This window comes from Pseudomonas sp. FFUP_PS_473 (genome assembly GCF_002858665.1).
In the GTDB taxonomy this organism is placed as follows: domain Bacteria; phylum Pseudomonadota; class Gammaproteobacteria; order Pseudomonadales; family Pseudomonadaceae; genus Aquipseudomonas; species Aquipseudomonas defluvii.
In genome coordinates this window covers 115344-173014 of record NZ_PJQQ01000008.1, presented here as the reverse complement: position 1 = coordinate 173014, position 57671 = coordinate 115344, and the positions used below count along the sequence as shown (strand labels likewise).

The following is a 57671-nucleotide window of genomic DNA, read 5'->3' as shown; positions in this document are numbered from 1 at the left end:
GCCTGTTGATCCTGTATGAGCTGGGTGCTCTGTTGCAACTCGCTCAGTATGCTGGGCAAGGCGATCGGTTCATCAAGCATCTCTATGCAATGCTCCAGGCTGGCCTGGAAGTTCAGGTTAACCTTTACGCTATGCGAGACGTCACGCTCCATGTCGTCAACGAGGTCGATAGCTTGCTGTTGCCCGGCGCGGGCCTCTTCCAACTCGTCTCGAATGATGAAGTCGCGAAAGAGCTTGGTGGCGGACTCTGCGGGGAAACCGCCTTCCTCCAGGACAAGCCGATCCAGTTGGTGATTGAGCTCGGGCTCCTGCCCTCTACAGTACGTATACCAAAGCGCGTAGTGCACAGGGTTGGTAGGGATGCTGTGACGCATCATCAGGGGTACAGCTTGCTTCAGCAAGGCCGCCGCTTCTTGTGTGTCCTCTGGGTACAACGCTAGAGCAGTAGCGCGCCTTTCTGGTTCTCTCATCACGTGATAGTCGCTGGTTATTATTCGTAAGAATATACAACAAGAACCGTATAACTATAAGTCTATTACGGTAAGAAACCCTGCGTTCTTCTTAAGCCTGGCAAGGCCACACCCTCCTCCGTGCAGGCCCTTGCCCTACGCGTGTTGCACTTTGTTTCGGGTCTTCCTGCGCTGGAATTTTCCTCAATCGCTAGGTAGCATGCGAAAACCTGATGTAGCACAACTCCGGCGCAGCCATAACGCTCTAGGCTGAGGTTCGACGCATGATGAGGCATGGGTCTATCGGCCCAACAATAAAAACAAGAAATGCAATGCGACGGCAGGCCGTCACCGACGCCCAAATGGCGGACATTGCAGATCAAGGTGATTGAGCATGCTGTACGAAGGCTTGGCGAAAAATTCCACCTTAACGATCAACGGCCTTCCAGCCGAGGGACCCTGCGCGCGCGTTACGCAAGCCCTGAGTGCTCTTCCCTCCTGTTTCGATGGCCGGCTTCTGCGGTACGCCTTTTCCATCTCGAGCAATCCCCTTCATCCACAAGCAGGCCTATCTATGGGCTCTTGGCCCAGGCGCCCCCTTCACAAGCGAATTTCCAGTTCTGCGAAACTGGCCGTAATCACTGTATCGACTACCCTCTTTCAGCCAAACACCCAGCCGTTTACCGCGAACCGCACCTTGCCCTGCAAGGCTGAGCGGCATTCCTGTATTTCTGGATTAATTTGGTGCAATAACAAAATTTTAACAAATTTGTGACATTTTTTTTCAGAGCTCTCGCAAAGCATCTTGGCCTGCCTGCTACCAGGTTTATAGCATGCGTTTCGATAAGGAATAGCAAAGGATGAAGGTCACTGTTTTTGGAACCGGCTACGTCGGTCTTACACAAGCTGCATGCCTTGCCGAAGTCGGGCATTCGGTGTGCTGTGTGGATGTCGACGAGCAGCGTATAGCTTCTCTGCTTGAAGGGCACTGCCCTATTTTCGAGCCCGGTCTCCCAGCTTTGTTGGAAAAAAACCTCGCGTCAGGGCGGCTCCAGTTCACCACGGACGCCGCGTTGGCTACTGCCTTTGCTGACATCGTCTTTATTGCAGTGGGCACCCCTCCCTGTGAGGACGGCAGTGCTGACCTGCGCAACGTTTTCGCGGTGGTCGAAACACTGATGGCTTACGCCACACACGACAAGGTCATTATCAATAAATCGACCTCTCCTGTAGGCACCGTCGACCGGATCAAAAGCATGATTGCCGATCGATCCAACGGCAGCGCGCTACGTTTTGAAGTTGTCAGCAACCCCGAGTTCCTCAAGGAAGGCTCCGCCGTCAATGATTGCATGCGACCTGAGCGCATCATTATTGGGGGCGCACAACCTGCCACCATTGAATTGATTCGCGAGCTTTACCAACCGTTCAGCCGGAATCGCGAAAAAATCATCGAGATGGATGCGCGCAGCGCCGAACTCACCAAGTACGCCGCTAACTGCATGCTCGCCACGAAAATCTCCTTCATCAACGAGATGGCCAACCTGGCGGAGCATTTGGGTGCCGATATCGAGATGGTCAGACGTGGCATCGGCTCCGACTCGCGAATTGGTTACGACTTCATCTACCCCGGCTGCGGCTTTGGCGGTTCCTGTTTCCCCAAGGATCTCTCAGCCTTGCAAAAAACAGCCGAACTCGTGGATTTCGACACCCAACTGTTGCGCGCCGTAGACGCGGTCAATCAGCGACAGAAGCACCGCTTGTTCGAAAAGATACAGCGCCATTATCGCAACGAACTGCGCGGCAAGGTCTTCGCGGTGTGGGGGCTTGCGTTCAAACCCAACACTGATGACATTCGTGAAGCCTCCAGTCGCGTGTTGCTGGAAGCCTTGTGGAAGGCCGGTGCGCGGGTTCAGGCCCATGATCCTCAAGCGATGCAGGAGTTTGAGCGTCATTATGGCCAACGCTCTGACTTGCAGTTAATGTCATCCAAGGAAGGCACATTGCAAGGTGCCGATGCGTTGGTCATCGTCACCGAATGGCAGGATTTCCGCGTGCTTGACCTGGAGCAGGTTCCCCAACTGCTTGCTGACCGGGTGGTGTTTGACGGCAGAAACCTGTTTGACCCCGAGCACATGGCCGCCGCAGGCCTTGCCTACTACGGCATAGGACGTGGGCGGGTGGACAGCGAATGACGGTACTGATTACAGGCGCAGCAGGTTTTATCGGCTTCCACACGGCTAAACGCTTGTGCGAGCAAGGTGTCGACGTTCTAGGTATCGACAACCTCAATGACTACTACAGCGTTGAGCTCAAGCGTGACCGGTTGAAGGCATTATCAGGGTTTAAAAACTTCCGTTTTCAAACCATGGACATCGTCGACAAGCCAGCATTGCTCGCCTTGTTCGAAGCGCACGCCTTCAGCGAGGTAATACACCTCGCTGCACAGGCCGGCGTTCGCTATTCCCTGGATAATCCGGATGCATACGGCTCATCCAATCTGGTTGGATTCCTGAATGTGCTCGAAGCCTGTCGGTATCACATGCCCCGGCATTTGATCTACGCCTCGAGCAGCTCGGTCTATGGCTCGAACGACAAGCTACCGTTCTGTATCGAAGATGCCGTCGATCACCCGGTTTCGCTGTATGCCGCCAGCAAGCGTGCCAATGAGCTGATGGCGCACAGTTACTCCCACTTGTTTGGTATTCAGGCCAGTGGCTTGCGCTTCTTTACGGTCTACGGGCCGTGGGGACGTCCAGATATGGCGCTGTTCAAATTTACCCGGGCGATCCTCGAAAACCAGCCAATCGATATCTACAACGACGGAAATATGTCACGCGACTTTACCTACGTCGACGACATTGTCGAGAGCATCGTACGCCTTCGGTTAAGACCTCCGTCATGGCAGTCGCCAGAGAAGGACGCCGTCGCACCGGCCGTTCCTAGCAAGCTTTACAACATTGGCCGCGGTCAGCCGGTAAAGCTTCTGGACTTCGTTGAGTGCCTTGAGTCCGCTCTGGGTATCAAGGCAAAACGCAACTTGTTGCCCATGCAGGCAGGCGATGTTGAAAAAACCTGGGCTGATGTTTCGGCGTTGGCCAAATGGGTCGATTTTTCGCCTTCCGTTACAGTTCAAACGGGCGTCGCTGAATTTGTGAGGTGGTACCGAAACTATTACCGCGTCTAGGCAAGGCACAACACCATAGAAATAGTTGCGGGAGCGTCATGAGCAAGAACATTTACATCTCTGTGCTGATTCCAGCAAAGAATGAAGCGGCAAATCTACCACCTTTGCTGCACGAGATACGTGCAGCTCTCGATGGCGAAGCGTACGAGATTATCGTGGTCGACGATGGTAGTACCGACAACACGCTGGAAAAACTGCGCAACCTGAAAAGCGGCGGTTTCGATCAGTTGAGAATCTTGCATCAGGCGCGTTCGCTCGGGCAGAGCACTTCGATCTATAACGCCGCCCAGGCCGCGCATGGGCACTGGCTGGTGACGCTCGACGGCGACGGCCAGAATGACCCCGCCGATATCCCAAGCATGATCGCATTGGTTCGTGGCAGTGAAGGCGATGCCGACGGCATCAAACTCGTCGCAGGACACCGGGTGAACCGTCGTGATACGGCCAGCAAGCGCTGGGCTTCGCGATTCGCCAATGGCCTGCGCAGCCGCATGCTCAAGGACGCTACGCCAGACACCGGTTGCGGGCTCAAGCTGATAGAGCGGGCAGCGTTCTTGCGCCTGCCCTACTTCGATCATATGCACCGTTACCTGCCAGCACTTATCCAGCGCAATAAAGGCCGAATGCTGGTGCATCCAGTCAATCACCGCCATCGCCAGGCCGGGACCTCGAAGTACGGCAACCTGGACCGTGCACTGGTGGGGATTCTTGACCTGCTGGGTGTCTGGTGGCTAATCCGCCGTACCCGTTTCGACGCCACCCCCCAAGAGGTGGATGTATGAACATTACTCGGGAAACACTCTGGCTCATACTGGGGTTTACCGGGCAGGCTGTCTTTACCGGGCGCTTTTTGCTTCAGTGGATCTATAGCGAAGTCAAAAAACGCAGCCTGATTCCTGTGGGGTTCTGGTACTTGAGCATTCTTGGCAGTGCACTGCTGCTGGTGTATGCGATCTACCGGCAAGACCCGGTTTTCATCGCCGGTCAAGCCTTCGGCTTCATCGTCTACTTGCGCAATCTGCAGCTGATTGCCCGTAACAAAACGCTTAAGGAATAAGCCTGGTGCGTATGTTCACCTCCCACAGGACTGAACGCCTCGCGTTTGCCCTGCTAGCCCTTGTACTGGTGGGCGCCGGCCTCGGCTTGCGTCAACCAATGAATGTCGACGAAGAGCGCTTTCTTGGTGTGGCTCTGGAAATGCTGCAAAGCGGTTCCTGGTTCATTCCACATCGTGCCGCTGAAATCTATCCAGATAAACCGCCGTTGTTCATGTGGGCGGTTGCGTTCTTCACCTGGTTGACGGGCCTGCCAAAGGTCGCATTGTACTTGCCCGGGCTACTTTCGGCGGTCACCGCCACGGTAGTGCTGCATGATCTCGGGCGTCGCTTGTGGAACCGCCGCGTCGGCCGCATTGCTGCCCTGCTCTTCCTTGCCACCTACCAGACCTACAGTATTCTGCGTACTGGCCAGATCGACAGCTTTTTATGCTTGTGGGTGGCGCTGGGCATGTACGGCCTGGTTCGTCATCTTTTGCTTGGTCCCGCCTGGGGCTGGTTCTACCTGGGCTGTGCGGCGATGGGCTTCGGGGTGATCAGTAAAGGGGTCGGCTTTGTCCCCGCGCTCATGTTGATCCCCTACGCCTATGCTGTCAGCAAGGGCTGGAAGGGTGTGGTTGCCATGCCTGGGCAAGGGCGACGCTGGTGGCTGGGGTTGCTGGTCATGCTGCTGGCCATTGCAGTCTGGCTAGTGCCTTTGGTGGTAACAGCGCTGTCGAGCGGCAACGCTGCAGAGCTGGCCTATATCAAGGAAATTCTGTTACGCCAAACCGCTCATCGCTACGCCAGTGCATGGGATCACCGTGAACCGTTCTGGTACTTTTTCGTCAAGGTAATCCCGCAGTATTGGCTGCCGATGTTCCTCGCCTTGCCCTGGCTGGTACCGGCGTGGCGCCGGCAACTGCTCAAGCACGACGGGCGTGTGCTGGTATTGCTGGGCTGGGTCATTCTCGTGGTGCTGTTCTTCTGCTTGAGCACCGGCAAACGCAAGTTGTACATCTACCCGGCGCTGCCAGGCCTGGCCTTGGTTGCTGCCCCCTTGGTGCCTTGGTTGCTTCGCCGCTGGTTCGGCCAGCGCCCCATGGGGCGCAAGATTTTCACAGCAGTAGCGATCCTGTGGTTCTGCCTCTGGTTTGCTCGCGGTTTTGTCGAAGCTCACAAGGAAGGTCGCAATCCACATGAAACGCTGATGAACGAGACCGCCGCACTGACCCAAGGTGCCGATCTGGTGCTTGTCAATTGGCGCGAAGGGCACTGGTTGTTCGCGAAGCAGCCAATTATCCACTTTGGCTTCCTTAGCGGATCGAAGATCGACCAGGCTGCCTTATGGTTGCATGAGCATCCCAAGGCCTATGCACTGGTACCCGCCAGTGAACTTGAGCGCTGCTTCCAGGCAGACAAGGCTCGTAAATTAGGCGAAACGTCGCGCGCGCAGTGGTTCCTGGTCGGTGCCGACGCCGATAACGGTAGTTGCCGCCCGGCACCGCCAACCAACGTGTACCGCTTCAGCTGGCACACCAGCCCCCTGTAATTCCTTGATTTGATCACCAGGCCGTCAGCGGCCTGGTTACCTCGTATTGCCTGGAGATTGATGCAGTGATTTCAGTTGCAGGGAAAACAGCGCGTGGGCTACCGGTTCTCGCTACACCGAAGTGGATTGGCGCAGCGTTATTGTTGATCGTGCTCGTGTTGGCCTATACCGCATCGTCACGCTATTTCATACATCAGCAGATCTACGCTCAATTACGCACTGCCTGGGCAGGAGACACGGCGCCTGGTCAGAACATCTGGTTACCTGACTACAAGGTGGTCATTGATGGAAAGGTGGTGGAAAGCACGTTGAGGAATCTCTCAGCCATCACGTACGACTACGATCAGAATCGCCTGCTGGCCATCACCAACAACACGCCAATGGAGTTGTTGGTACTGAGCAAGGCTGGCGATATCGTCAGTCGCTACCCGCTGGAGGGTTTTAAAGACACCGAAGGCTTGGCCTACCTGGGGCACGGCCGTGTGGTGGTAGCCGACGAAGACCTGCAACGACTCAATGTGGTCACCCTGCCGACAGAGGTTCGCCCGATCAAAGCCGATGACACTCAATTCATCAGCCTGGCGATCAATCTTACCAATACAAACAAAGGGTTTGAGGGTGTGACCTACGATGCTGAACATGACCGGTTGTTCGCCATCAAGGAACGGGATCCCCGTCAGCTGTTTGAAGTCACCGGGATGATTAATTCAATAGGGGCGCCACTGAAGATCAAAGTGGCTGACCTTACTTCGTGGGTCGATCGCAGTGTCTTTGCCAGGGATATGTCGGATGGCTACTACGACGCTGCCACTGGCCACATGCTGATTCTGAGTGATCAATCGAAGTCCATCACCGAACTGGATCAGGACGGGAATTTTGTCAGCACTCGTTCACTGCGCGGTGGTATTAGCGACATGAAGGACAGCGCACCTCAGGCCGAAGGCATGACGATGGACAGTGATGGCAACCTGTATGTGGTCAGTGAGCCGAACCTGTTTTACCAGTTCAAGAAACAGTAAATACACCTGACGCGGCTGTTTGAGGGGGTTGCACATGAAGTTTGCTGCCGGCAACGCAACACGCGCCTTCACCATCATCGCTTTAATGCTGGTCTTGTTGTTGCTGTTCTGGGGCTTGGGCAGCATACCGCTCTTGAGTGTGAACGAGGCACGCCGTGCCGTGACTTCTCGAGAGATGCTGGAAACCGGTCAATGGCTTTTGCCGTATATGAACGGTGATCTGTACCTCTCCAAGCCGCCGCTCTTCTACTGGTTGACGCTGATGTCCTCTCAAATGCTGGGGGCACTGAGCGAATGGAGCCTGCGCCTGCCGTCAGCCCTGTTTGCCGCGCTTTGCTGCGGCCTTGTCTACTGGCAGGGGGTGCGTCTGGCAGGGCGTCAGGTTGGTTTGTTCGCGTTGATTTTTCTTGCCGCCAATGCCGGTTTCAGCCTCTTCGCGCGCCGCGCAGAAATTGAAATGACGCTCACGGGCCTATGCTTCATGGCCTTGCTTGCCGCCTGGCAGTACCTGTTTCATGAGGGGCGTCGGGGCTGGGTATGGCTCAGTTACGCCCTGTTGGGATGCGCGCTCCTTACCAAGGGGCCTGTTTGTTTGCTGTGGGTGACTGCGCCTGTTCTGGCGTTTGCATGCATTACGCGCTCCGCAAAGGCCAAGGCTTACCTGTGTGACGGATGGGGCTGGCTGATCGCCTTGGCAATCGGTAGTTCGTGGTACTTGGCTGTTTCGCTGCAGGAAGGCTGGGGCATTTGGGCTGGCATCCTGAATGAAGATATTGTCAAGAAAATCTCGGGCCAGGGGGCTGAGTCCTGGTATGCCTACCTGTTGTACCTGGCTGGCGACTTCTTTCCATTCTGGCTGGTGTTGCTGGTTCAACCGCGCCAACTGTGGCGCAGCCTTCGCGCCCGTCCCGAGCTGATGCTGCTGTTTTGCTGCAGTGTACTGCCCTTGATCCTCTTCTCACTGTTTACCGAAAAACACGCCAAGTACCTGCTACCCACCTATCCGGCGGTTGCATTGCTGCTGGCCTGGCAGTGGAGCGAGGTGTTGTCGCGCGTGGGCAATGCCTGGCGCAAGCTGATGATCGGTCTGCCGCTTGTCGTGCTGGCGGGTTTTACCGTGTTCTATATGGGCTTCGAGTCCAGAGCCTTTGCGCATCGGATCGCTGGGTTCCCACAAATCAGTAGCGCTGCTGCAGCCCATCCTGAACTGCCTGCTTACAGCCTGCTCCCCCCGGATATGCGCCTGGTCTATTACATGGGGCGTCCAGTTGCGACGATAAGTGCCGAGCAGGCGCTGGCACGCACCGAGGCCCCCGGGTTGCTGTTTGTCCAGGCACCACTCCCGGCAGAACTCAACGCACTGCAACCCTGCGTGCTGGCGCAGGTTGAGCCCTATCTGAAACCAAAACGGCGCGCACTGTTGATCGGCCTTGGAACGGCCTGCCCCAAAACACCTCTTTCTGTCACACAGTGACACTACCCTTGTGTTTCCCTGCCCGGGCCTGCCGGGTGGGGACGCGCGGATGAATTGCCAGATGCTTGACGGCTACTGACCCTTAGCCGTTTTCACACGCCCTTCACACCCGTTTGACGAGTCATTTCTTCCCGCGTCGCTATCTTCTGCGCACAACGCTCTTTCGCGGTGCTTTGCCGCAGCCCCCTCAAAAATATTGCACTGGAGTTGCATGATGCTGCACGCAGTGATTGGCCGGGCAGAAGCCCTTCCGCTTGCGCTACGCCACAAGTACGCGCGCCCTCTCAAACTTGCCGCTGGCCTTGCGGTGGCAGCTGTACTGGGGGCGCTTGCCGTCTGGTTCATGGCATGGCCGCATGTGCCGGACCTCAGCGCCAGCGGTGCGATGGCCAAAGCCGGCATTTATGAGGGCTGGAAAAAAGGCGAAGTTGTTGTACTGATACGCCACGCGGAACGCTGCGATCGCTCAAAGGCGCCCTGCCTTGCTGCGCCCGAGGGGATTACCATCAATGGTAGCCAGGCCGCTGCACAGGTCGGCAAGGGACTCAAATCGCTTGGTCTTGCGCAAACCGATATTTTCGCCAGTCCTTTGCTAAGGACACAGCAGACAGCTGATTGGATTGTCGGTAATGCGGTCGCCAGTCAAGACTGGTTGAAGCTCTGCGACAAGGGGTTTGCCAACAATGTGCTTGAGCACAAGACGCCCAATCGGAATCTGGTGCTGGTGACTCACAGTGGCTGTATCGATCAGTTTGAACGTGAGCAGAATGTGCCGGGCGGCGAACGCTCGATTGCCTATGCACAGGCATTGTTTGTTTCAGTCAGTGACAAAGGCCTGCCACGAATTCTCGGTAGCATTTCAGCTGATGAGTGGCAGAAAGTCGCACAGCAAGCGGTGAACTAACAATGCAGGCCATATCGCGTGAAGCGTTTTATCGGGTGAACGTGGGTTATGTCCTGTTGTTTGCGTTGGCGGTGTTTGTCCTGTTCGACCTGGCAGACCTTGACCGTTTATTCAGCGATCTGCTCTATGACCCCGTCACCGGTGTGTTTCCACTTGAACACAACACGCTGTTTGAAAAGATCACTCATAAATGGGCCCGGGTAATCCCGGACTGGACAGGTGAAATAGCGATCATCGGCTTGCTGCTGTCGTTTATCTGGCCTCGACTCGCCCCTCATCCCCAATCGCGGGTCACAACTGTCCTGGAAGCCGTCCGTATCGCGCCCGTGTTGCGCTTTACCACCCGTTATCGCCGCGATTTTCTGTTTGTCGTATTGGCCTTTTCTCTGAACACGGGTGTTATCCACTACCTGAAAAGCCACACGGGCGTGTATTGCCCCGTAGAAACCACACTGTATGGCGGCAAGGAAATTCGCATGGAGTGGTTCCATAACTTCTCTTTGTGGCAAAAGGCAGGCCCTGGAAGATGTTGGCCAGGGGGTCATGCTTCCGGTGGCTTCAGTATGCTGGCCCTGTACTTCATTGCGCGACGCTACCGTTGGCAACACACTAGAAAGGTGTTGATGGGGGCGCTATTGCTTGGTTTTGTCTTCGGCACGACGCGGGTGCTGCAAGGCTGGCACTTTATGTCCCATACCTTTTGGTCGGGGATATTTGTCTGGCTAAGTACGTTGATGGTCGCACTGGCGCTTTATGGTAGAGAACGTCTGTCCCAGCCGCTCGCCGCGCCGTTGCCAGGAGTGGCCGAATACACTCACGCCGGATGTGACAAAATGGCACACTGACGCGCTTTTACATCTGCGCCCCACTGCGGCTAAATAGTGGCTTCATAACTCAGCCCTTCCCCTAATGGCCTCGTTGAAACGCATAAGCCCCTGGATTGCCTGCCTGGCTGTGCTGCTCAACCTGCTGGCCATGCCCATAGGCCGTGCGCTACAGACGCAAGATGTGCAGTTGCCGCTGTGGGGCGGTTTCTGCTCCGCAAACCCTTCTACCCCTCGCGTGCCTGCGCTCGACAAACTGATCGATACGCATGCACCCGCGTCACTGAAAATCAGTATGCAGCATGGCGATTGCTGCTGTGGCCACAATGGCCAGGCTGCGTTGCCTTCGCCATACGTTCGGCATGTCTTTGGATTGTTCGCTGTCGATGCCGAACTGCGTAATCCGGTGCTTCCACCATCGTCTCCCCGCCGGCTCTGGCCACGTCTCAACCCCCGCGCCTCTCCTGTTGCCTGATCACTAAGTCCAGTCCTTCCAGACCGTATCTGGCAAGGCATTTATTGCCGGGCCCTGGGCGATTTCGCACCGCCCATTGGCACGATTGAGTTTTCTTGGTTATCAGGACGTATGCGTTATGCCTGCTCCATGTAGTTTGCCGCGTGTAAAACAACGCGTTGTTTCCCACTCGTTTCTTGCCTTGCTCAGCGCCAGCCTGTCTGCATTTGATCCACTTTCAATCGCCGTTGCAGCAACCTCAAGCAGCGAAGACTCCACACTCACCCTTGGCACTGTCACTGTTTCAGGTGCAGCAGCAGGCCCCTTGGCAACCAGCAGCGTAGTCAGCTCTGTCGATATTCTTGGGGGCGATATCCTCGAAAAAATGCCAGTCAACTACAGCTGGGAGCTGTTCAGCCGCGCACCGGGTGTGATGCTCACCGAGTTCAACCAAGGCACTACCTCGGGGAAAATTTCTTTCCGAGGCTTCAACGGTGAAGGCGAAGTGAATGCCGTCAAGTTGTTGATTGATGGCATTCCGAGCAACAGCAACGACGGCAACATGCCGTATATGGACATGATTTTCCCCCTCGAACTCGACAGCATCGAGGTGGTGCGCGGCACCAGTGATGCGCGTTACGGTCTGAACAACATCGCAGGCAATGTGAACATGTTGACCCGTACCAGCGGTGACTACACCAAGGCCAGGGTCCGCTATGGCAGCTTCAATACCCAAGAGACCCAATTGGCCAAGGGCATCGAAAGCAGCAACTGGACTCAAAACTACTTCATTGCCTACCAGAAAGCCGATGGCTACCGTGACCATGCCGAGGCTGACCGGTATTCCATGTCAGGCAAGTGGTTCTATACCCCGGACGACGACAGCTACCGTATAGGCCTGATTGCCCGTCACTATGAAACCGAAGCTCAGGAGCCCGGCTACCTGACAGAAGATGACGCCCGCCATCATCCCACTATGACCAACAGCTACAACGCGACGGACAAGGGCACGCGGCGGATGAACCAGGTCAGCCTGCATTTCGATACCGAGCTGACCGACAGCCTGGCCTGGTCGTCTAAAACCTACGTCAATACCTACGATGACCGTCGCTGGACACAGTACTGGCGCACCAGCTCCCAACAGGAGCGCGACACCTATGAAACCCAATACGGTGCCCTTACCTCCCTGACCTGGCGCCCTGAAGTCAACGGGTTGTATGACTTTGCGTTGGAAGGCGGTGCAGATGTGCAACAGCAACAGAACAAGAGTGAGCGTTACAAAACCAAGTCTCGTGTGCGCCAATCCCAGACGCGGGATCAAGCATTCGACTTTGACACGTACGGTGCTTATGTTCAGGCCGAGATCAAACCGTTCGAGTCGTTGAAAATCGTCCCTGCCTACCGGGTCGATAAAATCCAGGGTGATTTCACCAATGAAATGACCGGCACGGATTACGACATCAACGACTACGGGCTGATCAAACAGCCCAAGCTCAGCATTGTTTACTCACCCTGGGCAGTGGCCAGCGTTTATGCCAACTGGGGGCGTACATTTCAGGTGGGTACAGGCGCAGCCGCGTACAAGATTCCTCCGCGTACCACCGACCTGGAACCCTCGATCAATGAGGGCTGGGAAACCGGCGTCAAATTCACCCCGAGTGACTGGGTCGATGGACGTATCGCCTATTGGCAACAGGAGGCCACCGGTGAAGTCAGCCGCCGTCTCAACGACCCGAGCGGAGAATCGGACAACGTTGGTGAAACCCGGCGCTGGGGATACGACCTGCAGGTGAACATGCATCCCAACGAGCGTACCGATTTCTGGATGGCCTACGCCTGGCAATATTCAAAAATCCTGCAGCCCAGTGCGACCTTGCCTGACAGTAAAGGCCAGGAAATCGACCACGTACCGCATCATTTGTACAACGCCGGCGTCAGCTACCAGGCTACCCCTGCCCTGCAGTTGACGGCATGGATGAATGGACAGACCAATTACTACCTGGAACGGCAGAACACCCAAGGTACCTACGGCGGTTATGTGTTGATGAACCTTGGTGCTGTCTACAAGGTGGCCGAGTCGGTCAGCGTCGACGTACAGCTCAAGAACCTGACAAACCGCTATTACGAATACGTCTGGTACGACCCGGATGGCGCCGATGCGTCACTGCACTCACCTGGCGACGGGCGTGCGCTCTACACCGGCATCACGTTTGATCTCTGAACACCGGTTTGCAGTGGGGGCACTCCGCCCCTGCTGCTGCCACCTCAAGCAGGCAGCAAAGTGAAAAATTATGGGGCTACAGTAGCGCTTGGCGATTAAAAACGCGCCGGTTGATTTGCTCAATTGCAGCGCACTTCTATATTGAGCTAGTGACAGCGGTTCCTCGCCCTTTGCTAGAGCACAGATCATGGTGAAAACTGATCGTCTGATCATTTGCGAACACTGTGACTGCGTGTACGAAAAAGTCACGCTTGCCAAACATCAGAAAGCCTTGTGTCAGCGTTGCGGCGCAGTGCTTCAACGCTACAACGGAATGACCTTGCAGCAACGGCTGGCGTTGAGCCTTACGGCGGCAGTGCTGTGGATTTTCGCCAACTTCTACCCGGTCATGAGTATCAGCCTGCAAGGCCTGAGCAACAGCGCAACCCTCTGGGATTCGGTGCGGGCCTTGAGTAACGGGCCTATCACTTTTATTGCACTCGTGGCAGCCATCGCCATCATCATCGCGCCGCTCTTTCAACTCGTGCTGTTGATCTGGGTGCTGACCTTTGCGATGGCCACCAAACGCTCTCCGGCATTCAAGCTGTGCATGCGTTGGCTTGAGACCTTGAGGCCTTGGAGCATGCTTGAGGTGTGCCTGCTTGGCGCGATGGTCGCAGTTTTCAAACTGGCGGGCATGTTGGATGTGCTGCCCGGTATAGGCCTGATTGCCCTCGCTGTGTTGAGCTTGCTGATCATAAGGGTTGCCGGGCGCGATGTTCGCGAACTGTGGGAGATGTTGCCGTGAGCACGCCTGCACTCGCCGCCGAGCTGAACCTTGCCCTGTGCCATGCCTGCAACATGGCTTGCGACATGACCGATCACCCGCACACCTGTCCTCGCTGCGGCGCGGCGCTGCACGTACGCAAGCCTGATGCGTTGGCCCGCACCTGGGCCTATATGCTTGCCGCCTTGATCTTCTATATCCCTGCCAACCTTTTACCGGTGATGAACACGAGCCTGTTCGGCAGTGGTGCCGACAGCACGATCATGAGTGGTGTCATCGAGTTCTGGGGGCACGGCGCCTGGGACATTGCTTCGATTATCTTCATCGCCAGTATCGCCGTACCCGCGACCAAATTCGTCGCCTTGACCCTGCTATTGGTCACCGTACAACGCCAGAGTGACTGGGCCCGCAGAGAGCGGGCACAGCTCTACCGCTTCGTCGAGGTCATTGGCTACTGGTCAATGCTCGACGTCATCGTGGTCGCCCTGGTGGCGGCACTGGTCAAGTTTCAGGCACTTGGCGACATTGAACCGCGCCCGGGCATTCTCTTCTTCGGCCTGGTGGTGGTGTTCACCATGCTTTCGGCGATGAGTTTCGACCCGCGTCTGATCTGGGAACCCAAAAAAACCGAGGAGCGCATGGATGAAGCCAGCAACCCCTGATAGCCAAGCCATGCCCGGCCAGCCCAGCATCAAGACCCGCCGCGTCAGTGTTTCGCTGGTGTGGATTGTTCCGATCATTGCAGTCCTGGTGGGCATTTCCCTGGTGGTGCATAACTGGCTGCAACAAGGGCCTGTCATTACTGTCACCTTCAAGACCGGTGAGGGGCTGACCGCCAACAAAACGCCGGTGAAATACCGTAACGTCGTGATTGGCCAAGTCACTGACGTCCAGTTGAGCAGCGACCAGAAAAATGTGACTGCAACCCTGAAACTGGATAAACAGGCGGAACACTTTACCCGCACCGGTTCGCAGTTCTGGGTCGTGCGTCCACGCATCGGCGCCGGCGGTGTTTCTGGCATCGACACGCTGCTGTCCGGTGACTTCATCGGTGCCGATGTCGGTCAAGGTGAGGGGCGATCCAAGGCGTTCAAAGGCCTGGAGGTGCCTCCTCCCATCACCTACGGCGAGCCGGGAAAGCGTTTCACACTGCGCGCGCCTGACCTGGGTTCGCTTGGCATTGGCTCGCCTGTGTATTACCGCAAGATTCCCGTCGGCCAGGTGGTGTCCTACACCCTGGCGCCCGATGGCAAGGGCGTGGACATTGAAGTGTTTGTCCATGCGCCCAATGATGCCTTCGTCACCAATGACACCCGTTTCTGGAACGCCAGCGGCGTCGACGTCGAACTCAGCGCTAATGGGTTTGCGGTGAGCACTGAATCGTTGTCTTCCTTGTTGGTCGGCGGTATCGCCTTTCGTGCACCGGACTACAGCCCTGACGACCGGCCAGCTCTTGAGGATTCTCCCTTTGAACTGTTTGCCGACCAGGAAACCGCCCTCGCCCCACCTAACGGCAAGGCGCAGTACCTGTCACTGCGTTTCGATGAAGCACTGCGCGGCCTGAAAGTCGGCGCTCCGGTGGAGTTTCTTGGCATCGACATCGGCAAGGTCGTCTCGGTCAACCTGGACTACGATGAGCAGCGTCACAGCTTCCCGGCGAACATTGGCATTGTGATATATCCGCAACGCTTGGGGCCCGCTCACGCCAAGATGCTCAAGGCGCTCAAGCATGATCCCAGTGACGAACAGGCAAGCGTACGCCTGTTCGGCACCTTCATCGACAATGGCCTCAGGGCTCAGGCGCGCAGTGGCAATCTGCTGACCGGGCAGTTGTATATTGCGCTGGATTTTTACCCTGATGCGAAGAAGGTGGTCTTCGATCCAAACGCGCGCCCCGTCAGCTTGCCTACGGTGCCAGGAAGCCTGGAGCAACTGCAGGAAAAATTTCAGTCAATGCTCGACAAGCTGGACAAACTTCCACTGGAGCGCATCGCCAACAACCTGGACAGTAATCTGGTGGAACTGCGCAAGGGCCTGCAACAGTTCAACAGCAACACGCTGCCTGGTGTTCACGGCACATTGCAAGAAATCAGCAAAACCCTGCAATCGGCAAATACGACCCTGGCCGACGACTCGCCACAACGAGAACAGCTCAAGCAAACCCTGGATGACGTGGGGCGTATGTCGCGCTCCCTGCGGGAGCTGTCGGACTATTTCGGGCGTCATCCCGAGTCGCTGTTGCGCGGCAGACCCAAGGATGCACCCGCAGAAAACCTGGAACCCTCGCGTAACTGATTGCAGGAGTTTGCACCATGCGGCTACCGCTCAAACCATTGTCGATCGCTTTGGCACTGTTGCTCACAGCGTGCCGCAGCGATCCGATTCACTATCACACCCTGATGCCAACCCAGGCCCCCGCCGTATCGGGCTCCAGCCACCTCGATATCCAGATTGAACGGCTCAGTCTGCCGCCGCAGGTCGACCGCCCGCAAATTGTCGTTCGCCAAGGCAACAGTGGCCTGGCCGTTCTGGAGACAGAATGGTGGGGCGCGAGCCTCGCCGACGAACTGCAAAGTGCGCTTGTCGATTTGCTCCCCAGCAATGGTGCCTCGCACAAGATCGGCTTGAGGCTGGATGTTCAGCGATTCGACTCGGTGCCTGGGCAATACGCCTTGCTCGAGACCAAATGGCGGCTTCGCGCGTTGACCACAGGGGACAACACGCCCTCCTTGAGTTGTCGGAGCGTATTCAGAACGGCCTCGGGGGTAACGATTGAGGACTTGGTTGCCGCGCACCAGCATAACGTTCAAGCGCTGGCAACGTTGATTACACAAGCAGCCAGTGACGGGCGCAGTACCTGTCCATCGCCACAGTAACCGCACATGTACCAGAACCTTGCGCTATTCACAGCCTTCCTGCTGGTTTACAGCATTTTCGCCGGGCGTTTCGAGAAGCGGCTGTTCAATGGCCCCCTGGTGTTCATGCTCGTGGGGATCGTACTCGGCCCTGCGCTCTTGGGCATTCTGCAGCCGCGGATAGACAAGGATGGCCTCAGGGCATTGGCAGAATTGACCTTGGCCATTGTATTGTTCAGCGATGCTGCCAATGCAAACCTCAAGGTACTGCGCGCCCATGAGGGGTTGCCGTTACGCCTGCTGTTGATCGGTCTGCCGCTGACCATCGTACTGGGCTGGTTGGTGGGGCTCTGGGTCTTCCCGCAGGTACGGCTGATAGAGCTTGCAATCCTGGCAACCCTACTCGCGCCTACCGACGCGGCGCTGGGAAAAGCCGTCGTCACCAATCCGAAGGTCGCCGAACCCGTGCGCGAGGGGCTTAACGTAGAAAGCGGCCTTAACGATGGGATTTGCGTACCGGTACTTTTGCTTTTCCTGGCGTTACTGGTTGAGGAACAAGCGCAGCATCCGGTTCTACTTGCCCTGGAACTGGTCGCCGAAGAGCTGGGCATTGGTGCGCTCAGCGGGGTACTTCTCACGCTCATCGCCTGGCAACTACAAAAGCTCTCCTGGAAACATCAGTGGCAAATGCAGGTATGGTCGCAACTCACCCTGCCGGGGCTTGCGGTGCTGTGCTTTGCCACGGCGCAAGTGCTGGGTGGCAGCGGCTTTATTGCCGCATTCGTCGGCGGCCTGCTTGCCGGGTACCTGTTCAAGGATCAGAAGCATCACCTGCTTCAGGCCAGCGAAGAGTTTGCCAGCCTGCTCTCGGTGCTCACCTGGGGCGTATTTGGTGCGGTGGTAATACCGAAAGCGTGGAGCAGCCTGACCTGGGATATTTGGCTATACGCCCTGCTCAGCTTGACCCTCGTCCGTATGCTTCCCGTGTTGCTGTGCCTGCTGGGAACGCGCTTCGACCTTGAGACGCGCCTGTTCATGGCGTGGTTCGGCCCGCGAGGGCTGGCGACAATTGTCTTCGCGGTGATGATCATTGACTACCCACTGGCGTCCACCAGCACCTTGGTCGCCACCGCCATTTGTACCGTTCTGCTGAGTGTGCTGTTGCATGGCCTGAGCGCCAACCCGTGGGTGGCCCGCCTGGTCCGTCGTACACCCTGAGTGAAGTGAGCACACATACCGTTCAGGCGCCGACTATCGGCAGCGCATATCGGATGGCAGTGGCTACGCTTCACTCCAATAGAGCTGCGTAGCGCAAAGGAGCAACGATGAAAAACGAGAAATCTACAGCGCGCAATCCTGCCAAGCCATCGCAAAAAAAGCTCGACCGCAAGACCTATGAAAAGCAACTGAAGGCATTGCATGTTGAGCTGGTCAAGCTACAGCAGTGGGTCGTGGAGACCGGTGCAAAGGTTCTGGTGGTTTTTGAAGGGCGCGACGGCGCAGGCAAAGGCGGCACCATCAAGGCATTGACAGAGCGTGTCAGCCCGCGGGTCTTTCGGGTTATCGCACTACCCTCACCTACCGAGCGGGAGAAAAGCCAGCTCTACTCGCAGCGCTATATGCCGCATTTCCCTGCCAGTGGTGAAGTGGTGATTTTCGACCGCAGTTGGTACAACCGGGCGGGTGTCGAACGTGTCATGGGGTTTGCGGACGAGGACCAGGTGCGCACGTTTCTTGAGCTGACGCCAATGTTTGAACGGCACATCGTGCGCTCGGGCATCATCTTGCTCAAATACTGGCTGGAGGTGAGCCCCAAAGAACAGGAGCGTCGCCTCAGAGCACGAATTACCGATGGCCGAAAAACCTGGAAGTTGTCGCCGATGGATGTGTTGTCTTTCAATCGCTGGGACGACTACACACGTGCCCGGGACGAGATGTTCAAAGCAACGGACACTCAATGGGCCCCGTGGTTCGTTGCCCCGTCGGAGGACAAGAAGCGGGTTCGGCTTAACCTGCTGACACACCTTCTTGCGCAAATCCCCTACAAGGAAATCAAACAGCCGAAGGTCAAATTGCCAAAACGCAGAATCGGCCGGTACAAGGACATCGACTACCCCTTCAAATACATCGGCGAACCGTTCTGAAGCACCGGGACGACGCGGACTCGTCCCGGTTGGAACAGGATTACTCCATGTGCATGTGACCCGACATGTGGCCATGGTCTGGCATGTTCAGTGCGCGTGCCGGCGCGCTGACGTTGATGCGTTGCAGCTGGCCCTTGGCATCTTTCACCACCAGCGTCAGCGGTACCGCGTCACCTTCCTTGATCTGCTTGACCAGGTCGATCAGCATCACATGGTAGCCAGCAGGCTCCAGCGTAACGGCTGTTCCTGCCGGCAGCGCCACCGACGTCACGGGCTGCATGCTCATGACGTCGTTTTTCATCTGCGACTGATGGATCTGCACGGTCTTGGCCACCGGGGACTCAACGCTGAGCAACGTGCTGTCACTGTCGGCAGTCACTTTCATGAATGCTCCGGTTGCTGCCTGATGAGGCACCGTGGCCCGTACCCAGGCGTCATCAACGACGGTTTGCGCTACCGCAGGCAATGTTGCGCCCAGCAGCATGAACAGCGCCACAGCGCGGTTGAGTGGCTTGACTACCATCGCGTTAGCGAATGTGGAACGCATCAACATACCTCCATAACAGTAAGCAGGTCTTCTGCACATTCCTTTGCCGTCAGGGAATGCGACAGGCCAAGACGTAGCACGCCTCGGGAGTCATAAACAAAACTGGTTGCCGTATGGGACAACGTGTAGGTCTCGCCGCTAGGGACTTTCTCGTAGAACACACCAAACTCCTTGGCGGTCTGCGCCGTCTCTTCCAGCGTGCCGGACAATGCGACAAACGAAGGGTCGAAGGCTTTTACATAAGCGTCGAGCACCTCTGGCGTGTCGCGCTCTGGGTCGAGTGTAATGAAGATCACCTGAAGAAAATCGGCGTCCTTGCCCATCAGTTTCTTGATCTGCACCGCACGTGCCAGCGTCGTCGGGCAAATCGCCGGGCATTGGGTAAAGCCGAAGAACACCATGGGCATCGAGCCACGGAAACTCGACAGGGTTATTTCATTGCCTTGAGGGTCTTTCAGCTTGAATGAGCGCCCGAGGATCTGATTGCTCATGTCTTTACCGTGCTTGAACGACAAGCCACCAGAGCTATCACAACCTACGAGAGCACCCAGGCCCAGCAGGCTGATCCCGGCGACAACCTGGCGTCGGGTCAGTAAATCAGTCATGTATTACCATCCTTTCGGGAAGGTACCAGTCCTGGGAGTGGAGCCTTCAGCAAACGTTATGCAGTCACATATTCTGTCATGCGAACGGCCAGCGGTTCCAGCAATCCGTCGCTCGACCTCTGTCGTAGGCCCTCTTCAAACCACCATTTCCCTCCCCCCCTGGTATTTCTGTCAGTAGACGACCTCTTCGCGCAGCGCCTACTTTGACCCCATTCGTGAACAAGGAAGGAGTGGCGAAATGGCGCGACGTTTGAAATCGGTCATCGTGATTGTGTCTCTAGGCATGAGCCTGCTCGCTCATGCGGCTGAGCGGCCATTGAAGCCACTGGCCGAGGAGCCATTACAACAACTGCGCGGCAGCGCCAATCCTGTTCTGCGACACCTTGCCGACGATAAGACGACCCTGTCGATATCGCTGGTTCAGGTACAGGGCGAATTAATCGCTGCAACCAGCCGGGACTTGCAACTGGACCTTGAGGCCGGAGTCTCCAGGGTATTCCACAAGGCCCGAATCAGTACTCAGCCTGATGGCATTGTTACTTGGCAGGGTACCGTCAGCGCCAGGCAAGGCCCGACAGATGACCAGAATACGGCCTACCTGACACGGCATGGCGCGCACCTGGTGGGGGTGGTCAAGGTTGATGGCCAACTGTATCGCATCGAGCCGCTGGGTGACGGGCGACATGCGGTCGTCAAAGTCGACGCGTCAAAATTCCCCGAGGGCAATGACGAGGTCAACGAGGAGCCTGCGGGCATGCCTGCAACAACGCCGGCAGCGCCCGCCAAACCCGCGGCACACGCGGCCCCCGTTGTGATTCGCGTACTGACACTGGTTTCTAATAAAGCATTCGAGCTGATGCCCGACATGGACGCCAGCGTCGCCAATGCGCTGGCCATGGCCAATAGCGGCCTGGAAAACAGTCAGATCAATGTGCAGTTTGAAAATGCCGGTGTGCAGCGCATCGACTGGACGGAATCGGGCACTGCAACCGGCAAAGAGGTGCTCTCCCGGTTGTGGAATGTCAACGATGCACAATTGGGAAAACCCGCAAGGTATCAACGAGATGCCAGTCGGGCCGACCTGCTTAGCCTGCTCACCGTGATACCCGATGTGTGTGGCTTGGCTTACACCGCCTTGAACAAGAATGCCGGTGTCAGCATCGTCGACCCGAAGTGCCTTAGCAACCATACCTTCGCCCATGAGTTGGGCCACAATTTGGCTGCCCGGCATGATCCGGACCAGTACGACGCACCTGTCACGCCTGTTTATGCCCATGGTATTCGCTGGCCCGGCCATTGGCGTACCGTCATGGCCTATGAGTGCCCGGGTAGCACCAGCCAGCGCTGCAGCCGCATAAACTATTGGTCGAATGCCCAGATGAGTTACCAGGGCTTGCCTCTGGGGTCGAAAGACAAGCATGACAACGCCCGTGTATTGCGCGATGCGGCGCCCACTGTAGCGGCCTACTACCCTGCGCCAGACCCAAGCCCCAAGCCCCCCGAAGTCAGCGTGTCCGTCGCTGGCGGAACCGTAGAGCCTGCGACGGTTCAACTGAGCGCTAACGCCACTGCCAGTGGCAACGCGACAATTCACCTCGTGGAGTTTCTTCGTGGCACCGACGTGATCGGGCAAGACAGCACGTCACCTTACACCTTTACCTGGAACAACGTGGGCGCAGGCGTCTATCGCGTAAGCGCCCGCGCCAGCGACAGTGCGGGGCACCGTGTGACCTCTGCAGAACAGACCGTGACCATCACTGCGGCACCGTCAGGGTGCGACTATCGAGACCCCGAGGCCGAGCAGGTAACGCCATGGGAGGCCAAGGATTACGCCTCGGGCATCAAAGTCAGCGCCGAGCACGCGGTGTGGATCTCATCCTGGTCGACGGGTACCGCTCCGCCTTCCAGCAACGACGCCTGGAGCCTGCTCAGCACCATCCCGGTGCCCTGGAGTGCCCAGCGCTATTACACCGCGCCCAATGAAGTGCATTACCACGGGCAACGCTATGCGGCAAAACAGTGGGTCAAGGGTACAGCCCCTGCCCCAGACAGCCAGGTCTGGCGCTTGCTGGGCCCTTGCTCGGCAGTCAAAGGCTAAGTCATTTCCTCTTGGTATGAGTGCAACGAGGTTACTACTATGGCGACTCCCCGCGTACCTGCGCAGCATCGTCTGCGTGCGCCTTACCTGTTTATTACACTGACCGTTCTGTGCAGTAGCGCTGTTTCGACGCAGGCTCACGCACAGAACAAGACCGCCATCGATGGCAAGGTCATGCAGCGCCCCTCTTCCAGCCAGTTCGAGCCGGGTAAGCAGGCAAGTGCCGAGGCCTGCAAAGCCGAGCAATACGCGCTTGATGCCGTGAAGGGGCAAGGCAAGCCAGGCAACGCCAACGCCAACGCCGGCAAAACCCTGAAGTACCAACAAGGAGCCTGGGTAACGAATGTCGGTCACGCATTTGAGTGCTGGAAGGACAGTGAGGCCCCCTATGGCGTGGGCAGTTGGGCCTGGTGTAACCAACCGGCTTATGCGCCCGGCCAGTCGGCGAACTGGGGGGATGCCTGGAAAGACCTCGGCGAATGTAACGCCGCGCCGAGCAGCAACAAACTTGAGCTGAGCTTTTCCACCGTTACGGGCGATGTTCCGTACAAGGCCACCACCCAGGGGGTGGGCCCCGGTGGCGATGTTACCGTCACCGGCGTGCTGCGTTGCAAAGGTGAAACAATCCCGATATCCGGCAAATCCAATACGACCATCACCGTAGAAGGCCTGAAAGCCTGCAACTACGACATCATTATGGACCCGGCGCAGGGTTACCTGCCGTTGACGACCCCCAACCAGGTCAAGTTCACCCAGGAAAACGGTGAGAAACACCAGTTTGCGGTCAAGTACCGCCGTCCGCTCGATATCAGCCAGCTACACAGGCTTCCTGGAATCAAGGTTGAGGTGTTTGCCGAAGGCTTGTCCCAGCCCCGCCAGATGGCGATGGGGAACAAGGTCTTGTACGTCGGCTCCAGTGCGATCCCCAGCTACGTCTACGAAGGGCGCATAGCCAACTTCATTTACGCACTGCCATTGAACGCGGAAGGCAAGCCAACGGGTATCTACATCGTTGCTTCGGGGCTCGAAGAACCTCACGGCGTGGTGTACCGCGATGGTGACCTGTTCTACTCCACCACGGGCGGGCTCTATCGGGTACGCAATATTGACAGTACGTACGCCGACCCTAAACCTGAGCGAGTGCTTACCTTCCCCGCAGATGACACAAAAGCGCCGTTAGGCGCAGGGGTATACCGCTATTGGCACCAAAAACACCCTCTCAAGTTCAACCCTTCAGACCCCTCTGACAAATGGCTTTACACCGCTGTCGGCATCCCCTGCAACCTGTGCATGATTCCCACGGATGAACGCTATGGGACGCTGTTGCGCTACAACATTGAAACCGGTGAATCAGAAATCCTCGCCAAGGGTGTCCGCAACTCGGTCGGTTTCGACTGGAACCCCAGCGATGGCAAAATCTGGTTCAGCGATAACAATCGCCAGGGCTTTCCCAACGCTGATGAAGTCAACCGGATTGCCACTTCGGGTCAGCACTTTGGCGTGCCTTACGTATTTGGCCGCAGTACGCCCGGTTTTACCGCCGATGAGTTCAACAGACCGGAGTTGATCACACCGCAACTGACAACGGGTGCGATTGTTTCCGACAAGCCTCTCTCAGCGATCAAACCGAGCGATTACAGCCCGCCGGCCTATGAAATGGGGACCAACACCGCACCGCTGGGCTTGAAGTTCTGGAAGTCCTATCCAGCACTCATGCCTGACGTACAGCACCTGCTGGTTGCCGTGCATGGGACGGGTTCGATGAGCGAGCCCGGTATGGAAATTCGCATGCTGGGCATCCAGAACGGTGAAAAGGTCATCAACCAAATCCCGTTGATCAATGGCTGGGGCAAATCCGCCGACAGCATTGATGTCTACTGCCTGACCGACAAATGCGTCGGTCGTCCTGCCGACTTCCTCGAGCTTGCAGACAAGAGCTTGCTGGTTTCAGACGATGTGACCGGTGTCATCTACCGCGTCAGTTTCGACGCCAAGGAGTGGGGGCAGGCCGGTACGGTGTTGCACCTTCAACCTACCGTTGTACCGGATGCGCACCTGGCCGATCAGATGGTCAGTGGGCATTTGATCGACCCCGATGGGCGGAGTCGACTGTTCCAGGTGGCCTGGGGCAGCCCTGACTTGCAGATTTTCGGCTTGAAACCCGGCACCTACGAGGTACGTTTGAACGACGTCGCAGACTGGATTCCGGTAACGCGCAAGACACAAGTCACGTTCGCCAGTAACACACAGGCCGGAACCAAGATCGATACCCAGACCCGGGCCGTGAAACTGGAATACCGTAAACGGCCAACACATGTGGAGGTTGAAGCCACACTCAAGGCGCCCGCCAAACCTGCCTCCGTCAATGACGCATTCTGGAAGGTCACCGTGCTCAGCAAGAGCGCAGGCGCCGCACCTCGTGAGGTCCAGGTGCCCTGGGGCGGTCAGGCCAAGGAAATCCTGAACTATGGCGAATATGACTTCATCTACCCCTACTATCCAAAGGAGCTTCCAGAACCTACGAAAACAACGGTATCCATCAACGAAGACAGCAACAACATTGAACTGACGCCGATTACCTACCGCGCCGTCACTGACCTGGGGCAAGAGGTATTGGCAAAAACCTGCAGCACCTGCCACTCCATCGACTACTTCAACGATCAGAACAAGGCGATCACCTGGAACGTTGCCGGTAGTGATGCGCTGGTCAAACAGATCATGAGCATGCCCGTGAGCGGGCACTGTGATGTGACGTGTGCGTCGGAAATTTCCCGGCACCTGTTTGATGTGGTCTGGGCGCCCTACCTGAACCCGGCAGAGTCTTACGGTAAGCGCCAACTGCGGCTGCTGACCCCGTCAGAGTATGCCAACAGTGTTCAGGATCTGTTTGGCGTCACGATAAACACTGAAAAACTACCGGCGGATAAATCACCGAAAACCTTCAAGTACCCGGGCGATGCAGACCATGGCCTGCTGCAGGCCGATGACGTGAAATCGCTCTACGACATGGCCTGGTTCGTTGCCAACGCGGCGTCTGCAAACACCGAGACGCTCGCAGACCTGGGGCATAAGGTGTTCCGCCGGCCGCTGTCGAATGAGGAACGCACACGTTATCAGCGCTTGAAGGATGAACATGGCCAGACATCGCTGATTGCCGCGCTGCTGCTGTCGCCGAACTTCCTCTACCGTTCGGAACTGGGTGTTGCCGATGCGCAGCGCTCAGGCACCTACACACTGACACCGGGTGAAACAGCGACCGCGCTGTCGTTCGCGATCCTCGGGACCACGCCGGACATTGCCCTGTTACGCAAAGCTGAGCAGGGGCTGCTGAACACACCAGCGCAGATCAGTGCGCAGGTCGATGAAATGTTGCGGTCTGATCGTGGTGTGGAGCAGTTCAATCGCTTCATCAGCTATTACATCAAGACCAATCGCGGGGCTCAGGAAAAACCCGGCTTGAGCGCCAGTCTTGTTCAAGACATGGCCGCCGAGCAGTACCGCCTGGTACGCGAGGTAATGACCAACGGCAATGGCAGCTTCAACGCCTTGTTCAACCCGGGGTATACCTTCCTGAACCAGGCGCTGGCCGAGCACTATGGCATCTCCGGTGTCAGTGGCAACGAAATGCGCAAGGTGACGGTCGATGACCGTCGGGGTGGCCTGCTGCACCTGGGCCTGACTCAAGCTGCAACGTCAGACTATCAGGCCACCTCCTTGGTCAAACGCGGGATCATGGTCCGTGAACAGTTGTTCTGCCGCGAATTCGGCGCACCGGTCGATACGATGCCTGGAGAGCCAACGTTCCCGGCCAAGGCGGTGACCACCCGTGAACGCTGGGACCTGGTCAACGGCAAAGAGGCCTCGGAGGGCCGCTGCTGGCAATGCCACCAGTACATGAACGATACCGGGGCATCAATGGAGCACTACGACGCGACCGGGCGTTACCGTACCGAGGAGAATGCCTACAACTATGGCCAGTACCCGGTAAAACTGCCGATCAATGCCGCAGGCCCCTTCGTCGACAACACTGGGCTCATCGAATGGGCGCATGTTCAGGACGTTCGTGACATCGCCCGGCTCATCCCCACCAACAACGCAGCCCAATCCTGCATGGCCAATAGCTACATCCGCTTTGCGTTCGGCAACGAGCCTGATGCGGGTACCGCCGGCACCTTGAACGCGTTGGCAGAGGGGTTGAAAACCTCGGGTTCGCTGACCGACATGATACGTAACCTGGCAACCTCCAATGCCTTTCTCCATAAAAAAGGACGGGAATAATCATGGACATGCTCAAAAGTCGCCGTCGCTTCCTGATGCAACTGGCTGCCACCGGTGCGTTGCTGCCCTTAAGCCGTGTCGGTTTGGCGAAGATGGCCCTGCTGGGGGAGTCTCAGCAAGCCAAACTCAAGGTGGTGTTCTTTATTGTCCCCGATGGATTGGCCGTCGACGCGTTGGTTGGCCCGCAACATAACGGCAATGGTTTGTGGTTCCCTACAGCTGCGGGTAACCCCAGCCGTGGCCTTGCCCCGGATAAGCGTGATTTCGCGTTGGACACCAGTGACTTTACGCTGAATGCGGTCAGCCAGGAGTTGGCCGCTTACCGAGATCAGTCACTGTATTTGCGCGGTATAATCTCCGGCCCAGGCAATGGTGGTCACAATGGCTGGCAATATATCCTGCGCGACAACCTGGCAAGCAAGCCCTCGATTGATATGCTTTTGGGTGACGCCATGCCCGGCACCCAGCCCTCGCACCGTAGCCTGTTCGCCGGGCCACACGCGGGTACCGATGGCACCCCCTGGTATGTGTCGTGGTCTGCACAGGGGATCAGAGCGCCCTACCAGAACCCGGTACGCATGTACGAGGCGGTGTTCGGCGCGGTCAGTCAAGACGCGCGAGACACTCAGGCGCGTGGGGCGCATGTGTTTGACCCCGTGCTGGCAGACATACAGGAGGTCCAGTCGCGCCTCTCCGGTTCGCAACTGCAAAAGCTCAAAGATCACCTCGATGCGGTCGAGCAAGTCAAGACCGATATGGACGGTGCCATCCCCTCGGTGTGTGAGCCGCTCAGTATCGAGGACCATCCGATCAGTTCAGCAGCCTTCCGTAACCAGGTTCAGGCCAGCCATCACCAGGTCGTTGCGACGGCCCTCTCCTGCGGTGTGACCCGGGTCGCTACCATACAGGTGGGTCGTTCTGCCGAGTCGCTGAACATACTCGACGTCAGCGCAACAACCAACCCGCACGATTGCGCACACGGCTACGCAGGTGAAGAAGTCTGGAGGGGCTCGCGGCAGTGGTACGTGCGCCAAGCCAAGCTGTTCATGGACGAGTTGGCAAGACGCGCAGACCCCGATGTACCGGGCGACAACCTGCTCCAACACACCCTGGTCGTGCTTACCAGTGAAATGGCCGACGGCGCGCCGGAGCACATGGTCAACATGCCGTTGGTATTGATGGGCGGCGCATCGGGGTTGCTGAAGAGTGGCGACGGCAAAGGTCGGTTTTTAGACGTGCACAATCAAGGTGACTTCAAGTTTTGGGATCAAAGATATTATGTGATGATGCAGCGGGTATGGGCAAGCATCGCCCTGGCAGCCGGCACCACGGTGCCGTATGGGGGCAATGTGTCACCGATCAACGGTATCTTCACCACGGTTGGAAGTTGAGGCGTCGTGCAGTGACAGGTCGTCGTGCGGCCGATCTTCGATAGGCTGATCGGCTGCATGTAGCTGCCTCAGTGCGGCTTCACGCTCGCGTAAAGCCGCTTCCAGGTGCTCGCTGCGCTGTACCAGCAGCACCTGTTGCAAGCGGCTTTCTTCCAACTGCTGGGCCTGTGCCTGGGCCTGTCGGAGCAACTCTTCACGCGCCCCTTGTGACTGCGCGAGGCTGGCATTAAGCGCCTGGAGCTGCTGTTGCTGCTGTTCATGCTGATCCTGCAATGCCATACGTTCGCGCTGTAGTTGCCTAGCTTCAACGAGCAGGCGCTCATTGTCGCGATTCAGGCGTGTCAACTCGTCCTGTTTGACGATCAGGCTCTGTTGCAACTGGCGAATCTCCATCTGCACCTGCTGCAGTTGGCCCTCATGACGGCGTTGGTCCTGCTCGCGCTGTTCACGGCTCGCCGTGCGGTAGTGCTCCAAGGCATCACGGGCATGCCGATGTTTATCTTCGAGCGACTGGATCTGCTCGTCTTTGTCCGCCAAACGCACCTGCAGTTCACCTACGGCCTGATTCAGTGTGGCATTACGGGTCTGCTCGGTCTGCAAGGCACTGCGGGTGGTCGCCAGTTCGGCGGATTCGCTGGCCAGCGCGGCAGCCTGAATCTGCTGCTGTTGCTGCAGCGCCGCAAGGGCCTGCTGGCTGAGCTGCAACTGCGCCAGCAATGTCTGTTTCTCTTCCTCGAACACGGCGCAGGCATCGCCTACCCGGCAGTCAGCCTCTTCGCGCAACTGTTCAGCCAGTTGGCCCACCAAATGGCTCAGTGCGTCGCTTAGCGTGTGCGTGCTGGCGACCGTGGCCGGTTGCTGCGCCTCGAGCTCTTTCAGGTAGCGGTGAATTGTGGTTTTCGAACCGGTATTGCCCAGCTCGATACGTACCGCATCGATACTTGGATGCTCGCCCCTGGCCAGCAGTGCTTGCCTGGCTTTCTGAACGACTGCCTTGTTGATCCCGCCTCGGGCCATGGGTGCTCCTACGATTTCGTATTGTGGTACGTACCATGTAATTACATATCAGATACTACCTCGGAAATTACTTAAAAACCAAAATTCTAAGATTAAATAATCAAGGCTTATCGCATCTTAGACGCTAGAATGCGTACCTGAAGCTCGTCAGGCAGTACGCATTCGCAAGGAAAGGGCAATGAACAACGTCGATCGCTATCTACAGGCCGCCGTGCGCGAGAACACACGGCGTAGCTATCGTGCTGCGGTAGAACACTTCGAAGTGACCTGGGGCGGCTTTCTCCCGGCGACCGCCGAAAGCATTGCCCGCTATCTGGCCGACTACGCAGGCGAGCACTCCATCAACACACTCAAGCAACGCCTTGCCGCGCTAGGGCAATGGCATGCCAGCCAGGGCTTTGCCGACCCGACCAAAGCGCCGCTGGTGCGCCAAATGATCAAAGGCATCCGCAGCTTGCACCCCACGCAGCCCAAGCAGGCAGCTCCCCTGCTGCTGCAACACCTGCAAGGTGCGGTCGCGCACCTGGAGCGCGAGGCCGCGCACGCGCAACACAGCCAGGACATGCCCGGGCTGTTACGCGCTCGGCGCGACAGCGCACTGCTGCTACTCGGCTTCTGGAAAGGTTTTCGAGGGGACGAACTGGCACGTTTGCGCATCGAACACATTCAGGCGCAAGCAGGTGCCGGCCTGACGATCTACTTGCCGCAAAGCAAAGCCGACCGCCAGGCCTTGGGTGTTCACCATAAGGCGCCGGCACTGAAGGTGCTCTGCCCGGTTCAAGCCTATCTGCGCTGGCTGGAGGTTGCGGGGATTGCCTACGGCCCGGTGTTCCGCAAACTTGACCGGTGGGGAAACCTCGGCGAGCACGCGCTCAACAGCAACAGCCTGATTGGCCTGTTACGTCGTATTTTCGAGCGCAGCGGTGTTCCCGCGGCGCTTTACACCGGCCACTCGCTGCGTCGCGGCTTCGCCACTTGGGCGACCGCCAGCGGCTGGGACCTGAAGGCATTGATGAGTCATGTGGGCTGGAAGGACGCCAAGTCCGCGATGCGCTACATCGATGCCTCGGCGTCGTTTGGAGAACTGGCAATGCTCAGTGGCGATCCGTCAGCGAATCTGATGCTTGTGCAACAGCCGATAGAAGGTGGGGCGTGAAACGCCAAGCACGCGCGCAGCAACACTCAGGTTATCGCTGTGACGATTGAGCACGTCGCACAGCGCCTGACGCTCTGCACGCTGCTTGTAGTCCTCTAGCGTGCCTATCGGAACCACCTCAAGGTCAAGCCCGTGCAGGCCCAGGTCCTGCGCTTCGATCTGCCGCCCTTCGGCCAGCACCAGGCCGCGACGCACACGATTGGCTAACTCGCGCACATTTCCCGGCCAATCGTGCCTGCCCATGGCCGCCAAGGCATCCTCGCTGAACGAGCGCGGGCGACGGCCGGTTTCCTGGCTATAGAAATGGGAAAAATGATTGGCCAGCATCGACAGATCGCCATGCCGGTCACGCAAGGGCGCCGTGACGACCTGCAGCACATTGAGCCGATAGTACAGGTCCTCCCGGAACCGTCCACGGGTGATCGCCGATTCCAGATCCACGTGGGTCGCCGCCAAAACCCTTACATCAACGGGAATAGGCTGACTGCCGCCGACCCGCTCGATATGCTTTTCCTGTAGAAAGCGCAGCAGATTGGCCTGCAGCTCCAACGGCAGGTCGCCGATCTCGTCGAGAAACAGCGTCCCAGTATTGGCCGCCTCAATCCGGCCGACCTTACGCTGATGGGCGCCGGTAAATGCGCCTTTCTCGTGACCGAACAGCTCTGACTGGATCAGGTGCTCCGGGATCGCTCCGCAATTGATCGCCACAAAGGGATTGTCTCGGCGCAGCGATTGGCGATGAAGCGTGCGTGCAACCAACTCCTTGCCCGTGCCGCTTTCGCCGCGGATCAATACCGGCGACTCCGTGGGCGCAAGCTTGCTGAGTAACTTGCGCAACTCACGAATCGGCAGGCTGTCGCCAAGCAACTCGTGCTCAGGCTCGCCTACATGCACCGCGCCTTTGCCACGTAAGCGCGCCATGCCGAAGGCGCGCCCCAGCGTGACCTGTACCCGGGAGACATCGAATGGCAGGGTGTGAAAGTCAAAAAACCATTCACAGACAAAATCGCCCACATTCTGCGTACGCAACTCCTCGGCACTGAGCACGGCGATCCATTCCGTACCGCTGCGGCTGATCAAGTCCTTGACGGCATCCGGGTGCTGCAGGTGCGACGCCTGCAAGCGCAACAAGCCCACATCGCAGCGCTGCTCGGAGGCCGCCGCCAACGTACAGCTATCGACCTCCCAGCCTACACTTCGCAACCCGGGCAGCAGGCGATGGCAGTCGTCGCAGGGATCAACAATCAGCAGGCGGCGACTCAGAGCGGGCTCGAACATGAACGATCCTTGACGCCAATTATTGGGAAAGTCAGTGAAAACAGCATGTTGGCAGGTCCGTTTGTAACAGTAGCAACGAACCGTCAAGTTCCCACTACCGTTTGTCTATCAGCTGCCGGCAATAAAGCGATGCTTGGAATTTTTTATGCCGCCGAATATCCAACGACACACGCAAAACAACACGTTAGCGTGATGCGCTGATTTTTTTTAATAAGCCATGTGACTCGAACAAGCCTTGCGCGCATCAGTACAAGTAACTCACCGCTGTAGCGGTTTCCATGAATGTTTGGGTATTACGAGAGGACCTGACCCGATGAACGCCTCGCTGCGTGTCAACGAAGCACTGCTAATCACCACTCACGCGTTTGAACCCTTCCAATGCGTAACGTGGGATTCACCTAACGGTACAGGCGAGCTGAGCCTGGCGGTGATCGACCGGACCAGCACCCGTATCGGCAGCAAGCAAGTCTCGAGCAGCACCTATTCCGACCCGGCGCAACTGGCGCATTTCATTGAAGAAGTGCGGGCCGAACTGAGCGAAAAAGGCTACGACCTACAACCATGGTCGATGCCTGAATAAGCAGTAGGGTCAATGTGGAAGTGCGTCACTCTGACGCACTTCCACGCGGAAACTTATTACGCGCCTATATAACAGTGATATCAAACCGCATTATCAGTGCCATCACTTAAGTGGCTGGCCTATAACGGCTTGAACTGCTCGATATGTTGATAGTCGGCCTGTAGTTGTTCGGCCATCAGACGAGCGCGCCCCAGGCGTACTGGCGCCATTTCCATGTCAATCAACAGACTGGTGCAGGGTAACGCTTGCAACATTGGCCAGGCGCTAAGCCGTCCGTCGGTCAGAATCAGGCAACGTCGCTGTTCGTCCGGGTAACGCTTGGCCCGCTGCAGCAACCACTGCCTGGCCTGTTCCAGCGCCGCCAGCAAGGGTGTACCACCGCCAGCGCCCAGCGCTTCCAGCCAGGGGCCAAGCGCCCTCGACGCTTTTAACCCCTGACGCTGCCACCGTGGCTCTTTGCCGCTGGCCGTCAACAGTGCCAGGCGTGCCCGTTGCCGATAGGCCTGATCGAAGAACTCGGCCAACAAGCCTTTGGCATGGCTCAACGCCTTGTAACGGCGAGTTGAAGCCGAGGCATCGACGATCACCACCCACAGCTCATGGGGTGAGGCGCTACGCTGAACCCAGCATAGGTCCAGGCGCTGACGTGGACGCCCTTTGAGCAGCGTGGCAGGCCAGGCAACGCGCCCCTGCCTGCTGGCAACGGCTGCGCCCCGCTCACCTCGCTTCAATCGACCGGCATGTGGCCTTGCATCCGCCACGGTATGCTTGGGCGGGCGGATGCTCAGGGCTTTTTTGGCCAACTGGGCGCCTCGCGTCGAACGCCAGTCGCGGTTGCCTGCGGTGGCAATTCCCCCCATTGACCCTCTGACTGCGCCTGTGCCTGGCTGCTGCCTGCCGACTTGGGCGGTTGTGGCTGCGGCGAATCGGTCGCATGATCACGACGGCGATGGCGCAAGGCGAATTCCGCCACCGCATCGATATCCTGTTCGCTGATGTGCTCAGCGCCGCGCCACGCTGCATGGGCGCGCGCGGCACGTAACCAGACCAGATCGGCACGCAGGCCATCGACGCCCGCGGCAAAACAGCGCTCGGTAATGTTCACCAAGGCTTGATCGTCCAGGGCAATGGCGGACAAGCGTTCACGTGCTTCATGACAGCGCAGTCGTAACGCGGCTTGCGCCTCCTCCCATTGCGCACAGAACGCCACTGGGTCGCTGTCGAACGCCAGTCGCCGGCGAATGATCTGCCCTCGCGCTTGCGGCAGCGGCTGGCCCTCCAGGGCCACATTCAACCCGAAACGGTCAAGCAACTGTGGCCGCAGTTCGCCCTCTTCCGGGTTCATGGTGCCAATCAACACGAAGCGGGCACTGTGGCGGTGAGAGATACCATCACGTTCGATACGGTTGGTGCCACTGGCGGCGACATCCAGCAACAGGTCGACCAGATGGTCGGCCAGCAGGTTGACTTCATCGACATAGAGCACGCCACCGTCGGCCTTGGCCAGAACACCCGGTGAAAACTGCGCGCGTCCTTGGCCGAGTGCGGCATCCAGATCGAGCGTACCGACCAGTCGCTCCTCTGTCGCGCCCAAGGGCAAGGTCACGAATGGTCCTTCGCCGAGCAGGTCCGCCAGGCCTCGGGCCAGCGTACTTTTGGCCATGCCGCGCGGACCTTCGATCAGGACACCACCGATCTTCGGATCGATTGCAGTCAGGCACAATGCCAGTTTCAGGTCATCGGCACCGACCACCGCAGCCAGAGGAAAATGTGCAGCTTCAGTCATTTCAGTTCTCTTCTTCACCGTCCAGCAACTGTTCTTCAAGCGCCTCTTTATAGGCGCCTGGTGTTTGCCAGAGGCCCCGCTGCTGGGCTTCCAGCAGGCGTTCGGTCATATCGCGCAAGGCATCGGGGTTGTGCTGACGGATAAAGTCCCGTGTCTCGCCACCCAGTACGTAGGCGTCGGCCAGCGCCTGATAATGATGATCGTCGATCAGGTGCGTAGTGGCATCAAAGGCGAACAGGTTATCGACGGTCGCCGCCAACTCGAAGGCACCCTTGTAGCCATGACGCTTGACCCCGTCAATCCACTTGGGGTTCAACGCCCTGGCACGGATGACGCGGTTCAACTCTTCTTTGAGGGTACGGATGCGTGGCCGTTCCGGCTGGCTGTGATCGCCATGATAGCTGGCCACCGATGCGCCACCGAGGCTTTCCACGGCGGCCAGCATGCCGCCCTGGAACTGGTAGTAATCATTGGAGTCGAGTAAGTCGTGCTCGTGGTTGTCCTGGTTCTGCAGTACGGCCTGAACCTGGCTCAGGCGGCGGGCAAAATGACCACGAGCAGGCGTACCTTCGTCTGCGCCACCATAGGCATAACCGCCGTAGTTCAGGTAAACCTCGGCCAGGTCCTCGCGACGATTCCACTGCCGACCATCGATCGCGTTTTGTACACCCGCACCATATGAGCCGGGCTTGGCCCCGAACACCCGCCACCCTGCCTGACGCCGCGCCTGCTCCGGTTCGACGCCGGTTGCCAGCAACTCCGCCTGTTCGGCCCGTACGCGCGCGGCCAACGGGTTGAGGTCGTCCGGCTCGTCCAGCGCTGCAACCGCTTGTACGGCGGCATCGAACAGTTTGATCAGGTTGCCGAAAGCATCGCGAAAGAAGCCCGAAACCCGCAACGTCACATCAACCCGAGGCCTGTCGAGCAGGCTCAACGGCAAAATCTCGAAGTCATCGACGCGCTGACTGCCACTGGCCCATACCGGGCGTACGCCCATCAGCGCCATGGCTTGGGCAATGTCGTCCCCGCCCGTGCGCATGGTTGCTGTGCCCCACACCGACAACCCGAGTTGACGCAAGTGGTCGCCGTGGTCCTGCAGGTGGCGCTCCAGTATCAGGTTGGCCGAGGCAAAGCCCAGGCGCCAGGCAGTCGTGGTCGGCAGGTTGCGCACGTCCACGGTATAGAAGTTACGGCCGGTCGGCAGTACGTCGAGCCGCCCCCGGCTCGGTGCGCCGCTCGGGCCGGCCGGCACGAATCGCCCATCGAGTGCATCGAGCAGGCCCTGCATTTCTGCCGGCCCACAGGCATCCAGCTGCGGTGCGACGGTTTGTACCAGCGCCTCGAGAATCGCCCGGACATCGTTCCAGGAGGGTTCTTCCGGCAAGCTCATGACGCCGTCCAACGCCTGCTCGATCAAGCGCAGTGCGTACAGTTCCAGTCGCTCACGGGTGTCACCCGCCGTACGCCAAGGGTCGGCACTTACCTCGTTCAGCAGGAGCGGGCACGGGCCTTGCCAGGCGGCCCCCAAATCGCAATCCAGCGGATCGACGCCCAGGGCAAATGCCTTGGCCAGTGCCCTTGGCAAGCTGGCATGCTGACCACGGCCATCGCCCCGCTCTACCCGCAGCAATGCCTGCAAGGTGTCCAGGCGCAGGCGCCCCTGGGGCGATTCTCCGAACACATGCAGGCCGTCACGAATCTGCGACTCCTTGAGGTCGCACAGGTAGGTGTCCAGCCTTGGCAACCAGACGGCGGCGTCATCCAGGCTGTTTTCCAACTGCAATTCGCGATCGATATGGTTGTCACGGACCAGCGCAAGGATGTCGCGCTGCAACTCAGTGGCTCGGCGTGGGTCGAGCAGTTGAGCTTCGTAATACTCGTCAGCGAGCAATTCCAGGTCGCGCAACGGGCCGTAGGTTTCGGCACGGGTCAAGGGCGGCATCAGGTGATCGATGATCACCGCCTGAGTCCGGCGCTTGGCCTGGGCGCCTTCACCCGGGTCATTGACGATGAACGGATAGATGTTTGGCAACGGGCCCAGCAGTGCATCAGGCCAGCACTGCGCTGAAAGACCGACCCCCTTGCCTGGCAACCACTCCAGATTGCCGTGCTTGCCGACATGAATCAGTGCATCGGCGGCAAAGCCATGACGCAACCAGAAGTAGAAAGCCAGATAACCATGAGGCGGTACCAGGTCGGGGTCGTGGTAAACCGCACTGGCGTCCAGCTGGTAACCACGCGCAGGCTGAATGCCGACGAAGGTCAGGCCAAAACGCAGGCCGGCGATCATCATCCGCCCGCTGCGGAACATCGGGTCCTGCTCAGGTTCCCCCCAGCGCTCCCGCACGGCAGCCTGGTTGGCCGCCGGTAACGCAGCGAATGCGGCGCGGTAGTCCTCAAGCGCCATGCTTTGCGCACAAGGGCGCTGATCGAGGCTTTCCAGATCGTTACTGACTCCGCCGAGCAGGGCCTGGATCAATGCCGTGCCGGTGTCTGGCAAGGCGCCAACCGGATACCCCTGCCCCTGCAGGGCCCGTAGAATATTCAGCGCTGCAGCCGGGGTGTCCAGCCCTACCCCGTTACCAATTCGCCCGTCACGGGTCGGGTAGTTGGCTAGTACCAGGGCCACACGCTTTTGGGCGTTGGGCAGTTGCGCCAGTTCACACCAACGGCGTGCGAGCTCTGCAACGAAGTCCATACGCTCCGGCTGTGCACGGTAACAGACAACATCCGACTGGCTGCGCTCACTGCGCCACGCCAGGTCCTTGAAACTGATCGGGCGAGTGATGATGCGCCCATCAAGCTCCGGCAAGGCAATGTGCATCGCCAGATCGCGTGCCCCCAAGCCCTGCTCGCTGGCCTGCCAACCGGGTTCGTTGTCTTGGGCGCAAATGGCCTGCAGCACCGGAATATTGCGGCGAAATGGCCGAAGGTGAGGCTTCTGCGGGCTGGACTGGGCAAACCCGGTTGTATTGATGACCAGCGCGGCCTCGACCTGATCCAGCCAGGCTTCCACTTGGGCCAGGCACTCGGCTTCCTTGAGGCTCGCCACCGCGATGGGCAGCGGGTTGAGGCCTGCAGCGCGGATGCGCTCGCAGAACACATCGATAAAGGCTGTATTGGCCGCTTGCAGGTGCGAGCGGTAGAACAGGACAGGAACCACAGGCTGACTGGCTACCCAGTCAGCGAACCAGTCGTCCAGTACCGCCGCCTCGCGCTGCGGGTGATACACCAGCGTGCGCGGCAGTTGCTGGGGCACATCCCAGGTGTAGTCACGTCCGAGCCATTGATTGGCCATGCATTTGAAGAGGTTCAGCGCGTTGGCCTTGCCGCCCTGCCGCAGAAAGTGCCAGAGCCGCTCCGCGTCTGCCACCGGCACGTTGCCAAGGCTGCTCAACTCCGGATCCGGACGGTCATCACCCGGCACCAGGATCAACTGCACGCCTTGGGCAGCCAATGCCACCAACTGCTCGACGCCATAACGCCAATACCCGATGCCGCCGTGCAGCGACACCAAAATGACCTTGGCATGGCGCAGCACCTGGTCAATATACAGGTCTACCGACGCATGGTTCTGCACCTGCATCGGGTTGGCCAGGCGCAGGCTGGGATAATCCTCCGGCAATTGCCGGGCCGTTTCGGCCAGCAGTGCCAGGTGCGAATCACCGCTGCAGAGAATAACCAGCTCGGCGGGGGTCTGGCCCAAGTCGGCAATACTGTCATCCGGCACAAAGCCGCCGGGCTGGGTCCGCAGCAGGTGCATGGGTCAGGCGCCCAGCGCTGTACGCAGTTCAGCTTCCAGTGTCGCGCCATCCAGCGCCTGGCCGATCAGTACCAGACGGGTACTGCGCGGCTCATCTGCGCGCCAGGCACGATCGAAGTGCTTGTCGAAACGCGTACCGACACCCTGGATCAGCAGGCGCATCGGCTTGCCCGGAATGGCTGCAAAGCCTTTGGCGCGGAGGATGCCGTGACGTACGACCAGTTGGGTCAAGGCATCAAGCAGCAAGCTCTCGTCGGACTCGGGCAGCTCAATCGAAATGGAGTCGAAGGCGTCGTGGTCATGATCATCATGGTCTTCACCGTCGTGATGGCTGTCATGGTGGGTGCGACGACCGTCAATGTGCGCTTCCGATTCCGCTGCCAATCCGAGCAAGACTTCTAGCGGTAGACGGCCACTGCTGGCCTCGACAACTTTGACTGCGGGTGGCAGCTCTTCGGCCACTTCGGCGCGTACCGCTGCCAAGGCATGTGCCTCGATCAGGTCGGCCTTGTTCAGTACCACCAGATCGGCACTGGCCAGTTGGTCGGCAAACAGTTCATGCAGCGGGGACTCGTGGTCCAGGTTCGGGTCGAGTTTACGCTGGGCATCCACCTGGTCCGGATACGCCGCAAACGTACCGGCAGCCACGGCCGGGCTGTCGACCACGGTAATGACCGCATCGACCGTGCAGGCGTTACGGATTTCCGGCCACTGGAAGGCTTGTACCAGAGGCTTTGGCAGGGCCAGGCCACTGGTTTCGATGAGGATATGGTCCAGGTCGCCACGACGCGCCACCAGCTCGCGCATGACCGGGAAGAACTCTTCCTGCACGGTGCAGCACAGGCAGCCGTTGGCAAGCTCGTACACCCGACCGCTGGCCTCTTCTTCCGTACAGCCGATGCTGCATTGCTTGAGGATTTCACCGTCGATGCCCAGCTCGCCAAACTCATTGACGATGACTGCAATACGGCGCCCCTGCGCATTGTCGAGCATATGCCGCAACAGCGTGGTTTTGCCCGAGCCGAGAAAGCCGGTGACGATGGTAACGGGGAGTTTTGCCAGTGTTTTCATGTCGTTGCCCTTGGCAGCAATGGCGGGCGGGCACGACGAAAACCACGGGGGTCATGTGCCCGTGCGCGTTCGCTACCGGATCACCCCGCCCGGTTGAATGTCGGAAACTGTCCGAGGCAGGTCTCCTGGCTTGCGTCGTGCTGGCGAACATACCAGCGGCACCGGCGCCTTCCCGCAAAACTACGCAGTGGCAATGCCAGGCTTTGCAACGCTTACAGTTGCGGGGGCAGCCGCGGCTTAAACCGCGTTCCCGTCTTAGCTCCGGGCTGACCGGAGAACCTCGAAACGGCAAGGCTACGCAGTCGTTCAGGGTCGGTCAACCGTCGTTGTGATTGACGCGCACCTGCGCCCATGATTTGCTACCGCCTTCGTTTTGGGTGCCTTTAACGAGGTGAAACGGGAAACCGGTGCGTCGCGGCCTGAGTTACGCGCGACAATTCCGGTGCTGCCCCCGCAACGGTAAGCGAGGAAAGCGTCTAGACCACTGTGCCAGCAACGCGGCATGGGAAGGTGACGCTCCAGGCTGAGCACAGTGTCAGCCCTCGCAAGCCCGGAGACCGGCCCAGTACAGAATTGACAAACCCGCGGTGGGCGGGCGCTGTTGCAACCTCTGGGTGAGTCCGCCCATGGGTTTCTTGCGCATGCCTGCTGTTGATAACCCCTCAGAGGAAAGCACCATGCCCGTCACAACCGCCCACAGCCACTCCGCCGCCATCAGTACCACTCGCAGCCAGCGCCTGGTCGTCGCTATCGGCGCATCGCTGCTGGGCTTGTGCCTGGTTTACTTCGCGGGTTTTTCGCACGTCGAGGCGGTTCACAACGCTGCCCATGACACCCGTCACAGCGCCGCGTTTCCTTGCCACTAAGGGACAGCGCCATGATCAAGCACATTGCCCGCACGGCCGGCTTCACCGGCCTGCTCGCTGCCCTGCTGCTGACCTTGCTGCAAAGCCTGTGGGTCACCCCGCTGATTATCAAGGCGGAAGCCTACGAGAGTGCAGCGCCTGCAGTCGAAACCCACAGCCATGATGCGGGTACCGCCGAACATCATCATGATGCGCAAGCCTGGGCCCCCGAAGACGGCTGGCAACGGCTGCTGTCCACGACCGGTAGCAACCTGGTAGTGGCCTTCGGTTTTGCCCTGGTACTGGCGGGGCTGTATACCTTGCGTGCGCCTGGAGGTTGGGTCGCAGGCGCACTGTGGGGCCTGGCAGGCTTTGCGGTGTTCTGCCTGGCGCCCACGCTGGGCTTGCCAGCGGAGTTGCCAGGAACGGCCGCGGCCGATCTGGCGCAACGCCAATTCTGGTGGATCGGTACTGCAGCGGCCACCGCCATTGGCTTGGGGCTTATTGCATTCGCCAACAACGGTTTGCTCAAGTTACTGGGCGCCGTACTGCTGGTCATCCCTCATGTAATCGGTGCACCACAGCCAGACGCGCATGAGGCCTTGGCTCCGGAAGCACTGGAGGCCGAATTCAAACTCGCCTCACTGCTGACCAACGCTGCCTTCTGGCTGGCATTGGGCTTGATCAGCAGTTGGCTCTACCGTCGCCAGAGCCAGGCGTAATGCCTGAACGGCCCAATCCGTTGCGAGTATTCGCCGGGTTGGGCTGTCGCCGAGGCTGTTCGGTGGCAGCCTTGAGCGATCTACTGGATCAAACCCTGCAGGCCCATGGCCTCAGCCACGATAACCTGCTTGGCCTTGCCAGTATCGAACTGAAAAGCGAGGAGGCCGGCCTGCATGCCCTCGCCGCTCAACTCGGCATTCCACTGCTGTTTTTCAGCGCTGCCCAGTTAGCCACCTTTGAATCACGCCTGACCCACCGTTCGCTCCCCGCCTTCGCCCACAGCGGCTGTTACGGCGTCGCTGAAAGTGCTGCACTTGCATTGGCCGAGCACTACGGCTCAATGCCTGCACAGCTCCTTGTTCCACGCCATGCCAGCCTTAATGCCACCCTGGCATTGGCCTGCGGCGCGTCCTTTGACGGATAATCTGCGCCTCGCATCGACCTTACCTTCAGGATTCACCCCATGACCGTCTATTTCATCGGTGCCGGCCCCGGCGACCCGGAGCTGATTACCGTCAAGGGCCAGCGCCTGATTCATCGCTGCCCGGTCATTATCTATGCTGGCTCTCTGGTGCCCGCTGCCGTGCTCGAAGGGCACAGTGCCGAAACCGTGATCAACAGCGCTGAGCTTCATCTGGCGCAAATTGTCGAGGCCATGCGTGAAGCCCATGCCAAAGGCCAGGATGTAGCCCGGGTACACAGTGGCGACCCGAGCCTGTATGGGGCCATTGGTGAGCAGATTCGCCATTTGCGCGAACTGGCGATTCCCTTCGAGATCATTCCCGGTGTCACCGCTGCTGCTGCCAGTGCCGCCTTGCTCGGTTGCGAGCTGACCCTGCCAGAGGTTTCGCAGAGCGTCATCCTCACGCGCTATGCCGACAAATCGCCGATGCCCGCTGGCGAGGAACTGGCCAACCTGGCCGCACACAAGGCTACGCTTGCCATACACTTGGGGGTGCAGCACCTGGCAAAGATTGTCGAAGAATTGCGCCCCCACTATGGCGGGGACTGTCCAATCGCGGTCGTGCACCGTGCGACCTGGCCGGACCAGGACTGGGTCAAAGGCACGCTGGACGATATCCTGACGCAAGTCCAGGCTAAAGGCTTCCGGCGTACTGCATTGATTCTGGTAGGACGGGTACTGGCAGCAGATGCCTTTGCCGAATCGGCGCTGTACCGTGCCGGCCACGCACACCTCTACCGGCCTTAGACGGCCTGTGTGCGACAGCGCACTCACTGAGTATGAAGGAGTCGACCATGCTTGAACTGCGTCCCAACTGTGAATGCTGTGGTACCGATCTGTCTGGCGACAGCCAGGATGCGTTTATCTGCTCCTTCGAATGCACTTATTGTCGAGACTGCAACAACAATGAATTGAAGGGCCTCTGCCCAAACTGTGGCGGTCAACTAACGGCCCGTCCGCCACGAGTTGGTGCAGCATTAGTGCGCAACCCTGCTTCGAAACAACGCATCGTCAAGGAAAACGGCTGTCCAACCCGCTCGAGCAAGTAGCCTCTCAACTGCAGGACACCGAAACGCGTCTTCATATGAGGCCGCGATTTCGGTTTTTCCAATCGTAGTTAGGCTTGCTTTACTTTGGCCGTAGGATTTTTCACTTAAACAACCTATATTTTTCTACGCTCCTATACTCTCCATACTCATTGGCTATTATTCTGCGTATCGTACGCTGCTTGCCGACAACGGCCTGGCGCGCCTTCCTGAGAGAATCAAGAAAAGGCCCACATTCACGACAAGGAGTTGCGCATGGCGAAGGTCTTAATCGTCGACGATCACCCCACTATTCGTATTGGCTTGAAGATGCTGCTGGAACAGCAGCGGCACCAGGTCCTGGGCGAGTGCGGCGACGGCGCAGAATCTATTCAGTTGGTTGAAAAGCTCAAACCCGACGTGGTCATTCTTGACCTTGGGCTGCCACGCCGTGATGGCCTGAGTGTGATCCAGCGTCTGCTGAAAGCGGATCAGCCGCCGCGCATTGTGGTGTACACCGGACAGGCAGCAGAGCTGTATGCCCGAAGGTGCCTGGATGCAGGTGCTTCCGCCTTTGTTCAAAAGGAAGAGACGGCCGACTCCCTGATGGCGGCCTTGAAAGCGGTTGTGTCCGGTTACTCTTACTTCCCTGACATGTCCTTGCGCGGCCCGATGACCACTGAGAAGCAGCGCCTGGAAGAGTTGTCCGCTCAAGAAATGGTCGTGCTGCGCTTGCTCGCCAAAGGCCGCTCCAACAAAGACATCGCTGACGACATTCAGCTCAGCCCAAAGACCATCAGTACCTACAAAACCCGAATCATGGAGAAGCTACAGGTCAATTCGCTGGTCGAAATGGTCGATCTGGCCAACCGTAATATGCTATGAAGCGCCCAAGGCTGGCCTTTCTGGCCTGCTGTCTGGTATTGCTGACAGCCAGTCACTCTTTCGCTGACAGTCAGGGCGAACCGCGCACGCTGCTCGCCCGCTCCTTGAGCAGCAGTAAACCCTTGTCGCTGTCGGAGGATGACCGTCAGTGGTTGAAAGACAAGCGCACGCTGGTATTGGGCACCTCGGCGCCGGACTACCCTCCGTTCGACATCAACCTCAGCCAGAACGACTATGAGGGCCTGACTGCCGATTACGCAGGCCTGCTCGGCGAGCAGTTGAAAATTCCGATTGAAGTGCAACGTTTCTCAAGCCGTCACGAGGCCATCGCCGCCCTGGATGCAGGCCGCATCGACCTGCTGGGCAGCGCCAACGGCTATGAGGCGGCAGACACTACGCTGATCCTGAGCCAGCCGTATGCCGACGACCAGCCCATCATTGTCACCCCACTGGGCAAACCCCGCAGTGCAGAGGACCCACTGGCAAACGTGACATTGGCCATGGTGGACCACTACCTGCCAGAGGCCGAGGTTCGCCAGCTTTACCCTGCTGCCCGCTTGCAACTCTATAACTCGACCCTGAGCGCCCTTTCTGCCGTGGCCTTGGGCCAGGCCGAGGCCTATTTCGGTGATGTCGTCAGTTCTGACTATCTGATTGGCCGGTACTTTCAAGACAGCTTGCGGATCTCGCATTTTGTCAAAAATGATCGAAGCAGCTTTTCCTTCGCGCTGTCACGCGACAATCAGACCTTGCTACGCCTGGTCAACCAGGCCCTGGGTAATATCGCTGACAGCGACCGCCTGAACGTACTACGCCGCTGGAGCAGCGGTAATGCGAGCATTCTGCTGAACCGTGAAGCGTCATCGCTGAATGCGACTGAGCGTGCCTGGATTGAACAACACCCCATCGCACGGGTTGCAGTGAACAGCACCTACGCGCCGCTTACGTTCATGGATGACAACCAGCACTTTCGCGGTATCACCGTTGACTTGCTGGAGCAGATCACATTACGCACCGGCTTGAGGTTCGAATTTGTAGAGGCCCCCTCGGTATCGGCAATCATCGAGCAGGTTGAACATGGCCAGGCTGACATAGCAGGGGCGCTGATGTATGGCCCGTCCCGGCAAGCCCGGCTCAATTTTACCCGCCCCTACCTGGCCAACCCCCAAGTGATTGTCACCAGCCTGCGCGAGGATGCACCGCAGAGCCTTGAGCAGCTCAAGGACCGACGCCTGGCGGTCGTGCGCGACTATGCGTTCAAGGACCAGTTGTTGAAGCAGCACCCGGATATTCAGTTGGTCGAGGCGCCCAATGCCATGGCGCTAATGGAGTACGTCGCTCAAGGCCGGGCAGATGCCGCCATCAGCACTCACCTGAATGCCGTCTACTTCACTCGCAGGTTGTTCAAGGACAGTCTACGGATCTGTGCAACGCTGGGTGATACACCGGTTACCGCTGCTTTCGCCACCGCGCCCGATGCCACGGTTCTGCATTCCATTCTTAACAAGGCGCTGCTGAGCATCCCCCCAGACGAGATGGTCCAGTTGACCAACCGCTGGCGAACCAATGCACTGATCAGCAACGACCGTTGGCAGAACTACCGTGCGCTGATCCTGCAGATTCTGATCGGCGCCGGCCTGGTCATTGGGGCCATCTTTTTCTGGAACCACTACCTGCGCAAACTGATTCGACAACGTACCGAGGCCGAACAGGCGCTGCAGGAACAGTTGGGTTTCAGCAAACGCTTGCTTGAAGAGTTACGCGAAGCCAAAGAACAGGCGGATTCAGCCAACAGAGCCAAAAGTACCTTCCTGGCAACCATGAGCCATGAAATCCGAACGCCGATGAACGCGGTCATCGGCCTGTTGGAGCTGGCCGTCATCGATGCCGAACAAGATCGCGCAGACCCCGCTTCACTGAAGGTTGCCTCTGATGCTGCCAATGGCCTGTTGGAACTGATCGGCGATATTCTTGACATCGCCCGGATCGAGTCAGGACACATGACCCTGACCCCTCAGCCCACCGACCTGCTGGCCGTGATTGACGCGACCGTGCGCATGCATGAAGGCAGTGCAAGGCTCAAGGGGCTGACATTGCGATCCGACCTGCAAAGGCCCTTGCCCGGCCTGGCATTGATCGACCCCCTGCGTTTCCGGCAGGTACTGTCGAACCTGTTGAGCAATGCCATCAAGTTCACCGAACACGGCCATGTCACCGTCAGCCTGCGCGCTGACAGCACCTCTTCAGACCCGCACATGGACCTGCAGCTTGACGTGGAAGACACCGGTGTCGGCATCAGTCTCGAAGACCAGGCCCGCTTGTTCAGCCCCTTTGTGCAAGCCAGTCATCAGCGCTCCCAGCAAGGTACCGGCCTGGGGCTGGTGATCAGCCGCACACTGTGCGAACTCATGGGTGGGCGCCTGACGTTGCACAGCACACTTGGTCAAGGCACCCGGATCTGTATTGAGCTCTACCTGCCACGAATAGACCCCAGTAGCGTGGCAACCCTGCCAACCGAGGATGCTCCGCAGAACGGCATCAGTCCGAAGCTGAGCATTCTGGTCGTCGACGACTACCCCGCCAACCTGATGCTGCTTGAAAAGCAACTGAGCGTGCTGGGGCATGATGTCACCCTGGCGGATGATGGCAGCCGTGCGTTGCAAGCCTGGCAGAATCAGCGTTTCGATGTGGTTATCAGCGACTGCAACATGCCCATCATGGACGGGCATGAACTGACCCGGCGTATTCGCAGTGCAGAAGCCGAGAACAACCTGCCCCCCTGCTTGATCCTCGGCCTGACCGCCAATGCCCAAGCTGAAGAGCGAGAACGCTGCCTGGCCTCCGGCATGAATGACTGTCTGTTCAAACCCATCGGTCTGAACGAGTTGCGCCGCCAGTTGCAGACAACAGGGGCCGGCCCTCAAGCCGATCCTGCACCTGCAAGCGGCCTTGGCCCTGTAGACAGCGCATCCAGCGCAGACAGCAGCGGCTTCGATATCGACAACCTGCGCTACCTGACGCTGGGCGATCCGAAACTGATCACACGCCTGTTGGGTGAACTGGCAGAGAGCAACGCCAAAGACCTTGAGGCACTGCAGTCACTTGGCGCTTCTCCTACGCACCAGGATGTGCGCGCACTGGCGCATCGGATAAAAGGGGGGGCCAAAATGCTCAAGGCCCGCGGCGTCGTGCAGTGTTGTGAAGCCGTAGAGCAGGCCTGTGCCGGAAAACCCTCGCAACAGGAACTGCACGCCCTGATCCTGAAACTGGAAAAGAGCATGACCGACCTGGATGCGCATTTGAATCAACGCACCCCAACCCACTAGGCTCACTTCAGCATGAGTGTCGAGTTGATCTGACTGATTGCATCGACCACATGCTGCGAGCCTTGCTGGATCTCCAGAATCACCTCACCCGCCTCGTTTGCCAGCTCAACACCACGCCCGGTGCGAGACAGGCTCGACTGCATGCTCGCCACTGCGTTCAGCGACAGGTCTTGATTCTGCTGCACGACATCGACGATCTCCAACGTGGCCTTGCTGGTCCGAGAAGCCAGGCTACGCACCTCGTCGGCAACTACCGCGAATCCACGGCCATGATCGCCTGCACGCGCGGCTTCGATGGCCGCATTGAGTGCCAGCAGGTTGGTCTGGTCGGCGATACCGCCAATGGTCTGGACGATCTGCGCAATCAGTTTGGATTGCTGGCTGACGGCATCAAGGCTGCGCGCAGCAGCGTTGAGCTCTTCGGAGATCTCTTCGATCACGTGAACCGCCTGCTGTACGACCTGTGAGCCTTTTCGCGCACAGGCGTCGTTTTGCAATGAAGTCGCATGAGCAGCCTCCGCGGCAGACTGCTGGGTACTGACCTGAGCCGTGATGTCGCGGGCGAACTTGACCACTTTGTACAACCGTCCCTTGGTATCGAAGATCGGATTGTAGGACGCCTCCAGGTACACAACCTGCCCCCGTTTGTTGACCCGTTCAAAACGGTGCGAATGGTATTCGCCACGGTTCAACGAGGCCCAGAATTCCCGGTAAGTTGCCGACTCGCGCTCACGTGGCAGGCAAAACAGGCCATGGTGCCGGCCCACGACTTCGTCCAGACGATAACCCATGGTCGTGAGGAAGTTTTCGTTGGCATGGATCACCCTGCCTTCGGGGGTAAACTCGATGACCGCCATGGAGCGGCTGATAGCATTTATCAGGCTCTTGGCCTCGTGCTCCTGGGTCACCCGTTGGGTGACGTTCGAGGCCACCTTGATGATACGGGTCAGCTGGTGGTCAGCGTCGAAGACCGGCATATAGCTGGCTTCAAGCCAAACCTCCTGCCCGGCCTTGGTCAAACGCGCAAATGTGCCGCTCAAGGGGTTGCCATGGGCCAGGTCACGCCAGAACTGGCGATAGGCTTCACTCTTGGCGAACGTTTCTTCGCAGAAGATACGGTGATGCTTGCCGTGTATTTCCTCAAGGGTGTAGCCCATAGTGAGGCAAAAGTTGTCGTTGGCCTCGAGTATCACCCCGTCCGGGCTGAACTCGATGATCGCCATGGATTGGCTGATAGCGGTCAACTTCCCGTTTGCATCAGCCAATGCCCGATTACACCGCTCGATTTCTGCAAGATCGGCCTTACGATGAGAATCAAACATGCCATTCAGCTCCTTGCCGTTTTTTGCCGAGCATAGATCACCCTTAGCCACTCGCAAGCAAAAAGCCATCACCCTGCATTCGTTCAGCACAGGCTCAGGTGCTTTCGCGAACAACCAGCTCGAAGCCCAGGTCCTGTGCCGGTTGCAGGCCTTTCTTGCCGTCCAGCACCGCCAGCAGTGCTTGCGCCGCACAACGCCCTACAGCGGCGCGTGGCGTTCGTATCGAGGTCAACCGGGGCACCAGGTGAGCCGATGATGGCAAGTCGTTGAACCCCACCATCGCGACACGCTCTGGCACTGCAATCCCCTGGCGCAACGCTTGAAATATCGCGCCCTGCGCCAGGTCGTCGTTACAGAAGAAAATACCGTCGAGGTCAGGGTGTTGGGCAATCAACTGGCTGAACAGCTCACTGCCCAGGCCAATGGATGAGGGTTGTGGTGCCAGCAATTCCAGCTCCGGCGCTTGCAGCCCCGCTTCGGCCAGCGCCTGGCGAAAACCTTCAGCCCGCTGCATGACACGAGGATCCAGCTGTGCGGCGATAAAGCCCAGCCGGCGTCGCCCCCGGGCCAACAGGTGTTGCGCGGCTGCGCGGCCAGCGTCGCGCTGGGAGAACCCTACCGAGATCACCCCTTCTGCGTTGCCAAGTTCCATCATGTGTACGCAGGGCACAGCACTGGCGCTCAACATCCGCTGCGCTGCCTCGGTGCGATCGAAGCCTGTAAGCAGAATGCCGCAGGGCTGATAGGCCAGGTAGTTGCGGATCAGGTTCTCCTCTTCGGCAAGGTCGTAGTGGTAGTTACCGATCAATACCTCCAACCCGCGCGGGCGCATGACCTCATGGATCGCTTCGAGCGTGTCGATGAACAAGTGGTTGGACAAGGACGGAATCAGCACGACCACCGACTGGCTTTGCGCCGAAGCCAATGCACGCGCAGCCGGGTTGGCGACATAGCCCAGTGTCGCCGCGGCCACCTGGACTTTTTCTACCAGCTCCGGGGCAACCGTACTGACACCGCGCAATGCGCGGGACGCTGTGATCGGGGAAACCCCGGAAAGCCTGGCCACTTCTGCCAGGGTGGGACGACCGGTAGTGCGGGAGCCGATTCGGGTCATGGGCCTGATATTTTTGTCTTGCAAAGAATGGGGAACGAGCACTAAGGTAGCGCTGTCTCATGCGTCAGGCAATGCAAAACTGCGTGCGTGCTGCAAGGAACACCCAGACTGCTAATACAAAATCAATAACATCTGGGCAGGTAGCGTCCGAGCCAATCTTTCTACCGGCCAAAGACAGCGCTATCTTGCTCTGCAGGAGGTACCGATGAACACTTCCCAGGCCGCGATAGTGGTAATGGGTGTAGCTGGATGCGGCAAGAGCCGCATTGGTTCAGCTATTGCCGAACGCAGTGGTGGGCACTTGATCGAAGGCGATGCCTTTCATCCAGCCGCCAACATCGAAAAAATGAGCGCCGGCATTCCACTCGACGACCACGACCGCGCCGGTTGGTTGATACGCCTGGCTGAAGAGTTGCAGGCTACGATCGCCGCAGGTGAACGCCCTATTCTCACCTGCTCAGCCCTCAAGCAACGTTACCGGCAGACCTTGCGTGATGCCGTGCCGGCGTTGTGTTTCGTCTTTCTCGAATTGTCCCCAGAAGAAGCCACCCGACGCGTCCGCGCCCGTCCGGGGCATTTCATGCCCGCCAGCCTGATCGACAGCCAGTTCGCAGCACTTGAAGCCCCCCATGACGAGCCGCTGACATTGGTGCTGGATGCCACCTTGCCGGTCGATCAGTTGGCAACCAGGGTGGACCAATGGCTAAAGCCCTGCGGTGAGTCGGTACTGGCGCAAACAGCCTGACCAAAGCTGATTTTCCGGCTCACCAAAGATAGCGCTATCTCAGGCATTTCAAGCACCACCCATACTGCCCAAAATAAAGACAATATGAGGCTCTGAACCATGTTCGGACTGGCAACTGACACGTACCTGCTATTGGACGCCCTGCTCACCATCATCGGCCTGGTGCTGCTGATTACCTACTTTAAAGTCCACCCCTTCGTCGCCCTGACACTGGCTGCCGGTTTCCTCGGCCTGACCTCCGGAATGCCGGTGGCCAAGGTGATGAAGTCATTTCAAGACGGTTTCGGCGGTGTGCTCGGTTTCGTCGGTATTGTCCTGGCACTGGGTACCATGCTCGGCAAACTGATGGCCGACTCTGGCGGGGCCGACCAGATCGCACAGACACTGATCCGTGCGTTCGGCAAACGGTACGTCCATTGGGCCATGATGTTCGCGGCCTTTCTGGTGGGCATTCCGCTGTTCTTCGAGATCGGTTTCGTCTTGCTCATCCCGCTGGTATTCATCGTTGCCCGACGCTCCGGTGTGTCGCTGATCAAGATCGGCATCCCGTTGCTCGCCGGCCTGTCAGTGGTACACGGGCTGGTGCCGCCGCATCCAGGTCCGCTGCTGGCGATTGGCATTTTCAATGCTGATATTGGCAAGACGATTTTCTACGGACTGATCGTTGCCCTGCCGACCGCCATCATCGCTGGCCCGCTGTATGGCAACTTCATCTCGCGTTATATCCCAGGCTCACCCTCACAGGCATTGATGGAGCAGATTGCGCGTGAGTCCGACCAGCAGAACCTGCCGAGCTTCAGCGTGACGCTGATGACCGTGCTGTTGCCAGTGTTCCTGATGCTGCTGAAAACCTTCGCTGACGTTGTGCTGCCCGCCGAGCACATCTTCCGCCAGTGGATGGACCTGATCGGACACCCGATCACCGCCCTGCTCGCCGCGCTGTTGCTGGCGTTCTATACCTTTGGCTCAGCCCGCGGGTTCAACCGCCAGCAGATCATGAAACTGCTGGACCAAAGCCTGGCCCCTACTGCCGCCATCGTGCTGATCGTTGGCGCCGGCGGTGGCTTCAAGCAAATGCTGGTCGATACCGGTGTCGGCAATGTCATCGGGCAGATGGCCGTCCAGGCGCAGATTTCGCCCATCATGCTCGCCTGGCTGGTAGCGGCGGTGATTCGCATCGCCACAGGATCAGCGACGGTCGCAACCATCACGGGCGCGGGAATCGTTGCGCCGGTGATCGGGATGATTCCCGGGGTGAACCGCGAATTGCTGGTACTGGCCACCGGGGCTGGCTCGTTGATCCTGTCTCACGTCAACGATGCGGGGTTCTGGCTGGTGAAGCAGTACTTCAACATGACCGTAGCGCAGACGTTCAAGACCTGGAGCATGATGGAGACCATCCTCTCCGTGGTCGGCATCATCTTCATCATGCTGCTGTCATGGGTGGTTTGATCAACGTGGCGCCGGGCTGACCGGCGCCACGTTACATCAGAACGCAGCCTTGAAGATGGCTTCAATCTCGGCCTGGTTCGCCGGGCGTGGGTTGGTCAGGCCGCAGGCGTCTTTCAGCGCATTGGCCGCCAGCGTCGGGATATCCTCTTCGCGGGCACCGAGCACCGCCAAGCCAACCGGAATGTCGATAGCCCGTGCCAGGCTGACGATCCCGGCGATGGCCGCATCACTACCCTGCTCCGGGCTCAGGCCGTTGGTTTCGATGCCCATGGCCGTGGCCACATCGCGCAAGCGCGTGGCACTGACGCTGGCGTTGAAGCGCTGCACATGAGGCAGCAGCACGGCATTACAGACGCCATGCGGCAAGTCATAGAAGCCACCCAACTGGTGAGCCATCGCATGCACATACCCCAGCGAGGCATTGTTGAATGCCATGCCCGCCAGGAACTGCGCATAGGCCATGTTCTCGCGGGCCTTGAGGTCGGAGCCTTCGTTCACGGCCTGACGCAGGTTCTCGTTGATCAACGCTATCGCTTTCAGCGCGCAGGCATCGGTAATCGGCGTGGCTGCCGTCGACACATACGCCTCAATCGCATGGGTCAGCGCATCCATACCGGTTGCAGCGGTCAGTGACTTGGGCATGGCTACCATCAAGGCCGGGTCGTTGACCGACAACAGCGGTGTCACGTTACGGTCGACAATGGCCATTTTTACGTGGCGGGCCTCGTCGGTGATGATGCAGAAACGCGTCATTTCACTGGCGGTGCCGGCGGTGGTGTTGATCGCAATCAGTGGCAATTGCGGCTTGGCCGAACGGTCAACACCTTCGTAGTCACGGATATGCCCGCCGTTGGTGGCACACAGCGCGATGCCCTTGGCACAGTCATGGGGCGAACCACCGCCCAATGAAATGACAAAGTCACAGCGCTCACGCTGCAGCAGGGCCAGCCCTTGCTCGACATTGGCGATGCTGGGGTTGGGTTTGGCACCGTCAAAAATGGCGGCATCGATGTCGCGCACCGCCAGCTGCTCGGAAATCCTCTCGGCAACACCGGCCTTGGCCAGGCCGCTATCGGTGACGATCAAGGCCTTGCGAAAACCGTAGCCGGCAATGGCATCCATTGCCTCTGCCAGGCAATCGATGCCCATGATGTTGACCGCTGGAATGAAAAACGTACTGCTCATGATCCGATCCCTCATGCAATGTGCGATTGCACTCAGGATCTACCTGTAGACTGAACGGCGTGTTGATCTGCGGCAACGCTGGGCTTAACCCAGAAACAACTGGTAGGCCGGATTATCCGTTTCGTCCCAGTAGCGATAGCCTATGGCGTCCAGCATCGCGGGTAACTCGGCACGTTCCTCTTCTGGCACTTCGAGAGCGGTAAATACCCGGGCCTCAGCCGCACCGTGGTTACGGTAGTGAAACAGGCTGATGTTCCAGCGCTTGCCCAGCCGTTCAAGGAACGCCAGCAAGGCGCCTGGGCGCTCTGGAAACTCAAAGCGCAGGACCCGTTCGTTGGCATTGGGGCCAGCATGGCCGCCAACCGTGTGACGAATGTGTAGCTTGGCCAGTTCGTTATCCGTCAGGTCGAGCACGCTGTAGCCCTGATCACGCAGGCTCGCCAACAACTGCGCACGAGGATCCCGCTGGGGGTGGGTTTGTACGCCCACGAACAGGCGAGCCTCCTTGCCGGGGTAGTAGCGGTAATTGAACTCGGTGATCTGACGCTTTCCCAGCGCCTGGCAGAACGCCCTGAAGCTGCCGGGTTGTTCCGGGATGGTCACCGCGATGATCGCTTCACGTTGCTCCCCCAGTTCTGCGCGTTCGGCTACGTGACGCAGTCGGTCGAAGTTGACGTTGGCCCCCGAGTCGATGGCCACCAGCGTCTGCCCCGTCACACCGCGCGACGCCACATACCGCTTGATGCCGGCGACAGCCAATGCGCCCGATGGTTCAGTGATCGAACGGGTGTCGTCGTAGATATCCTTGATCGCCGCGCAGACTTCATCGTTGCCAACCGTGATCACCTCATCCACGAAGTGACGGCACACGTCAAAACAATGCGCACCGATCTGCGCCACGGCCACACCGTCAGCGAAACTGCCGACCTGTGACAGTACCACCCGCTCCCCGGCCGCCATGGCCGCTTGCAGGCAGTTGGAGTCCGCCGGTTCGACACCAATGACCTTGACCTGCGGACGCAGGTACTTCACATACGCCGCGATCCCCGCGATCAACCCACCACCACCGACCGGCACGAAGATCGCATCCAGGTTGCCAGGCTGCTGACGAAGGATTTCCATGGCGACAGTGCCCTGCCCGGCAATGACGTCCGGGTCATCGAAGGGCGGCACAAAGGTCATGCCCTCGGTGTCGGCCAACGTCAGCGCATGAGCCAGGGCTTGAGGGAAGCTGTCACCGTGCAACACCACGTGGCCACCACGGGAGCGCACACCTTCGACCTTCAGTTCAGGGGTGGTGGTTGGCATTACGATGGTGGCGGTCATGGCCAACTCGCGGGCGGCCAAGGCAACGCCTTGAGCATGATTGCCTGCCGACGCAGTGACCACGCCACAGGCGCGCTGGGCGGCAGTCAAGGCACTCAGTCGGGTATACGCGCCACGGATCTTGAAGGAAAAGGTGGGCTGCAGGTCTTCACGCTTGAGCAACACCTCGTTGCCCAAGGCAGCCGATAGTGCACGGGCCGATTGCAGTGGTGTTTCAATGGCCAGGTCATACACCGGTGCGGCAAGAATCCTGCGCACATAGTCCGACAGCATCGTGGTCAAGACGGTGGGTACGCTGGGGCAAGCGGTAAGGCTGGTCATCGGTGACTCCTGGTTTTTTTCAAAGTGCCCAGGAGAGAGAGAAAGAACCCGCCTCCAGGGCGGGTTCGGTGCAAGTGCCAGCTAGCCCGCCAAAACGATAATGGCGGTAATAATGCTGTGCTGAGGCAAATGCGGGAGTAAAGTCATGAGAAGGAAACTAGCTCAGGTCTCCCCCTCACGTCAACGACTTGTGCAAGGCCTGCTGCCCCGCTGGGCCTCAAGCGTCCGACCAAGCGATTGGACAAGCTTTCGGGCAACTGCTTGTATCTAACTTTTACAGGACATGATTACCGTACAACTTTTAGCACGCGCAAGGAGGCTATGAGGAGCACGAACATGCCCTATAAAGTCATGATGGTTTTCGGCACACGCCCCGAAGCGATCAAGATGGCGCCGCTGGCGAGGGTATTGCGCCAATGGCCCAACATAGCGCTGAACATCTGCTCCAGTGGGCAACACCGGGAAATGCTCAATCACGTTCTGAAGGACTTCGGCCTGACCGTCGATATCGACCTTCAGGTCATGACCGACAACCAGAGCCTCAACGGATTATCCCAACAGTTGCTGGGTAAGCTCGACCTTTACTACGAGCGGGTGAACCCGGATATCGTCCTTGTTCACGGCGACACCACCACCAGCTTCATCGCTGCACTCTGCGCCTTCAACCGCCATATCCCCATCGCCCATGTCGAGGCCGGCCTGCGTACCGGAAACCTCAAGGCGCCCTGGCCCGAGGAAGCCAATCGTCGTCTGACCACGATCATCGCCAACCTGCATTTCCCCCCCACCAAGAAGGCCCGCGATAACCTGCTGCGCGAAGGGGTCGTGCTGGAGCAGATCGAAGTGACCGGCAATACGGTCATCGATGCCCTGCTGTGGATGCGCGAACACCTCAAGAGCAGCCACTGGAAACCGGCAATCGGCTCGCCGCTGTCGGCTTTGCGTGATGACCAGCGCATGGTGCTGATCACCGGCCATCGCCGGGAAAACTTCGGGCATGGCTTTGAGCGTATCTGCCTGGCCATCGCCGAGCTGGCCCTGCGCTACCCCGAGGTTCAGTTCGTCTACCCGGTGCATCTTAATCCGCACGTCCAGAAGGCCGTCTACTCGGTGCTTTCGCATCAACCAAACATCCTGTTGGTTCCCCCTCAGGACTATCGACACTTTGTCTGGCTGATGGACCGCGCCTACCTGATCCTGAGCGATTCCGGAGGAATCCAGGAAGAGGCACCGGCATTGGGCAAGCCACTGCTGGTGCTGCGCAAGGTAACAGAGCGCCCCTCGGTGCTGGAGGGTGGCACGGTATTGCTGGTGGGCACCCAGACCGAACGGATCGTCAAGGAAACCAGCCGCCTGCTTGAAGAGCCCGACCTCTACCAGCACATGAGCCGGGTGCTCAGCCCTTACGGTGACGGGCATGCCAGCGAGCGCATTGCCGAACGACTGAGCCGCTGGCTCGAGGACAACGCCAACGGGCGAGAGATGTCATGAGCCTGGGCCTGGTCGACGCCGTGACCTACGTGCTGTTCGGCCTCAAGTTGCTGGCCATCGTACTGGCCAGCCTGATGTTCCTGCTCGGGCTCGACGATCTGTTCATCGACCTGATTTATTGGTTGCGCAAACTCATACGGCGCTTTCGCATCTATGACAAATATGCGCGCGCCGACGAACGCCGCCTGTTCGAGGTACCGGAAAAACCGCTGGCAATCATGGTGCCTGCCTGGCACGAAGTGGGCGTCGTTGGCGAGATGGCCCGCCTGGCGGCCTCCACCCTGGATTACGAGAACTACCAGATTTTTGTCGGCACCTACCCCAACGACCCGCAAACCCAGGCCGATGTCGACGCGGTGTGCCTGCATTATCCCAACGTTCACAAAGTCATCTGTGCCCGCCCCGGCCCCACCAGCAAGGCCGACTGCCTGAACAACATCATCGACGCGATCCTGCGCTTCCAGCGCGATGCGAGGATCGAGTTCGCCGGTTTCATCCTGCATGACGCCGAGGATGTCATCTCGCCGATGGAGTTGCGGCTGTTCAACTACTTGCTGCCCGACAAGGACATGATTCAGATACCGGTCTACCCCTTCGCCCCCCAATGGCACGGGTTCACGGCAGGTCATTACGTCGATGAGTTCGCCGAAAACCATGGCAAGGATGTGATTGTCCGCGAAGCGCTCAGCGGCCAGGTTCCCAGCGCAGGTGTCGGCACCTGCTTCAGCCGCCGGGCTATCACGGCACTGCTTGAAGACGGTGACGGTATCGCATTCGATGTACAGAGCCTGACCGAAGACTACGACATCGGCTTCAGGCTCAAGCACAAAGGCATGAAGTGCATCTTTGCCCGCTATTCGATAAGCGACCCGCAACTGGCGCTCAAGCGCGAATGGCACTGGGGCATGAGCCGTGAATTTGCCCAGGTTATCTGCGTGCGCGAACACTTCCCGCGTGACTGGCGAAACGCGATCCGCCAGAAGTCGCGCTGGATCGTGGGGATTGTCTTTCAGGGCACCAGCAACCTGGGCTGGAGCCGCATCGGGGCACTCAACTACTTCCTCTGGCGCGATCGCCGCGGGCTGTTTGCCTACCTGCTGAGCTTTCTGGTTAACCTGTTGTTCCTGGTGTTGCTGGCCATGTGGCTGGTGACGGTGATCGCACCCGACGCCTGGCGCTTCCCGTCCATCCTGTCCGACAGCGCCCTGTTGTCGACGCTGCTCTGGCTCAACGGCCTGCTGTTGATCAATCGTTTGCTTCAGCGCGGTTATTTCGTCACCCGTTACTACGGCATCATTGAGGGCCTGCTTTCGGCACCCCGAATGATGTGGAGCAATTTCGTCAATTTTTTCGCCAACCTGCGTGCCCTGCGCCAAGTCCTGGAGATGGGCGACTCGCGACGGGTCGCCTGGGACAAGACCACTCACGAGTTTCCGGCCCTGACCACCCCCATGCGCGAACCGTTGGGGCAGCGTTTGGTCGCCAAGGGGCTGATCAGCGAAGCACAACTGCAGGATGCCCTGACCAGCCCGGTACGCCGGCGCCTGGGGCGTGAGCTGCTATTGCGAGGGTTGATCGACAGCGAGCAGTTGGTCCAGGCACTTGCCGAGCAATTTGACATGGCGTGGGCGCCGCTCAACCCGTTCAACATTCCCCCGGCGCTGATTGCCCGGTTGCCTCGTCGGCTGGCTATTCTTTATGCGGTGCTGCCGGTCGCTGAAGACGGCCCAACGCTGGTTCTGGCCAGCGAGGGGCCTGTCAGCCAGGTAGCTCTAGGGGTGATCAGTCGCCAGTTGAAACGTCCCGTACGTTGCCAATTGGCCCCCCAAGGGCGAGTCACCCTGGGATTGAGTTATCACTACCCCAGCCCCTGGCAACCGGAGGACACGCGGCAAATGCTCGCAGTGCTGGCCAAGCATCAGGACGACGCTGCGCTCCTTGAGCGGGTCAGCCATCACCAGGTCATGCTTGGCGCACTGCTGCAGGTGCGTGGCATCTTGCCAAGCAGCCTGTTCAATCAGGTACTCATTGACTACAACCCGGAGCAGATGTCGATCGGCGAGCACCTGGTGGCGCGCGGTTTGATTACCGCCGAGGTTCTTCAGGAAGCGCTCGCCGAGCAGGCCGCCGAGCTGCGGATCGCCTATCAGATGGCGCAGGAAGTGGCATGAAACGACGTCCACTGCTGATTGCTGCCAGCCTGCTGGTGGCGTGTATCAGTTCACAGACGCTCGCCGCGCCGCTCAGTAGTTTTGAGCGATTCCGCAGCTTCCCCTATATGGACCGCAGCTACCGCGAGGCGCGCAACAACAACTGGCAAGAGGTCGAGCGGTTGACCCGGCACCTGCTTGAGAAAGTACCCAACAACGATGATGCACGCGCCCTGCTGATTGAGGCGCTTACCCGGCAACGACGCTACCGCGAGGCTGAACAGGTGGCCGAAGCCTTTGGCGCCAGCGCAGATCACGCCGACACCCTGCTGCAACTGCGCCTGACCTGGATTGAGCAAGACCCGCCCGGTAAAAGCCAGGTCGAGCGCTGGATCGCGGACAGTGACCTCACGCAACGCATACGCTTATGGCAAGCCTATAGCCTGAGCCTGGCCAAATTCGGGGGCGCCCAACGGGCATTGGACTGGCTCGACCAACTGCCAGGCAAAGGTGATGATCGTCTGCTGCGCATGGCGCGCGCCAACTGGGCCGAGCAACTGCACAACAGTGAGCAAACCATCGCACAGCTCGCGCCTTTGGCCGCGCGCGGGCCGTTGCCTGAAGAACCGTGGCGGCGCCTGGCCAATGCCTACGTCCAGCGCCTGGACGAAACAGCACTGAGCGCACTGTTGGCCAAGCCGCCGTCTGCCGAAGCGGCACGCCAAATGCGCCTGGCAATGATCGACCGAGCCATCGCGCTGGATCAAAAAAACCTGGCGCTGCGCTGGCTGCAAGCATTACCCAAGCAGGACCTTGAGCAACCGCAACGGCGTCAGCAACTGAGGGAA

General features: G+C 58.8%; 47 protein-coding genes, 2 pseudogenes and 2 riboswitches (2 of these 51 cut by a window edge). Of the genes and pseudogenes, 35 read left to right on the top strand and 14 right to left on the bottom strand.

Going from position 1 to position 57671, the window contains the following annotated elements; translation table 11 throughout:
- Positions 1-470, bottom strand: partial view of a GGDEF domain-containing protein gene (locus tag CYD26_RS08025; protein WP_065757766.1) — the beginning only. The gene continues 562 nt to the left of window position 1, outside the view; only the first 470 of its 1032 coding nucleotides appear in the window; the start codon lies at positions 468-470; the stop codon falls past the left edge of the window.
- Between the two features lie 839 nt (positions 471-1309).
- Between CYD26_RS08025 and CYD26_RS08020 the strand changes: the two genes are divergently transcribed.
- The 17 genes from CYD26_RS08020 (at position 1310) to ppk2 (ending at position 18880) form a co-directional block, all read left to right on the top strand.
- A complete protein-coding gene (locus CYD26_RS08020; RefSeq protein WP_099774813.1) occupies positions 1310-2641 on the top strand; it encodes a UDP-glucose/GDP-mannose dehydrogenase family protein in 1332 nt (443 codons plus the stop codon).
- Positions 2638-3633: an NAD-dependent epimerase gene (locus CYD26_RS08015; protein ID WP_099774811.1), complete on the top strand. Its 996-nt coding sequence runs from the start codon at positions 2638-2640 to the stop codon at positions 3631-3633. Before CYD26_RS08020 ends, CYD26_RS08015 begins: the two co-directional genes overlap by 4 nt.
- A 38-nt stretch (positions 3634-3671) precedes the next feature.
- Complete coding sequence (locus tag CYD26_RS08010) at positions 3672-4415, top strand: glycosyltransferase family 2 protein (protein ID WP_102052330.1); 744 nt, start codon at positions 3672-3674, stop codon at positions 4413-4415.
- Positions 4412-4690, top strand: a complete 279-nt coding sequence (locus CYD26_RS08005; protein WP_099774808.1) for a lipid-A-disaccharide synthase N-terminal domain-containing protein — start codon at positions 4412-4414, stop codon at positions 4688-4690. Before CYD26_RS08010 ends, CYD26_RS08005 begins: the two co-directional genes overlap by 4 nt.
- Before the next feature lie 11 nt (positions 4691-4701).
- A complete protein-coding gene (locus tag CYD26_RS08000; protein WP_256587988.1) occupies positions 4702-6219 on the top strand; it encodes a glycosyltransferase family 39 protein in 1518 nt (505 codons plus the stop codon).
- 125 nt (positions 6220-6344) lie between these two features.
- Positions 6345-7238 carry an SdiA-regulated domain-containing protein gene (locus tag CYD26_RS07995; protein WP_256587987.1) on the top strand — a complete coding sequence of 298 codons (894 nt, stop codon included), beginning with the start codon at positions 6345-6347 and terminating at the stop codon, positions 7236-7238.
- Positions 7239-7272: 34 nt separating this feature from the next.
- Positions 7273-8712, top strand: a complete 1440-nt coding sequence (locus CYD26_RS07990) for a glycosyltransferase family 39 protein (protein WP_102052329.1) — start codon at positions 7273-7275, stop codon at positions 8710-8712.
- A 385-nt stretch (positions 8713-9097) separates the two neighbouring features.
- Complete coding sequence (locus CYD26_RS07985; RefSeq protein ID WP_256587984.1) at positions 9098-9616, top strand: histidine phosphatase family protein; 519 nt, start codon at positions 9098-9100, stop codon at positions 9614-9616.
- A gap of 2 nt (positions 9617-9618) precedes the next feature.
- A complete protein-coding gene (locus CYD26_RS07980) occupies positions 9619-10461 on the top strand; it encodes a phosphatase PAP2 family protein (RefSeq protein WP_102052327.1) in 843 nt (280 codons plus the stop codon).
- A 64-nt stretch (positions 10462-10525) separates the two neighbouring features.
- Positions 10526-10915, top strand: a complete 390-nt coding sequence (locus tag CYD26_RS07975; RefSeq protein ID WP_102052326.1) for a DUF2946 domain-containing protein — start codon at positions 10526-10528, stop codon at positions 10913-10915.
- Between the two features lie 118 nt (positions 10916-11033).
- Positions 11034-13115, top strand: a complete 2082-nt coding sequence (locus CYD26_RS07970) for a TonB-dependent receptor (protein WP_102052325.1) — start codon at positions 11034-11036, stop codon at positions 13113-13115.
- 187 nt (positions 13116-13302) lie between these two features.
- Entirely contained in the window at positions 13303-13902 is a 600-nt protein-coding gene (locus CYD26_RS07965) for a paraquat-inducible protein A (protein WP_099774796.1), read from the top strand.
- Positions 13899-14543, top strand: coding sequence for a paraquat-inducible protein A (locus tag CYD26_RS07960; protein ID WP_178081694.1), 645 nt, complete (start codon positions 13899-13901; stop codon positions 14541-14543). The genes CYD26_RS07965 and CYD26_RS07960 overlap by 4 nt, the downstream gene beginning before the upstream one ends.
- Positions 14524-16176 carry an intermembrane transport protein PqiB gene (locus tag CYD26_RS07955; RefSeq protein WP_102052324.1) on the top strand — a complete coding sequence of 551 codons (1653 nt, stop codon included), beginning with the start codon at positions 14524-14526 and terminating at the stop codon, positions 16174-16176. Before CYD26_RS07960 ends, CYD26_RS07955 begins: the two co-directional genes overlap by 20 nt.
- Positions 16177-16193: 17 nt before the next feature.
- Entirely contained in the window at positions 16194-16757 is a 564-nt protein-coding gene (locus CYD26_RS07950; protein ID WP_065757779.1) for a membrane integrity-associated transporter subunit PqiC, read from the top strand.
- A gap of 6 nt (positions 16758-16763) precedes the next feature.
- The gene (locus CYD26_RS07945; RefSeq protein WP_065757780.1) at positions 16764-17954 is read left to right on the top strand and encodes a sodium:proton antiporter; all 1191 of its coding nucleotides are present in this window, start codon (positions 16764-16766) and stop codon (positions 17952-17954) included.
- Positions 17955-18061: 107 nt separating this feature from the next.
- Entirely contained in the window at positions 18062-18880 is an 819-nt protein-coding gene (ppk2, locus tag CYD26_RS07940) for a polyphosphate kinase 2 (protein ID WP_102052323.1), read from the top strand.
- Between the two features lie 40 nt (positions 18881-18920).
- On the opposite strand, the gene CYD26_RS07935 is transcribed toward ppk2, so the two are convergent.
- A complete protein-coding gene (locus tag CYD26_RS07935; RefSeq protein ID WP_371917201.1) occupies positions 18921-19427 on the bottom strand; it encodes a copper chaperone PCu(A)C in 507 nt (168 codons plus the stop codon).
- On the bottom strand, positions 19427-20032 hold the full coding sequence (locus CYD26_RS07930; protein ID WP_102052322.1) for an SCO family protein: 606 nt from the start codon (positions 20030-20032) through the stop codon (positions 19427-19429). Before CYD26_RS07930 ends, CYD26_RS07935 begins: the two co-directional genes overlap by 1 nt.
- A gap of 238 nt (positions 20033-20270) precedes the next feature.
- Between CYD26_RS07930 and CYD26_RS07925 the strand changes: the two genes are divergently transcribed.
- Genes CYD26_RS07925 through CYD26_RS07915 form a run of 3 tightly spaced genes read left to right on the top strand, consistent with a single transcriptional unit; the run spans position 20271 to position 27799 of the window.
- Entirely contained in the window at positions 20271-22130 is a 1860-nt protein-coding gene (locus CYD26_RS07925; protein WP_102052321.1) for a zinc-dependent metalloprotease family protein, read from the top strand.
- A 39-nt stretch (positions 22131-22169) separates the two neighbouring features.
- Entirely contained in the window at positions 22170-26408 is a 4239-nt protein-coding gene (locus CYD26_RS07920; RefSeq protein WP_256587983.1) for a DUF1592 domain-containing protein, read from the top strand.
- A gap of 2 nt (positions 26409-26410) precedes the next feature.
- Positions 26411-27799 carry a DUF1552 domain-containing protein gene (locus tag CYD26_RS07915; RefSeq protein ID WP_102052320.1) on the top strand — a complete coding sequence of 463 codons (1389 nt, stop codon included), beginning with the start codon at positions 26411-26413 and terminating at the stop codon, positions 27797-27799.
- Here the strand turns inward: CYD26_RS07915 and CYD26_RS07910 are convergent.
- Positions 27761-28816: a DNA-binding protein gene (locus tag CYD26_RS07910; RefSeq protein WP_102052319.1), complete on the bottom strand. Its 1056-nt coding sequence runs from the start codon at positions 28814-28816 to the stop codon at positions 27761-27763. The genes CYD26_RS07915 and CYD26_RS07910 overlap by 39 nt on opposite strands.
- A 178-nt stretch (positions 28817-28994) precedes the next feature.
- Here CYD26_RS07910 and CYD26_RS07905 point away from each other — a divergent pair, with 178 nt between their 5' ends.
- Positions 28995-29972 (top strand): site-specific integrase, encoded by a 978-nt coding sequence (locus CYD26_RS07905; RefSeq protein WP_102052318.1) that lies wholly within the window; start codon positions 28995-28997, stop codon positions 29970-29972.
- Here the strand turns inward: CYD26_RS07905 and CYD26_RS07900 are convergent.
- Positions 29925-31250 (bottom strand): sigma-54 dependent transcriptional regulator, encoded by a 1326-nt coding sequence (locus CYD26_RS07900; RefSeq protein WP_102052317.1) that lies wholly within the window; start codon positions 31248-31250, stop codon positions 29925-29927. The genes CYD26_RS07905 and CYD26_RS07900 overlap by 48 nt on opposite strands.
- 9 nt (positions 31251-31259) lie before the next feature.
- Between CYD26_RS07900 and CYD26_RS24975 the strand changes: the two genes are divergently transcribed.
- Positions 31260-31451: a hypothetical protein gene (locus CYD26_RS24975; protein ID WP_145991786.1), complete on the top strand. Its 192-nt coding sequence runs from the start codon at positions 31260-31262 to the stop codon at positions 31449-31451.
- A 112-nt stretch (positions 31452-31563) separates the two neighbouring features.
- Positions 31564-31830: a DUF3509 domain-containing protein gene (locus tag CYD26_RS07895; RefSeq protein WP_065758421.1), complete on the top strand. Its 267-nt coding sequence runs from the start codon at positions 31564-31566 to the stop codon at positions 31828-31830.
- 119 nt (positions 31831-31949) lie between these two features.
- Here the strand turns inward: CYD26_RS07895 and CYD26_RS07890 are convergent, their stop codons facing one another.
- The 4 genes from CYD26_RS07890 to cobW are packed head-to-tail and all read right to left on the bottom strand — an operon-like array spanning position 31950 to position 38450.
- Complete coding sequence (locus CYD26_RS07890; RefSeq protein WP_371917202.1) at positions 31950-32561, bottom strand: VWA domain-containing protein; 612 nt, start codon at positions 32559-32561, stop codon at positions 31950-31952.
- Positions 32562-32614: 53 nt separating this feature from the next.
- Entirely contained in the window at positions 32615-33616 is a 1002-nt protein-coding gene (locus CYD26_RS07885; protein ID WP_102052315.1) for an ATP-binding protein, read from the bottom strand.
- A 1-nt stretch (position 33617) separates the two neighbouring features.
- Positions 33618-37379 (bottom strand): cobaltochelatase subunit CobN, encoded by a 3762-nt coding sequence (cobN, locus tag CYD26_RS07880; protein ID WP_102052314.1) that lies wholly within the window; start codon positions 37377-37379, stop codon positions 33618-33620.
- Positions 37380-37382: 3 nt separating this feature from the next.
- On the bottom strand, positions 37383-38450 hold the full coding sequence (cobW, locus tag CYD26_RS07875; RefSeq protein WP_065758418.1) for a cobalamin biosynthesis protein CobW: 1068 nt from the start codon (positions 38448-38450) through the stop codon (positions 37383-37385).
- 97 nt (positions 38451-38547) lie between these two features.
- A riboswitch (cobalamin riboswitch) is annotated at positions 38548-38748 on the bottom strand.
- Between the two features lie 60 nt (positions 38749-38808).
- Positions 38809-39031: riboswitch (cobalamin riboswitch) on the top strand.
- A gap of 96 nt (positions 39032-39127) precedes the next feature.
- Here cobW and CYD26_RS07870 point away from each other — a divergent pair.
- From CYD26_RS07870 to CYD26_RS07840, 7 genes are all read left to right on the top strand, one after another.
- Positions 39128-39316 carry a CbtB-domain containing protein gene (locus CYD26_RS07870; protein ID WP_102052313.1) on the top strand — a complete coding sequence of 63 codons (189 nt, stop codon included), beginning with the start codon at positions 39128-39130 and terminating at the stop codon, positions 39314-39316.
- 11 nt (positions 39317-39327) lie between these two features.
- Positions 39328-40017: a CbtA family protein gene (locus tag CYD26_RS07865; RefSeq protein WP_102052312.1), complete on the top strand. Its 690-nt coding sequence runs from the start codon at positions 39328-39330 to the stop codon at positions 40015-40017.
- Positions 40017-40442: a cobalamin biosynthesis protein gene (locus CYD26_RS07860; protein ID WP_102052311.1), complete on the top strand. Its 426-nt coding sequence runs from the start codon at positions 40017-40019 to the stop codon at positions 40440-40442. The genes CYD26_RS07865 and CYD26_RS07860 overlap by 1 nt, the downstream gene beginning before the upstream one ends.
- Positions 40443-40481: 39 nt before the next feature.
- Positions 40482-41228 carry a precorrin-4 C(11)-methyltransferase gene (gene cobM, locus CYD26_RS07855; protein WP_102052310.1) on the top strand — a complete coding sequence of 249 codons (747 nt, stop codon included), beginning with the start codon at positions 40482-40484 and terminating at the stop codon, positions 41226-41228.
- A 47-nt stretch (positions 41229-41275) separates the two neighbouring features.
- Positions 41276-41530, top strand: coding sequence for a DUF1272 domain-containing protein (locus tag CYD26_RS07850; RefSeq protein ID WP_102052309.1), 255 nt, complete (start codon positions 41276-41278; stop codon positions 41528-41530).
- 252 nt (positions 41531-41782) lie between these two features.
- Positions 41783-42391 carry a response regulator transcription factor gene (locus CYD26_RS07845; RefSeq protein ID WP_065758412.1) on the top strand — a complete coding sequence of 203 codons (609 nt, stop codon included), beginning with the start codon at positions 41783-41785 and terminating at the stop codon, positions 42389-42391.
- Complete coding sequence (locus tag CYD26_RS07840; RefSeq protein ID WP_102052308.1) at positions 42388-45717, top strand: transporter substrate-binding domain-containing protein; 3330 nt, start codon at positions 42388-42390, stop codon at positions 45715-45717. Before CYD26_RS07845 ends, CYD26_RS07840 begins: the two co-directional genes overlap by 4 nt.
- Positions 45718-45719: 2 nt before the next feature.
- Here CYD26_RS07840 and CYD26_RS25875 read toward each other — a convergent pair.
- The 3 genes and pseudogenes from CYD26_RS25875 to CYD26_RS07830 all read right to left on the bottom strand — a co-directional run.
- Positions 45720-46145: pseudogene (locus CYD26_RS25875) on the bottom strand (methyl-accepting chemotaxis protein); the annotation flags it as partial.
- A 111-nt stretch (positions 46146-46256) separates the two neighbouring features.
- Positions 46257-46940 (bottom strand): annotated as a pseudogene (locus CYD26_RS25870) (PAS domain-containing protein); the annotation flags it as partial.
- Positions 46941-47133: 193 nt separating this feature from the next.
- A complete protein-coding gene (locus CYD26_RS07830; protein WP_102052306.1) occupies positions 47134-48153 on the bottom strand; it encodes a LacI family DNA-binding transcriptional regulator in 1020 nt (339 codons plus the stop codon).
- 205 nt (positions 48154-48358) lie between these two features.
- Between CYD26_RS07830 and CYD26_RS07825 the strand changes: the two genes are divergently transcribed.
- Together CYD26_RS07825 and CYD26_RS07820 are read left to right on the top strand one after the other, a co-directional pair.
- Entirely contained in the window at positions 48359-48898 is a 540-nt protein-coding gene (locus CYD26_RS07825; RefSeq protein WP_102052305.1) for a gluconokinase, read from the top strand.
- A 99-nt stretch (positions 48899-48997) separates the two neighbouring features.
- A complete protein-coding gene (locus CYD26_RS07820; protein WP_102052304.1) occupies positions 48998-50350 on the top strand; it encodes a GntP family permease in 1353 nt (450 codons plus the stop codon).
- A gap of 36 nt (positions 50351-50386) precedes the next feature.
- Here the strand turns inward: CYD26_RS07820 and yiaY are convergent, their stop codons facing one another.
- The gene (yiaY, locus tag CYD26_RS07815) at positions 50387-51535 is read right to left on the bottom strand and encodes an L-threonine dehydrogenase (protein ID WP_102052303.1); all 1149 of its coding nucleotides are present in this window, start codon (positions 51533-51535) and stop codon (positions 50387-50389) included.
- 84 nt (positions 51536-51619) lie between these two features.
- The gene (ilvA, locus tag CYD26_RS07810) at positions 51620-53182 is read right to left on the bottom strand and encodes a threonine ammonia-lyase, biosynthetic (RefSeq protein ID WP_102052302.1); all 1563 of its coding nucleotides are present in this window, start codon (positions 53180-53182) and stop codon (positions 51620-51622) included.
- Positions 53183-53518: 336 nt separating this feature from the next.
- Here ilvA and wecB point away from each other — a divergent pair, with 336 nt between their 5' ends.
- The 3 genes in view from wecB to CYD26_RS07795 are tightly spaced (each overlapping or abutting the next) and all read left to right on the top strand, a layout consistent with a single transcriptional unit that may run on beyond the window.
- Positions 53519-54673 carry a non-hydrolyzing UDP-N-acetylglucosamine 2-epimerase gene (gene wecB / locus CYD26_RS07805; RefSeq protein ID WP_102052301.1) on the top strand — a complete coding sequence of 385 codons (1155 nt, stop codon included), beginning with the start codon at positions 53519-53521 and terminating at the stop codon, positions 54671-54673.
- Positions 54670-56844, top strand: a complete 2175-nt coding sequence (gene nrfB / locus CYD26_RS07800; protein WP_102052300.1) for a cyclic di-3',5'-guanylate-activated glycosyltransferase NrfB — start codon at positions 54670-54672, stop codon at positions 56842-56844. Before wecB ends, nrfB begins: the two co-directional genes overlap by 4 nt.
- A protein-coding gene (locus CYD26_RS07795) for a phage receptor (protein ID WP_102052299.1) crosses the window boundary here: on the top strand, positions 56841-57671 show its start. It continues 2031 nt past the right edge of the window; the window shows 831 of its 2862 coding nt (coding positions 1-831); it begins with the start codon at positions 56841-56843; the stop codon falls past the right edge of the window. Before nrfB ends, CYD26_RS07795 begins: the two co-directional genes overlap by 4 nt.

Excerpts from the sequence above, each read along its gene's own strand:
- CYD26_RS07900 (WP_102052317.1), bottom strand. The coding sequence starts at position 31,250 with ATGTTCGAGCCCGCTCTGAGTCGCCGCCTGCTGATTGTTGATCCCTGC.
- CYD26_RS07885 (WP_102052315.1), bottom strand. The coding sequence starts at position 33,616 with ATGACTGAAGCTGCACATTTTCCTCTGGCTGCGGTGGTCGGTGCCGAT.
- yiaY (WP_102052303.1), bottom strand. The coding sequence starts at position 51,535 with ATGAGCAGTACGTTTTTCATTCCAGCGGTCAACATCATGGGCATCGAT.
- CYD26_RS07930 (WP_102052322.1), bottom strand. The coding sequence starts at position 20,032 with ATGACTGATTTACTGACCCGACGCCAGGTTGTCGCCGGGATCAGCCTG.
- CYD26_RS07965 (WP_099774796.1), top strand. The coding sequence starts at position 13,303 with ATGGTGAAAACTGATCGTCTGATCATTTGCGAACACTGTGACTGCGTG.
- ilvA (WP_102052302.1), bottom strand. The coding sequence starts at position 53,182 with ATGACCAGCCTTACCGCTTGCCCCAGCGTACCCACCGTCTTGACCACG.
- CYD26_RS07975 (WP_102052326.1), top strand. The coding sequence starts at position 10,526 with ATGGCCTCGTTGAAACGCATAAGCCCCTGGATTGCCTGCCTGGCTGTG.
- CYD26_RS08010 (WP_102052330.1), top strand. The coding sequence starts at position 3,672 with ATGAGCAAGAACATTTACATCTCTGTGCTGATTCCAGCAAAGAATGAA.
- CYD26_RS07990 (WP_102052329.1), top strand. The coding sequence starts at position 7,273 with ATGAAGTTTGCTGCCGGCAACGCAACACGCGCCTTCACCATCATCGCT.
- CYD26_RS07980 (WP_102052327.1), top strand. The coding sequence starts at position 9,619 with ATGCAGGCCATATCGCGTGAAGCGTTTTATCGGGTGAACGTGGGTTAT.
- cobM (WP_102052310.1), top strand. The coding sequence starts at position 40,482 with ATGACCGTCTATTTCATCGGTGCCGGCCCCGGCGACCCGGAGCTGATT.
- CYD26_RS07910 (WP_102052319.1), bottom strand. The coding sequence starts at position 28,816 with ATGGCCCGAGGCGGGATCAACAAGGCAGTCGTTCAGAAAGCCAGGCAA.
- wecB (WP_102052301.1), top strand. The coding sequence starts at position 53,519 with ATGCCCTATAAAGTCATGATGGTTTTCGGCACACGCCCCGAAGCGATC.
- CYD26_RS07970 (WP_102052325.1), top strand. The coding sequence starts at position 11,034 with ATGCCTGCTCCATGTAGTTTGCCGCGTGTAAAACAACGCGTTGTTTCC.
- CYD26_RS07845 (WP_065758412.1), top strand. The coding sequence starts at position 41,783 with ATGGCGAAGGTCTTAATCGTCGACGATCACCCCACTATTCGTATTGGC.
- CYD26_RS07905 (WP_102052318.1), top strand. The coding sequence starts at position 28,995 with ATGAACAACGTCGATCGCTATCTACAGGCCGCCGTGCGCGAGAACACA.
- cobN (WP_102052314.1), bottom strand. The coding sequence starts at position 37,379 with ATGCACCTGCTGCGGACCCAGCCCGGCGGCTTTGTGCCGGATGACAGT.
- CYD26_RS07915 (WP_102052320.1), top strand. The coding sequence starts at position 26,411 with ATGGACATGCTCAAAAGTCGCCGTCGCTTCCTGATGCAACTGGCTGCC.
- CYD26_RS07830 (WP_102052306.1), bottom strand. The coding sequence starts at position 48,153 with ATGACCCGAATCGGCTCCCGCACTACCGGTCGTCCCACCCTGGCAGAA.
- CYD26_RS07825 (WP_102052305.1), top strand. The coding sequence starts at position 48,359 with ATGAACACTTCCCAGGCCGCGATAGTGGTAATGGGTGTAGCTGGATGC.
- CYD26_RS07955 (WP_102052324.1), top strand. The coding sequence starts at position 14,524 with ATGAAGCCAGCAACCCCTGATAGCCAAGCCATGCCCGGCCAGCCCAGC.
- CYD26_RS07840 (WP_102052308.1), top strand. The coding sequence starts at position 42,388 with ATGAAGCGCCCAAGGCTGGCCTTTCTGGCCTGCTGTCTGGTATTGCTG.
- CYD26_RS07920 (WP_256587983.1), top strand. The coding sequence starts at position 22,170 with ATGGCGACTCCCCGCGTACCTGCGCAGCATCGTCTGCGTGCGCCTTAC.
- CYD26_RS08015 (WP_099774811.1), top strand. The coding sequence starts at position 2,638 with ATGACGGTACTGATTACAGGCGCAGCAGGTTTTATCGGCTTCCACACG.
- CYD26_RS07865 (WP_102052312.1), top strand. The coding sequence starts at position 39,328 with ATGATCAAGCACATTGCCCGCACGGCCGGCTTCACCGGCCTGCTCGCT.
- CYD26_RS07860 (WP_102052311.1), top strand. The coding sequence starts at position 40,017 with ATGCCTGAACGGCCCAATCCGTTGCGAGTATTCGCCGGGTTGGGCTGT.
- cobW (WP_065758418.1), bottom strand. The coding sequence starts at position 38,450 with ATGAAAACACTGGCAAAACTCCCCGTTACCATCGTCACCGGCTTTCTC.
- ppk2 (WP_102052323.1), top strand. The coding sequence starts at position 18,062 with ATGAAAAACGAGAAATCTACAGCGCGCAATCCTGCCAAGCCATCGCAA.
- CYD26_RS07935 (WP_371917201.1), bottom strand. The coding sequence starts at position 19,427 with ATGCGTTCCACATTCGCTAACGCGATGGTAGTCAAGCCACTCAACCGC.
- CYD26_RS07950 (WP_065757779.1), top strand. The coding sequence starts at position 16,194 with ATGCGGCTACCGCTCAAACCATTGTCGATCGCTTTGGCACTGTTGCTC.
- nrfB (WP_102052300.1), top strand. The coding sequence starts at position 54,670 with ATGAGCCTGGGCCTGGTCGACGCCGTGACCTACGTGCTGTTCGGCCTC.
- CYD26_RS07925 (WP_102052321.1), top strand. The coding sequence starts at position 20,271 with ATGGCGCGACGTTTGAAATCGGTCATCGTGATTGTGTCTCTAGGCATG.
- CYD26_RS08000 (WP_256587988.1), top strand. The coding sequence starts at position 4,702 with ATGTTCACCTCCCACAGGACTGAACGCCTCGCGTTTGCCCTGCTAGCC.
- CYD26_RS07985 (WP_256587984.1), top strand. The coding sequence starts at position 9,098 with ATGGCCAAAGCCGGCATTTATGAGGGCTGGAAAAAAGGCGAAGTTGTT.
- CYD26_RS08005 (WP_099774808.1), top strand. The coding sequence starts at position 4,412 with ATGAACATTACTCGGGAAACACTCTGGCTCATACTGGGGTTTACCGGG.
- CYD26_RS08020 (WP_099774813.1), top strand. The coding sequence starts at position 1,310 with ATGAAGGTCACTGTTTTTGGAACCGGCTACGTCGGTCTTACACAAGCT.
- CYD26_RS07895 (WP_065758421.1), top strand. The coding sequence starts at position 31,564 with ATGAACGCCTCGCTGCGTGTCAACGAAGCACTGCTAATCACCACTCAC.
- CYD26_RS07850 (WP_102052309.1), top strand. The coding sequence starts at position 41,276 with ATGCTTGAACTGCGTCCCAACTGTGAATGCTGTGGTACCGATCTGTCT.
- CYD26_RS07820 (WP_102052304.1), top strand. The coding sequence starts at position 48,998 with ATGTTCGGACTGGCAACTGACACGTACCTGCTATTGGACGCCCTGCTC.
- CYD26_RS07945 (WP_065757780.1), top strand. The coding sequence starts at position 16,764 with ATGTACCAGAACCTTGCGCTATTCACAGCCTTCCTGCTGGTTTACAGC.
- CYD26_RS07870 (WP_102052313.1), top strand. The coding sequence starts at position 39,128 with ATGCCCGTCACAACCGCCCACAGCCACTCCGCCGCCATCAGTACCACT.